At 36.1% G+C, this 57,671-nt stretch carries 54 protein-coding genes and 2 pseudogenes (1 of these 56 cut by a window edge); 44 read left to right on the top strand and 12 right to left on the bottom strand.

The features are described from left to right. Positions 1-86 precede the first annotated feature (86 nt). Positions 87-581, top strand: a complete 495-nt coding sequence (locus AC1PU0_RS09710) for a type II toxin-antitoxin system Phd/YefM family antitoxin (protein WP_069652988.1) — start codon at positions 87-89, stop codon at positions 579-581. Between the two features lie 86 nt (positions 582-667). On the opposite strand, the gene AC1PU0_RS09705 is transcribed toward AC1PU0_RS09710, so the two are convergent. The 3 genes and pseudogenes from AC1PU0_RS09705 to AC1PU0_RS09695 form a co-directional block, all read right to left on the bottom strand. Further along, positions 668-1,417, bottom strand: a complete 750-nt coding sequence (locus tag AC1PU0_RS09705; protein ID WP_206850301.1) for a TIGR03915 family putative DNA repair protein — start codon at positions 1,415-1,417, stop codon at positions 668-670. Next, complete coding sequence (locus tag AC1PU0_RS09700; RefSeq protein WP_479998244.1) at positions 1,407-2,720, bottom strand: putative DNA modification/repair radical SAM protein; 1,314 nt, start codon at positions 2,718-2,720, stop codon at positions 1,407-1,409. The genes AC1PU0_RS09705 and AC1PU0_RS09700 overlap by 11 nt, the downstream gene beginning before the upstream one ends. Before the next feature lie 131 nt (positions 2,721-2,851). Further along, positions 2,852-3,665, bottom strand: a pseudogene (locus AC1PU0_RS09695) (Cof-type HAD-IIB family hydrolase). Positions 3,666-3,850: 185 nt separating this feature from the next. Here AC1PU0_RS09695 and AC1PU0_RS09690 point away from each other — a divergent pair. The 5 genes and pseudogenes from AC1PU0_RS09690 to AC1PU0_RS09670 all read left to right on the top strand — a co-directional run bounded on the left by AC1PU0_RS09690 (position 3,851) and on the right by AC1PU0_RS09670 (position 9,811). Continuing rightward, on the top strand, positions 3,851-4,444 hold the full coding sequence (locus AC1PU0_RS09690; RefSeq protein WP_206834000.1) for a DUF1361 domain-containing protein: 594 nt from the start codon (positions 3,851-3,853) through the stop codon (positions 4,442-4,444). An 80-nt stretch (positions 4,445-4,524) separates the two neighbouring features. Beyond that, a pseudogene (locus AC1PU0_RS09685) lies at positions 4,525-6,119 on the top strand (bifunctional metallophosphatase/5'-nucleotidase); the annotation flags it as partial. Between the two features lie 267 nt (positions 6,120-6,386). Continuing rightward, positions 6,387-6,788 carry an LPXTG cell wall anchor domain-containing protein gene (locus AC1PU0_RS09680; protein WP_479998810.1) on the top strand — a complete coding sequence of 134 codons (402 nt, stop codon included), beginning with the start codon at positions 6,387-6,389 and terminating at the stop codon, positions 6,786-6,788. 284 nt (positions 6,789-7,072) lie between these two features. After that, the gene (locus AC1PU0_RS09675) at positions 7,073-8,479 is read left to right on the top strand and encodes an NCS2 family permease (RefSeq protein WP_206850306.1); all 1,407 of its coding nucleotides are present in this window, start codon (positions 7,073-7,075) and stop codon (positions 8,477-8,479) included. Positions 8,480-8,614: 135 nt separating this feature from the next. Further along, positions 8,615-9,811, top strand: a complete 1,197-nt coding sequence (locus AC1PU0_RS09670; protein ID WP_479998242.1) for a multidrug efflux MFS transporter — start codon at positions 8,615-8,617, stop codon at positions 9,809-9,811. Between the two features lie 128 nt (positions 9,812-9,939). Here the strand turns inward: AC1PU0_RS09670 and AC1PU0_RS09665 are convergent, their stop codons facing one another. After that, positions 9,940-10,131, bottom strand: a complete 192-nt coding sequence (locus AC1PU0_RS09665) for a YjzD family protein (RefSeq protein ID WP_206833985.1) — start codon at positions 10,129-10,131, stop codon at positions 9,940-9,942. A 108-nt stretch (positions 10,132-10,239) separates the two neighbouring features. On the opposite strand from AC1PU0_RS09665, the gene dnaE reads away from it, so the two are divergent. From dnaE to holA, 17 genes are all read left to right on the top strand, one after another. Then, positions 10,240-13,572, top strand: coding sequence for a DNA polymerase III subunit alpha (dnaE, locus tag AC1PU0_RS09660; protein ID WP_479998240.1), 3,333 nt, complete (start codon positions 10,240-10,242; stop codon positions 13,570-13,572). Between the two features lie 171 nt (positions 13,573-13,743). Continuing rightward, the gene (pfkA, locus tag AC1PU0_RS09655) at positions 13,744-14,706 is read left to right on the top strand and encodes a 6-phosphofructokinase (protein ID WP_069652997.1); all 963 of its coding nucleotides are present in this window, start codon (positions 13,744-13,746) and stop codon (positions 14,704-14,706) included. A 97-nt stretch (positions 14,707-14,803) separates the two neighbouring features. Next, positions 14,804-16,561 (top strand): pyruvate kinase, encoded by a 1,758-nt coding sequence (pyk, locus tag AC1PU0_RS09650; protein ID WP_111247753.1) that lies wholly within the window; start codon positions 14,804-14,806, stop codon positions 16,559-16,561. 188 nt (positions 16,562-16,749) lie between these two features. Further along, positions 16,750-17,769, top strand: coding sequence for an alcohol dehydrogenase AdhP (gene adhP / locus AC1PU0_RS09645; protein ID WP_069652999.1), 1,020 nt, complete (start codon positions 16,750-16,752; stop codon positions 17,767-17,769). A gap of 629 nt (positions 17,770-18,398) precedes the next feature. Next, complete coding sequence (locus AC1PU0_RS09640) at positions 18,399-18,701, top strand: Fpa/YlaN family protein (RefSeq protein WP_069653000.1); 303 nt, start codon at positions 18,399-18,401, stop codon at positions 18,699-18,701. Between the two features lie 3 nt (positions 18,702-18,704). Continuing rightward, positions 18,705-19,895 (top strand): FtsW/RodA/SpoVE family cell cycle protein, encoded by a 1,191-nt coding sequence (locus tag AC1PU0_RS09635; protein ID WP_206850308.1) that lies wholly within the window; start codon positions 18,705-18,707, stop codon positions 19,893-19,895. Positions 19,896-19,931: 36 nt separating this feature from the next. After that, the gene (locus AC1PU0_RS09630; RefSeq protein WP_206850309.1) at positions 19,932-23,360 is read left to right on the top strand and encodes a pyruvate carboxylase; all 3,429 of its coding nucleotides are present in this window, start codon (positions 19,932-19,934) and stop codon (positions 23,358-23,360) included. A 19-nt stretch (positions 23,361-23,379) separates the two neighbouring features. Beyond that, complete coding sequence (locus AC1PU0_RS09625; RefSeq protein WP_206850310.1) at positions 23,380-24,501, top strand: CAP-associated domain-containing protein; 1,122 nt, start codon at positions 23,380-23,382, stop codon at positions 24,499-24,501. A 2-nt stretch (positions 24,502-24,503) separates the two neighbouring features. Then, positions 24,504-24,935 (top strand): YlbF/YmcA family competence regulator, encoded by a 432-nt coding sequence (locus tag AC1PU0_RS09620; RefSeq protein ID WP_069653004.1) that lies wholly within the window; start codon positions 24,504-24,506, stop codon positions 24,933-24,935. Next, positions 24,925-25,275 (top strand): YlbG family protein, encoded by a 351-nt coding sequence (locus AC1PU0_RS09615; RefSeq protein WP_206850311.1) that lies wholly within the window; start codon positions 24,925-24,927, stop codon positions 25,273-25,275. Before AC1PU0_RS09620 ends, AC1PU0_RS09615 begins: the two co-directional genes overlap by 11 nt. 104 nt (positions 25,276-25,379) lie before the next feature. Further along, complete coding sequence (gene rsmD / locus AC1PU0_RS09610) at positions 25,380-25,943, top strand: 16S rRNA (guanine(966)-N(2))-methyltransferase RsmD (protein ID WP_206850312.1); 564 nt, start codon at positions 25,380-25,382, stop codon at positions 25,941-25,943. After that, a complete protein-coding gene (coaD, locus tag AC1PU0_RS09605) occupies positions 25,936-26,439 on the top strand; it encodes a pantetheine-phosphate adenylyltransferase (RefSeq protein WP_111248741.1) in 504 nt (167 codons plus the stop codon). Before rsmD ends, coaD begins: the two co-directional genes overlap by 8 nt. Then, positions 26,429-27,490, top strand: a complete 1,062-nt coding sequence (locus AC1PU0_RS09600) for a SepM family pheromone-processing serine protease (RefSeq protein ID WP_206850314.1) — start codon at positions 26,429-26,431, stop codon at positions 27,488-27,490. Before coaD ends, AC1PU0_RS09600 begins: the two co-directional genes overlap by 11 nt. A 148-nt stretch (positions 27,491-27,638) precedes the next feature. Further along, positions 27,639-28,262 carry a helix-hairpin-helix domain-containing protein gene (locus AC1PU0_RS09595; RefSeq protein ID WP_206850316.1) on the top strand — a complete coding sequence of 208 codons (624 nt, stop codon included), beginning with the start codon at positions 27,639-27,641 and terminating at the stop codon, positions 28,260-28,262. A 165-nt stretch (positions 28,263-28,427) separates the two neighbouring features. After that, positions 28,428-28,937, top strand: a complete 510-nt coding sequence (locus AC1PU0_RS09590) for a ComE operon protein 2 (RefSeq protein WP_206850320.1) — start codon at positions 28,428-28,430, stop codon at positions 28,935-28,937. Further along, complete coding sequence (locus tag AC1PU0_RS09585; protein WP_479998809.1) at positions 28,900-31,242, top strand: DNA internalization-related competence protein ComEC/Rec2; 2,343 nt, start codon at positions 28,900-28,902, stop codon at positions 31,240-31,242. Before AC1PU0_RS09590 ends, AC1PU0_RS09585 begins: the two co-directional genes overlap by 38 nt. A 49-nt stretch (positions 31,243-31,291) precedes the next feature. Then, complete coding sequence (holA, locus tag AC1PU0_RS09580) at positions 31,292-32,323, top strand: DNA polymerase III subunit delta (RefSeq protein ID WP_206850323.1); 1,032 nt, start codon at positions 31,292-31,294, stop codon at positions 32,321-32,323. 141 nt (positions 32,324-32,464) lie between these two features. Here holA and rpsT read toward each other — a convergent pair whose 3' ends face one another. Continuing rightward, entirely contained in the window at positions 32,465-32,719 is a 255-nt protein-coding gene (rpsT, locus tag AC1PU0_RS09575) for a 30S ribosomal protein S20 (protein ID WP_010764753.1), read from the bottom strand. Positions 32,720-32,997: 278 nt separating this feature from the next. Here rpsT and AC1PU0_RS09570 point away from each other — a divergent pair, with 278 nt between their 5' ends. The 3 genes from AC1PU0_RS09570 to AC1PU0_RS09560 all read left to right on the top strand — a co-directional run bounded on the left by AC1PU0_RS09570 (position 32,998) and on the right by AC1PU0_RS09560 (position 35,321). Further along, positions 32,998-33,975, top strand: coding sequence for an inorganic phosphate transporter (locus AC1PU0_RS09570; protein WP_111248749.1), 978 nt, complete (start codon positions 32,998-33,000; stop codon positions 33,973-33,975). 12 nt (positions 33,976-33,987) lie between these two features. Further along, positions 33,988-34,611 (top strand): DUF47 domain-containing protein, encoded by a 624-nt coding sequence (locus AC1PU0_RS09565; RefSeq protein ID WP_206850325.1) that lies wholly within the window; start codon positions 33,988-33,990, stop codon positions 34,609-34,611. A gap of 71 nt (positions 34,612-34,682) precedes the next feature. Then, a complete protein-coding gene (locus AC1PU0_RS09560; RefSeq protein WP_206850327.1) occupies positions 34,683-35,321 on the top strand; it encodes an HD domain-containing protein in 639 nt (212 codons plus the stop codon). A 49-nt stretch (positions 35,322-35,370) separates the two neighbouring features. Here AC1PU0_RS09560 and AC1PU0_RS09555 read toward each other — a convergent pair whose 3' ends face one another. Both AC1PU0_RS09555 and AC1PU0_RS09550 read right to left on the bottom strand, forming a co-directional pair. After that, positions 35,371-37,284: a heavy metal translocating P-type ATPase gene (locus tag AC1PU0_RS09555; RefSeq protein WP_206850328.1), complete on the bottom strand. Its 1,914-nt coding sequence runs from the start codon at positions 37,282-37,284 to the stop codon at positions 35,371-35,373. Between the two features lie 313 nt (positions 37,285-37,597). After that, positions 37,598-38,428, bottom strand: coding sequence for an undecaprenyl-diphosphate phosphatase (locus AC1PU0_RS09550; protein WP_206850330.1), 831 nt, complete (start codon positions 38,426-38,428; stop codon positions 37,598-37,600). Positions 38,429-38,606: 178 nt separating this feature from the next. On the opposite strand from AC1PU0_RS09550, the gene AC1PU0_RS09545 reads away from it, so the two are divergent. The 3 genes from AC1PU0_RS09545 (at position 38,607) to AC1PU0_RS09535 (ending at position 40,116) form a co-directional block, all read left to right on the top strand. Then, positions 38,607-39,098 (top strand): PTS sugar transporter subunit IIA, encoded by a 492-nt coding sequence (locus AC1PU0_RS09545; RefSeq protein WP_069653018.1) that lies wholly within the window; start codon positions 38,607-38,609, stop codon positions 39,096-39,098. 209 nt (positions 39,099-39,307) lie between these two features. Beyond that, positions 39,308-39,463, top strand: coding sequence for a MupG family TIM beta-alpha barrel fold protein (locus AC1PU0_RS09540; RefSeq protein WP_206850332.1), 156 nt, complete (start codon positions 39,308-39,310; stop codon positions 39,461-39,463). A 533-nt stretch (positions 39,464-39,996) separates the two neighbouring features. Then, entirely contained in the window at positions 39,997-40,116 is a 120-nt protein-coding gene (locus tag AC1PU0_RS09535; RefSeq protein ID WP_242596630.1) for a hypothetical protein, read from the top strand. Here AC1PU0_RS09535 and AC1PU0_RS09530 read toward each other — a convergent pair. The 3 genes from AC1PU0_RS09530 to AC1PU0_RS09520 form a co-directional block, all read right to left on the bottom strand. Further along, on the bottom strand, positions 40,063-40,257 hold the full coding sequence (locus AC1PU0_RS09530) for a transposase (protein WP_206850345.1): 195 nt from the start codon (positions 40,255-40,257) through the stop codon (positions 40,063-40,065). The genes AC1PU0_RS09535 and AC1PU0_RS09530 overlap by 54 nt on opposite strands. 87 nt (positions 40,258-40,344) lie before the next feature. After that, positions 40,345-41,046 carry a histidine phosphatase family protein gene (locus tag AC1PU0_RS09525; RefSeq protein WP_069653020.1) on the bottom strand — a complete coding sequence of 234 codons (702 nt, stop codon included), beginning with the start codon at positions 41,044-41,046 and terminating at the stop codon, positions 40,345-40,347. Between the two features lie 43 nt (positions 41,047-41,089). Continuing rightward, positions 41,090-41,716, bottom strand: coding sequence for an MBL fold metallo-hydrolase (locus AC1PU0_RS09520; protein ID WP_069653021.1), 627 nt, complete (start codon positions 41,714-41,716; stop codon positions 41,090-41,092). Positions 41,717-41,916: 200 nt separating this feature from the next. Here AC1PU0_RS09520 and AC1PU0_RS09515 point away from each other — a divergent pair, with 200 nt between their 5' ends. From AC1PU0_RS09515 to AC1PU0_RS09485, 7 genes are all read left to right on the top strand, one after another. Then, positions 41,917-42,276, top strand: coding sequence for a hypothetical protein (locus tag AC1PU0_RS09515; protein WP_206850333.1), 360 nt, complete (start codon positions 41,917-41,919; stop codon positions 42,274-42,276). 162 nt (positions 42,277-42,438) lie between these two features. After that, positions 42,439-43,809: a guanine deaminase gene (guaD, locus tag AC1PU0_RS09510; RefSeq protein ID WP_206850336.1), complete on the top strand. Its 1,371-nt coding sequence runs from the start codon at positions 42,439-42,441 to the stop codon at positions 43,807-43,809. Between the two features lie 7 nt (positions 43,810-43,816). Continuing rightward, positions 43,817-45,175: a uracil-xanthine permease family protein gene (locus tag AC1PU0_RS09505; protein ID WP_206850338.1), complete on the top strand. Its 1,359-nt coding sequence runs from the start codon at positions 43,817-43,819 to the stop codon at positions 45,173-45,175. 205 nt (positions 45,176-45,380) lie between these two features. Further along, positions 45,381-46,358: a GMP reductase gene (guaC, locus tag AC1PU0_RS09500; RefSeq protein ID WP_069653024.1), complete on the top strand. Its 978-nt coding sequence runs from the start codon at positions 45,381-45,383 to the stop codon at positions 46,356-46,358. Positions 46,359-46,498: 140 nt separating this feature from the next. Beyond that, positions 46,499-46,828, top strand: a complete 330-nt coding sequence (locus AC1PU0_RS09495) for a PadR family transcriptional regulator (protein WP_069653025.1) — start codon at positions 46,499-46,501, stop codon at positions 46,826-46,828. Next, positions 46,828-47,313, top strand: a complete 486-nt coding sequence (locus AC1PU0_RS09490; protein WP_479998235.1) for a permease prefix domain 1-containing protein — start codon at positions 46,828-46,830, stop codon at positions 47,311-47,313. The genes AC1PU0_RS09495 and AC1PU0_RS09490 overlap by 1 nt, the downstream gene beginning before the upstream one ends. Beyond that, the gene (locus AC1PU0_RS09485; protein WP_479998234.1) at positions 47,253-47,810 is read left to right on the top strand and encodes a hypothetical protein; all 558 of its coding nucleotides are present in this window, start codon (positions 47,253-47,255) and stop codon (positions 47,808-47,810) included. Before AC1PU0_RS09490 ends, AC1PU0_RS09485 begins: the two co-directional genes overlap by 61 nt. Before the next feature lie 55 nt (positions 47,811-47,865). Here AC1PU0_RS09485 and AC1PU0_RS09480 read toward each other — a convergent pair whose 3' ends face one another. Continuing rightward, positions 47,866-48,414, bottom strand: coding sequence for an ECF transporter S component (locus AC1PU0_RS09480; RefSeq protein ID WP_206848574.1), 549 nt, complete (start codon positions 48,412-48,414; stop codon positions 47,866-47,868). A 4-nt stretch (positions 48,415-48,418) separates the two neighbouring features. Beyond that, a complete protein-coding gene (gene thiD, locus AC1PU0_RS09475) occupies positions 48,419-49,249 on the bottom strand; it encodes a bifunctional hydroxymethylpyrimidine kinase/phosphomethylpyrimidine kinase (RefSeq protein WP_206848575.1) in 831 nt (276 codons plus the stop codon). Between the two features lie 386 nt (positions 49,250-49,635). On the opposite strand from thiD, the gene AC1PU0_RS09470 reads away from it, so the two are divergent. The 8 genes from AC1PU0_RS09470 to thrB all read left to right on the top strand — a co-directional run. Beyond that, positions 49,636-51,069: an aminotransferase-like domain-containing protein gene (locus tag AC1PU0_RS09470; protein WP_206848576.1), complete on the top strand. Its 1,434-nt coding sequence runs from the start codon at positions 49,636-49,638 to the stop codon at positions 51,067-51,069. 38 nt (positions 51,070-51,107) lie between these two features. After that, a complete protein-coding gene (locus AC1PU0_RS09465; protein WP_206848578.1) occupies positions 51,108-51,833 on the top strand; it encodes a nitroreductase family protein in 726 nt (241 codons plus the stop codon). Between the two features lie 117 nt (positions 51,834-51,950). Next, entirely contained in the window at positions 51,951-53,675 is a 1,725-nt protein-coding gene (locus tag AC1PU0_RS09460; RefSeq protein ID WP_206848579.1) for a phospho-sugar mutase, read from the top strand. A 191-nt stretch (positions 53,676-53,866) separates the two neighbouring features. After that, positions 53,867-54,643: a pyrroline-5-carboxylate reductase gene (gene proC, locus AC1PU0_RS09455; protein WP_206848581.1), complete on the top strand. Its 777-nt coding sequence runs from the start codon at positions 53,867-53,869 to the stop codon at positions 54,641-54,643. A 143-nt stretch (positions 54,644-54,786) separates the two neighbouring features. Continuing rightward, the gene (locus tag AC1PU0_RS09450; RefSeq protein ID WP_069653033.1) at positions 54,787-55,074 is read left to right on the top strand and encodes an ArsR/SmtB family transcription factor; all 288 of its coding nucleotides are present in this window, start codon (positions 54,787-54,789) and stop codon (positions 55,072-55,074) included. A gap of 134 nt (positions 55,075-55,208) precedes the next feature. Further along, positions 55,209-56,498 (top strand): homoserine dehydrogenase, encoded by a 1,290-nt coding sequence (locus AC1PU0_RS09445; protein WP_069653034.1) that lies wholly within the window; start codon positions 55,209-55,211, stop codon positions 56,496-56,498. Positions 56,499-56,501: 3 nt separating this feature from the next. Continuing rightward, positions 56,502-57,560, top strand: a complete 1,059-nt coding sequence (gene thrC, locus AC1PU0_RS09440; RefSeq protein ID WP_069653035.1) for a threonine synthase — start codon at positions 56,502-56,504, stop codon at positions 57,558-57,560. After that, positions 57,557-57,671 carry the 5' portion of a homoserine kinase gene (gene thrB, locus AC1PU0_RS09435; protein WP_111248718.1) on the top strand. 749 nt of this gene lie beyond the right edge of the window, so the window shows 115 of its 864 coding nt (coding positions 1-115); its start codon is at positions 57,557-57,559; its stop codon lies off the right edge, out of view. Before thrC ends, thrB begins: the two co-directional genes overlap by 4 nt.

Raw genomic sequence — 57,671 nt, 5'->3', positions numbered from 1 at the left:
TTTCAGTTACAAAAAAATACTAATATTAAAAAATTCTTCACACCAAAAATCTGTATGATATAATCACTTGGAAGGGAAGTTGACGAATGAAAAATGTAGAGAAGAAAAACGCATCATTTTCAGTGACAGATGTGAAACAGTCTCCTATGACAATTTTTAAAAAGGCAAAAGAAACAAACAAAGGTGTTTATATTTACAATAGAAACAAAGTTGCTGGTGTGATGTTGACTGTTGAACAATATGAAGCGTTGATCAAGAAAAAAACAATCGAGCAAGATCAAGAGATGAAAGTAACACGATTAAATCAGGAAATTCGTCAAAAAATTGCATTTGGTTCGTTGATATCAACAAAAAATCTAGACGATCATTTAGTATCATTAGGCTTTATAACTAGAAAAAATGAATCTGATGATTATATTGAAATGATGAATGAATTAAATGAAACTGGAAAAATTGACTATTGTTTACAGAAAAAAGAAGACCGTACAACTATTTTTGCGGAAGTGATTGGTGAACAAAGTAATCAATCTCATTTGTCAGATAAATTGATAGTGAAAAAAATCCATCTTAGAGTAGACTGAAATCGTGCTTCGAATTCGAGAGAATGTATACAGAACTTGAGAAAGTTTGTATACATTCTCTTTTTTTGTCGAAATTACCAATCAATTTAGTTGAAATCAATCATATTGCCCCGATACCGCATAGGCAAATGAGAAAGTTGAGTTTGCTCATTATGTCGCTCTTGGATCGTAACAGCTTTGAGAAAGGTACGCCAATTTTCTTGGATCATTTGTTCAGATTCTTGACTGTCAACTGTTGGAGGCTCGCTATTCTCAATAAAATGTATGTGTCCCTGTTCTATAATTCCGAGTAATCGATGTGTTTCATCGTAAATCATGATCTTTTCTTGCGGATATCTTTGTGCGAAATGAGGACATAAGTAGGGCAATGAAAAATGTTTCGGTGTGATGGTACTATACAGTAATGTTCCTACTGATTCAAAACGAATAAAACCCGTAAATAAGTGAACTTCTCTAAATAAAGATTTTAAAGATTTTTCTAAGGCTAAAATTGAAGGATGACCTAAATGATTGGTCAGTAAATCTTTGGATTCCAAAGCGATTTGAATTGCATCTAACAAATATCGTTCTTTTTCTTTTAACGAACAATTGAAACCATCAATGATAAACTGAACATTTTCTTTTCTTAAACGTTTGTTTAGGCGTTCATACATTTTTTTCGCCAGCGGTTCATCTGTATCTATCCAACGACTGAGAAACAAGTTTTCTACAGCAATATCTTGAGTTAAGATAATGTCAGGAAACTGTTTTTTAATGAAGGCTTGGTAAACTATCGTCAGAAATCCATAAAAACTACCATCATATTCCCAAATTTCGTTGGTTTCTTCAATGTGCATAACAAGATTCCTTTCGCTTTATTGATTCAAAACGTTCGACATCAAATAAAGATAACTGTTCTTGTTTTGATTGGCTGTTTACCTTTTTTAACGTCTCGTATTGACGAGATGAAATTAAAGAAGTAATGACCCATTCTGGATCATTGATCAATCCAGGCTGAATCGCACCGTTACAACTAACGAAATATTGAGCTCGTTTGATCACTACGCCTAATTTTTTTAAATCAGAGAGGTGTAATTGATAATAGTTTCTAGCCTTCAGAATATTAAGTGCGCTTTTAGGGCCGATTCCTGGGATTCGTAATAACTGTTCATAAGAAGCAGTCTGAACATCAATTGGAAATTGATCATAATTTTGAACAGCCCAATTGGCTTTGGGGTCTAGATACAAATTAAAATTCGGTTTATCCTCGGATAAAATTTCATCTGCAGAAAAACGGTAAAATCGCATTAGCCAATCTGCTTGATACAACCGATGTTCTCTTAGTAGAGGAGGATCCGTTGTGATTGCGGGTAATAAGGAATCTTGATTTACAGGAATGTAAGCAGAGTAATAAACTCTCTTTAATTCATATTTTTTATAAAGGTTTTCAGCAATTTTTACGATTGCATGATCATTTTCAGGAGAAGCACCGATAATCATTTGTGTCGATTGACCAGCTGGAACAAAGGGTGCAGGGTTTCGTAAAGCAGGAACTTGAGACATTTCATTTTTCATATGTGTGATTTGTTTCATGGGTTTGTATAAAGCAAATGGGTCTTTATCAGGAGCTAAGATTTTTAAGCTTTCTCTTGAAGGCAATTCTACATTAACACTCATTCGGTCAGCTAAAAACCCTAACTCTTCAATCAATTTTTCGTCTGCTCCAGGAATTGCTTTTACATGGACATAGCCTTTGAAGCCTTTTTCATGTCGTAAAATTTTTAATGTTTTAATTAATAATTCACTAGTGTAATCAACGTTTTTTATGATAGCTGAGCTTAGAAAAAGTCCCTCAATGTAATTTCGCATATAAAAATCCATTGTTAAATCTGCGACTTCCTGTGGTGTAAAGGTGGCTCGTGGAATCGAGTTTGATTTTCTGTTGATGCAATAATGACAATCAAAGATACAGGCATTCGTAAATAATAGCTTTAATAGAGACACACATCTGCCATCACTTGTGAAGGAATGGCAGATTCCGGCAGTTGATGTGCTGCCTACTGTGCCTTTTCTTGTGTTATTCGTCACACCACTGCTAGAACAAGAAACATCATATTTTGCTGATTCAGTAAGAATTTCAATCTTTCTTGATAATTCCATGTTTAATCCCTCATTTCTAAATAAGAATAGAACGTATGTTCTTATTTTAGCAAGAGCTTTTGTTTTTGTCAAAGGGGAAAAAATAAAATGACTGGAACACAGAGCGTACGCCTCGTTCCAGTCATTCCCTTTTATTGATTGTTTAAATCTAAATATCGCTCTAAATAATCGGCTAAACCATCTTCATCATTGGTTTTTTCAGTAATATCATTTGCTACGGATTTTATCTTATCTGTTGCATTTTTCATTGCAACGCCCCAACCAACGTAGTCTAGCATTTCTTCATCATTATGTTCATCACCGAACGCAATGATGTCTGATCGCTTCACATCCAGATAATTTGCGACTTGTTCTACACCTTTTGCTTTTTGAATACCCTTAGAAACGATTTCTAAAATAGGTGTAGGCCCACCCCAAGTTCTAACATCAACATAATCTCCATATTGCTTAATTAGCGAATCAGAAACAGATGCCTGCTTGGTCTTTGGACGTTCGAACCATCATAGAAGTTGGATCTGTAATCAAATTTTTAGCAGTTAAAAGATTGCTTGGAGTAGCTTCTGAAGCAAAGAATGCTGAATCGAAGTAATCCAAACTATCAATGTAAAATGTTTCTTTATTTTCAGCAGCGACAAAATCAAGATTCAACGCCTTTTTTTGAGCCAAAATATCAAAAACTAAGTCTCTTTGGATTCCCGTTTCTTTTTCATCTGCCCATTTTTTTTCAGGCATATGAACTAGGGCTCCGTTAAAATTGACCATCGGCGTTATCAAGCCTAATTGGCGATAAAATTGACCGCTCATTCGATAAGGACGACCAGTGACGATACTAACATAGTGACCATGCTTCATCGCTTTTTTTAACGCTTTTTCAGTTGTAGGACTGATCAATGACTGTGCATTTAAAGTTGTACCATCTAAGTCGATTGCAATTAATTTTTTCAAAATCGTTCCTCCCGGAAAACTTTCTTTAACCTAGTCTAGCATAAAAAAAAAGAATGACAAGTTTTCAAGAAAATTTTAGAAAAAAATTATTTTATGATACACTAAATGGAAAAAGGAGTGTGAGGAGTTTGACTCAAACGTATCGCTGGCCGTTACGAATAGCGACAATCATCTATTGTGTCTACATGTTGTTTTTTTCAAATATGTATCATTTTATGGCACTGAATGTCTTGTTGGCTTATATTCCACTGGAGATAAGTTTTCATTTTAAACAGGTCAGTAATCGTCTTTTTATCTTACTAGGGATGTTATGGTTATTGTTTTATCCTAATGCGCCTTATTTGTTCACCGATTTTTTTCATCTCGAAAAGTTATCGCTTTATCGGGGGATGAACCAAGTTTTTATTCTAAATCTGTCTGATTGGTTTTCTTTTAGTCTATTGACTATAGGAATTTGTGTATATGGTCTTTTTGGGATGGCAACAATCTTTACAACATTAAATGAATGTATTCGAAGAAATAGTTTGCACAAAAAATGGCAAGAATTTTTCTTCTTGTTCCTTGTTACTATACTATCTAGTGTAGCAATTTTTGTTGGACGATTTGACCGATTACATAGTATCCATCTATTTACGAAACCAGTGCAAACGTTAAAGATTATTTTTTTTAATTGGTCTTCTGATAAGTTACTGTTTATCTTTTTATTCACTGGGCTTCAACTAATTTTATTGGCCACCATAGTAGGAATAAACAAAATGAAAACGATAGATACGTTGTAAACGCTATGTTGACAGCGTGTGAGAAAATTGTTACTCTTTAGCTAAGTGTGTTTGGAAATAACTAAAAAGGAGCTATAAAGATGAAAAAGTGGCAAATCACTTTGTTCACTATTTTAAGTACTATCGGGGGAATCAGTACTGTTTTGGAGACTAGCACGATTGCTGGTGCACAAACAGCTAATGAAATAGAGCAAAGTAGTCGAGTGGTTGCAAAAGATTCACAAGCTGAAAAAATTCCTTTTCAAATTTTGGGAATCAATGATTTTCATGGGGCGCTTAATACGACGGGCTCATTCTTTGATGATGCAAACAATAAAGTAGCAAATACAGGAACAGCTCCACTGTTGGCAGGTTATTTGAATCGTGCACAGGAGCAGTTTGAAACTGTTCATCACGGTGGTCAAACAATACGTGTACAGGCTGGAGATATGGTTGGAGCAAGTCCGGCAAGTTCAGGTCTTCTTCAAGATGAACCGACAGTCAACGTATTGAATCAAATGAATTTTTCTGTAGGGACTATAGGGAATCATGAGTTTGATGAAGGACTTCAAGAGTTTAACCGGATTATGATAGGCGAAAATCCCAAAGATGATCCTTACGGTATTTTAATGGCTTATCCAAGAGCCGCTTCAAAAACTGAGATTGTGATCGGAAATGTTGTAAAAAAGGGGACCCAAGAGATTCCTTTCGATTGGAAGCCCTATACAATCAAAGAAGTAGGAACCGCAAAAAATAAAGTAAAAGTCGGATTTATTGGTGTGGTCACTACCGAAATTCCTAATTTGGTTCTAAAGGAACATTATGAATCGTATGATTTTTTAGATGAAGCAGAAACAATTGCTTACTATTCCAGTATACTGAAAGAACAAGGCGTGAATGCGATAATCGTTTTGGGTCATATCCCTGCCACAAGTAAAGCGAATAAAGTGAATGGGGACGCTGCGGTAATTCTAGAAAAAGTTGATAAAATTTATCCCGAGCATAGTGTAGATGCCTTTTTTGCAGCACATAATCATCAATATACAAATGGTGTAGTCAACAAAACAAGAGTTGTTCAGTCTACTGCACAAGGAAAAGGTTATGTGGACCTACAAGGAACCCTTGATCCTCGAACCAATGATTTTGTCACAACCCCTGAAGCGAAGGTCATGCCAGTTGATCCAGCTGCAAAAGACGCGCCTAAAATTGACAAAAAAGTTGAGGCAATCGTAAAGGATGCCGAAGAACGTGTAGCAGAGGTCACGAACAAGAAGATTGGAACAGCTAAAGAAAATGGCGCAATCACTCGTGAACTCAATGCATCAAAAGAATCACCGCTAGGGAATTTAATTACAGATGGTCAAGTTGAGATGGCTAAAGCTCAAGGAATCAATGCAGATTTTGCTATGACAAACAACGGTGGTATTCGTGCTGACTTAGTAGTGAATGAAAATCGTGATATTACATGGGGGCAGCACAGGCAGTACAGCCCTTTGGGAACATCATGCAAGTGGTCGAAATGACGGGAGCCCAAGTTGAGCAAGTACTGAATGAACAGTATGATGAAGAAGAACGTTATTTCCTACAAATTTCTGGTTTGTCTTATACTTATATAGCAACAGAGAATAAAGACCACCCATTTAAAGTTCAAGATATACTTAAAAAAGATGGTACTCCGATTCAAGCAGATCAAACGTATCTTGTTGTAATCAATGACTTTTTATATGGTGGTGGTGATGGGTTCAAAGGATTTACTGAGGCCAACTTAGTCAATGCTATTAAGCCAGATACAGAAACATTTATTGACTATATCGAAAGTAAAGAAGCTGCTGGAGAACTCATTTTAGCATCAGTTGAAAATCGTAAAAAATTAGCAGAACCAGAAAATCAAATTTCAAATGAATCGGAAGACAAAATCAAAAAAGCAACCATTTTTGATCCATTATATGAAGATGACGAACTTTTGAGAGGTGTAACATTGCCAAATGCGACGATTTTACTCTACGATGGTGAATTTCCCCAAGCGAAAACGAGGACAGCAGAGCTTCCAAAAGCCGATTTAACAGGGCAAGCTGATCCAGAAGGTCGAATTAAAATTAACGTTTCTTCATTAAAACTCCTAGGCAAAAAGAAATTGACTGCGCTAGTATTGGATGAGGCTAAAAATCAAGTAACTTTTCCAATCGAAATTTTACCTAAGAGAGAAATCTTTTTAGAAACGACTAATACTACGGACATTTTTGAAACGAAAACTAAAAAAGAATTACCTAAAACGGGTGAAAAACAAACAATCTTACCATTTTTATTTGGAACACTGACAATAAGTGCGGGTGTTATTATGATGTTAAAAAGGAAAAAACGATAGAATGAAAAAGCCTTACAGTCGCAATACATAATCTGCTACTGCAAGGTTTTTTATACGCTATCAACAATAATGCAGACAAACACGAACGATTAATACGGAATTGTGAATAAAAGTTAATAATTTGTTGAAATCAATCACACTCTACCTTATACTTTAAAAGTATTCATCAGGGAATCGAAAAATGCACTTATTCATTACAATTAGTTGGCTCAGTAAATAATTTGTTCAATGAGCGAACCGAATCATCCTGATAAAATTTTGTCTAAAGGGAGAGAGTTAATTTCATGGAAAAGTTTTTCAAATTAAAGGAAAACAACACAACTGTTTCAACTGAAATGGTAGCAGGGGTAACGACATTTTTTGCGATGAGCTATATTTTATTTGTAAATCCATCAATCTTATCCCAAACAGGAATGCCATTTCAAGCGGTATTTTTAGCAACAATTATTGCATCAATTATTGGAACTTTGATCATGGGTCTGTTTGCAAACGTTCCATATGCACAGGCACCCGGTATGGGGTTAAACGCTTTTTTTACGTTTACAGTCGTTTTTGGTTTAGGCTATTCGTGGCAGCAAGCATTAGCAATGGTTTTTATTTGCGGATTAATCAATGTCCTGATCACCGTAACTAAAATCCGTAAAATGATCATCAAGGCGATACCGGAAAGTATGCAACACGCAATCGGTGGAGGTATTGGAATTTTTGTAGCGTATGTGGGAATTAAAAATGCAAAATTATTAGACTTTACAATTCAAGCAGAACCTACAAAGGGAATGGTTAATGGCAATAGTATTGTTCCAGCTTTGGGTAACTTTAATAATCCAGAAATTATATTAGCAATTATCGGATTAGTTTTAACTACGGTCTTAGTTGTGTTAAATGTTCGTGGCGCCATTTTGGTTGGTATTGTAGCTACAACAATCATTGCAATCCCGCTAGGAGTTGTTGATTTGTCAGCAATTGATTGGCAAGCAAATTCTTTAGGGAATTCTATCAGGGAATTAGGAACGACTTTTGGTGCAGCATTTGGTGCTGATGGAATGCAGTCATTGTTCAATGATGCTTCGAAAATTCCTCAAGTTTTGATGACGGTTATTGCGTTTAGTTTGTCAGATACATTTGATACGATCGGTACTTTTATTGGAACAGGTCGTCGTACAGGAATATTTTCTAAAGAAGACGAGTTGGCATTGGAAGACAGTAAAGGTTTTTCTACAAAAATGGATAAAGCCTTATTTGCAGATGCGATTGCAACATCGATCGGTGCAGTTTTTGGAACATCTAATACTACGACTTATGTAGAAAGTGCGGCAGGGATCGGTGCTGGCGGGCGGACTGGTTTAACTTCTGTTGTAGTTGCGGCGATGTTCGCTTTAAGCAGTTTGCTTTCACCACTGATTGCGATTGTGCCAGCACAAGCAACTGCTCCAGCTTTGATTTTAGTGGGTGTAATGATGCTTGCTTCATTTAAAGACATCGAATGGACCGATTTAGAAGAAGCAATTCCAGCATTTTTTGCCTCTATTTTTATGGGACTATGTTATAGCATTTCTTATGGTATTGCTGCTGGATTTATTTTTTATGCAATCGTGAAGGTTGCAAAAGGAAAATTCAGAGAAATTTCACCGATTCTTTGGGTAGTTAATGCCTTATTTATCTTGAACTTCATTATTTTGGCAATTTTATAAGTTACTTTTACTTGATAAAGCCCAACTGTTTTTTAGACAGTTGGGCTTTTTTTAATGACTTGCGTAAAATTTTTTGAGTGATTAGAATATTTGGAGTATAGTTAATAGTGAAGAACTTGTGAGGTGTGCATTAAGATGAAAATTGATTGGAAAAAGAATTTGATGGTTGCTTGGCTAGGATGCTTTTTTACTGGGGCAAGTATTAGTTTAGTCATGCCTTTTATTCCTGTTTATGTCGAACAATTAGGAACGCCTAAGAATCAGGTCGAGCTATTTTCTGGACTTGCTATTTCGGTTACTGCATTTGCCGCAGCGATTGTGGCACCTATTTGGGGGAATTTAGCAGATAGAAAAGGTCGGAAGCTGATGATGATTCGAGCAGCAGCTGGTATGACGATCACGATGGGATCACTAGCATTTGTACCAAATGTTTATTGGCTTTTGATTATGCGCTTTTTTAATGGTATTCTATCTGGATATATTCCAAACGCAACTGCAATGATTGCATCACAAGCACCAAAAGAAAAAAGTGGTTGGGCTTTAGGAACCTTATCAACAGGAGCTATTGCTGGAAATTTGATTGGGCCTTCGATTGGTGGGGCACTCGCTCAATGGTTTGGGATGGAAAATGTGTTTATCATTACTGGAGTAGTGTTGTTGATTACGACCTTACTAACGATTTTTATGGTAAAAGAAGACTTCCAACCAATTGAGAAGAAAGACTTGTTAAGTACGAAAGAGATTTTTGCAAAGATGGACCATGTTTCTATTTTGATTGGTTTATTCATTACAACATTGATTTTACAAATTGGTGTTACGAGTATTAGTCCGATTTTAACGTTATACATTCGTTCTTTGAGTCACGATACTGGCAATATCTTATTCATTAGTGGTTTAATTGTTTCAGTTGCTGGTGTTTCAGCTGTGATTTCTTCGCCAGTTTTAGGGAAATTAGGGGATAAGATCGGTAATCATAAGGTTTTATTAGCTGGTTTGGTTTTATCAATGATCTGTTATCTTCCTATGGCGTTTGTTAAAACTCCCTTTCAATTAGGATTATTACGTTTCTTCTTAGGATTTTCAACGGGAGCATTAATGCCATCTATCAACACGCTGATCAGCAAAATTACGCCATCTGAAGGAGTTAGTCGTGTTTACAGTTATAACCAAATGTTTAGTAATTTCGGACAAGTTTTGGGTCCAATGATTGGGTCCACCGTGGCTCATGGTATGGGGTATAGCGCAGTGTTTATTGTAACAGCTTGTTTTGTACTGGGGAATGTTTGTCTATCATTGTTCAATTTCCGAAAAATTTTAAATAAAAGTCTATAAACAGTTGAAAACATAAAAAAACCAGTTACAATGTTTGTAGTAACTGGTTTTTTTATAATCATGATGTTAAGTTATAGACAGTGAGCTAAAAGCGAATAAAAAATTAGCTTAGGTCAGTAGTCTGAGAGTTATTGAGCACTTTTAGTGGTTTCTTTTTTTGGTATTGCAAATTGACCAATTAATAAGATAATCACACCGGTAATCAATGACATAATTGTTGTCAGCATAAAATCATAACTTCCGCCATTTAAGGCACCGCCGATATAGCCGACCACTTGTCCTAGTAAAAAGGACCACAACAATACAAGAATGTAACGCATGGATTGCACCTCTTTTCTAGCTATAGTTTAGCACAATTTTTATAAATGTAAAGAAATTGAAAGATTCATTTTTATTTTAATACCATCACACGTAAAAGGAGATGTCCTATGCCCTTTCCACAATTATATACAATCACTTCCTATTCATTACTTTCCAGTACCATTCGTATTCAAGAATTAGTGAAACAAGCAAAAAAACTAGGGTATACAGCTTTAGGAATTACGGATATCAATGTACTTCATGGGGCAATCGAATTTTTTGAAGCCTGTAAAAAGGAAGCTATTAAACCAATTATTGGATTGACGTTAGAATATACCCCGCAAAAGTCTGAACAGCTAGCACAGATTGTACTGTATGCAAAAGATTTAGTTGGCTATCAACATTTAATGCGAATCTCAACTGCAAAGATGAATAGCGAAAGAATGTTCTATTTAGATGAAATCAAAGAATATTTCACTCATTTATTTGCTGTGATACCCTCCGATAAAAGCGAAGTGGCTTTTGCCCTAAAAAGAAGTGAAACAGAAGCGGCTGAAAGTTTAGATCAGCTAATCCAATTATTTGAGCCAGACTCTTTTTTTGCGGGGGCCTCATTTACCTGTAATCCGGAAACTGATCCAGCACTTTTTAAGTTTTATGAAGCAAAAAAACAATCACTACTTGCTTTGCAAGAAACACGTTATTTAAATCGAGAAGATGGATTTGCCTTAAACGTATTAGCACACATTAATCAAGGACAACAAATGGTATTAAATGCTGAAGAAACTGAAATTGAAGGACCATTTTATCTAAGAAATCAGGCAGATGTTACCGAACAATTACATTTGAAAATTAATGAACAAGCCCTTCATAACGCCAAAAAACTTGTTGATTCTTGTAATTTGGAGATTCCGTTGCATCAACGTTTACTACCACATTATCCGATTCCAGAAGGAAGACAAGCAGGAGAATTTTTAAAAGAGTTATGCTTGAAGAAACTGCCTGAACGAATTTCGGATGTTACGGTTGAATATGAAGAACGATTAGCAAAAGAGCTTGATATTATCCATACAATGGGATTTGATGATTATTTCTTGATCGTTTGGGACGTAATGGCATTTGCTCATGACAAAAAAATTGTGACAGGGGCTGGGCGGGGTTCTGCGGCAGGATCTTTAGTATCTTATGTATTATCAATCACAGATGTTGATCCCATTAAATACGACTTACTATTTGAACGGTTCTTAAATCCAGAACGACATTCAATGCCCGATATAGATTTAGATATTCCAGATAATCGTCGTGAAGAAGTGTTGCAATATGTTCGTGAAAAATATGGACACTATCATATGGCACAAATTGCTACGTTTGGTACGATGGCGGCAAAAATGGTTTTAAGAGATGTTGCCAGAGTTTTTGGCCTATCTCAAAGTGAATCAAATCGTTGGTCCAACGCGGTGCCAAGTGCATTGAAAATGACCTTGAAAACAGCGTATGCAGAGTCAAAAAATCTTGTTGAGTTAGTGAATTTTTCGGAGACAAATCGTTTGTTATATGATACGGCTATTCGTTTAGAAGGGTTGCCACGACATGTTTCAACCCATGCAGCTGGAGTGGTGATCAGTGATATAGACCTCTTAGATATCGTCCCGTTACAACCGGGTTCAAATGACATTTTTCTAACACAATTTACTATGAATGACGTTGAGAAAATTGGTCTATTAAAAATGGACTTCTTAGGATTGAGAAATTTATCGATCATAGATAACACAATCAAGTCAATCAAGCGTGTCTATAAAAAAGAAGTGATTTTAAATCAAATTCCTTTAGATGATGAAAAGACGTTATCTTTATTTAGACGAGGAGAAACAAGTGGCGTTTTTCAATTTGAATCAGCTGGTATCAGAAATGTTCTCCGCAAACTCGGTCCAACAAGTATTGAAGATATTGCGGCTGTCAACGCCTTGTATCGTCCTGGTCCGATGCAAAATATCGATTTGTTTATCCGTCGAAAAAAAGATCAAGAACCAATTGATTATCCCGATGCTGTTTTAGAGCCGATTTTAAAGAATACGTACGGTATTATTGTGTATCAGGAGCAAATTATTCAAGTTGCTTCTACAATGGCAGGCTTTAGTTTAGGACAAGCAGATATTTTACGCCGTGCCGTTAGTAAAAAGAAAAAAGATGTCTTGGATGAAGAACGAAAGCATTTCGTTGAAGGGGCGATGAATCAAGGACACAGCAAGGAAATTGCAATGACGATCTACGATTATATTGAGCGATTTGCTAACTACGGTTTTAATCGATCCCATGCGTTTGCTTATTCTTTTATTGGATTCCAAATGGCCTACTTAAAAGTCCATTTTCCAGGGGCTTTTTATGCTGCGATTCTTCATTCAGTAAGGCATAACCCCACTAAAATCAAAGAATATATTGGAGAAGCACGGAAAAACAAAATGGTGATTGTACAACCGTCTATCAATTCTAGTCAATACAGCTTTTACTTAAATAATGATGACCAAATCATGTTTGGTTTTAGCTCATTAAAAGGAATACGGAGAGATTTTATCCAAAATATTATAGATGAGCGTAAAGAACGTGGTCCATTTAAATCGTTTGAGCAATTTTTACTACGTATCGATCGGAAGTGGCTGAAAGCTGATAATATTCAACCGCTCATTGCAATTGGGGCCTTCGATGAACTACAAGCAAATCGTCGTCAGTTAGCGGTTAGTTTAGACAGTGAAATTCAAAACATCATTTATAGTGGTGGCAGTATGAATCTTTTAGAAGATACGCTGAAACTGAAAGAAGTAGAAGTTGCTGATTATACGTTGGAAGAGAAACTGGAGCAGGAAGAACAATATTTAGGTGTTTATTTATCAGGACATCCTACAGAGGAATTTAAGAAGACACGTTTAGCTAAGCAAGTGATGTTAGTTAGCGATGTCGTGGAAAATCAAACGGCACGTTTATTGATTTATGTAAAAGATAGCCGAGTGATCCGTACAAAAAAAGGCGAACAAATGGCGTTTGTGGAAGGTGATGATTTAACTGGATCACTCTCTTTAACACTTTTCCCGACAGTATTCAGAACACTTCGTCAAACTGTTGAAAAAAATCAAGTCTATTTTGTAGAAGGCAAAGTAGAAAAAAGTAATTACAATCAAGAACTTCAATTATTGGTAAATCAAATTGAAAAAGCTAGTGCTATTGAAAACAGTATTAGTGCAACAACTTGTTATTTAAAAATTGTTGCGGCGAAAGATCAGAAAGAAGTGTTGCAAAGTGTCCACGAGGTCATTCAACAAAATAAAGGCAATACGCCAGTAATTATTTACTTTGAAGAAAATGGTAAAAAAGTAGTCTTAGGAGAAGAGAATTGGGTAGCGGATACGCTAAGTGTAAAAAAACAATTAGAGGCGATTTTAGGGAACCAAAATGTTGTTTTCAAATAATTTACGGTAAAAAATACTAATTGTTTTCATCTTTTTTCAATTATTTCTTCTTAAATCAAGACATTTTGCACTATTAATGGTAAAATGAGTGACGTAATATTTTTGAGTAATGAATAACTGTGACTAAATTTGTTACAGCTTAAAAGTATAATATATGAGGTGAAAGAACGAATGAAACGTATCGGTATTTTAACCAGTGGGGGAGACGCCCCAGGAATGAACGCTGCAATTCGTGCAGTGGTACGTAAAGGGATTTTTGACGGAATCGAGGTTTATGGAATAAACTATGGTTTTGCAGGTTTGGTGGCAGGTGACATTCGCCGTTTAGACATTGCTGATGTTGGTGACAAAATTCAACGTGGAGGAACATTCTTATATTCTGCCCGTTATCCAGAGTTTGCAACAGAAGAGGGGCAATTAAAAGGAATCGAACAATTGAAAAAATTTGGGATTGAAGGTTTAGTTGTTATTGGTGGAGATGGTTCATACCATGGCGCGATGGCACTAACAAAACGCGGTTTCCCAGCTGTAGGTATTCCAGGAACGATTGATAATGATATTCCAGGAACCGATTTTACGATTGGATTTGATACAGCAATTAATACAGTGTTAGAATCAATCGACCGTATCCGTGACACAGCAACATCACATGTGCGTACTTTCGTTATTGAAGTAATGGGACGTGGTGCAGGTGATATCGCCCTTTGGTCAGGTGTTGCCGGTGGAGCTGACGAAATTATCATTCCAGAACATGACTTTGATATGGTCAATGTTGCTAAACGCATCAGAGAAGGACGCGATCGCGGTAAGAAACATTGCTTGATCATCCTAGCAGAAGGCGTAATGGGTGGTAATGAATTTGCTGATAAACTTTCTGAACATGGCGATTTCCACACACGTGTCTCTATTTTAGGACATGTTGTCCGTGGCGGTTCACCAAGTGCTCGCGACCGCGTATTAGCAAGTAAATTCGGTTCGTATGCAGTTGAATTGTTAAAAGCAGGAATTGGCGGACAATGTATCGGGATGCTGGATAACCAAGTTGTCTCAGCAGATATCGTTGAGACATTGGAAAATCACAAACATAAACCTGACTTATCACTTTATGATTTAAATCAAGAGATTTCTTTCTAAAGATATGCTGAGCAATTTCAGCTATCTTAGGTATCCCTTGAGGAAAATAGATAATCTTCATGACGTATAAACAAAAATGGAATAGGAGCGTTTGGTAATGAAAAAAACGAAAATCGTATGTACGATCGGACCAGCTAGTGAAACTGTTGACATGCTAGTAAACTTAATGAATGCAGGAATGAATGTTTGCCGTTTGAACTTCTCTCACGGTGATTTTGAAGAGCATGGTAACCGCATTAAAAATATTCGTGAGGCTGCAAAAATCACAGGAAAACGCGTAGCAATCTTGCTTGATACAAAAGGACCTGAAATTCGTACAAACGAAATGGAAAATGGGGCAATCACATTAAGAACTGGTGATTCAGTGCGCCTTTCTATGACAGAAGTTTTAGGAACAAACGAAAAGTTTTCAATCACTTATCCAGAATTAATCAACGATGTAAATGTTGGCTCTCATATTCTTTTAGATGATGGACTGATTGACTTAGAAGTAACAGATATCGACCGTACAGCTAACGAAATCGTTACGCTCGTTAAAAACGAAGGCGTTCTAAAAAATAAAAAAGGTGTTAACGTACCTGGCGTTTCTGTAAACCTTCCTGGTATTACAGATAAAGATGCTGCTGATATCCGTTTTGGTATCGAACAAGGCGTTGACTTTATCGCGGCAAGTTTCGTTCGTCGTGCAACTGATGTTTTAGAAATTACGAAAATTTTGGAAGAAGAAAATGCAACACATATCCAAATCATTCCTAAAATCGAAAACCAAGAAGGTATCGATAACATTGATGAAATCCTAAAAGTTTCTGATGGTTTAATGGTTGCTCGTGGCGACATGGGTGTTGAAATTCCAACAGAAGACGTTCCAGTTGTTCAAAAAGACTTGATTAAAAAATGTAATGCTTTAGGTAAACCAGTTATCACGGCAACTCAAATGCTAGATTCTATGCAACGTAACCCGCGCCCAACACGTGCAGAAGCAAATGACGTTGCGAATGCAATCTATGACGGAACAGATGCAGTAATGCTTTCTGGGGAAACAGCTGCTGGGGATTACCCATTAGAGGCTGTTCAAACAATGGCTCGTATCGCAGTCCGTACTGAAGAAGCATTGATCAACCAAGATTCATTTGCATTAAAACTTTACAGCAAAACGGATATGGCTGAAGCGATTGGTCAATCAGTTGGACATACTGCACGTAACTTGGGTATCCAAACAATCGTAGCAGCGACTGAATCAGGTCACACTGCTCGTATGATTTCTAAATATCGTCCAAAATCTCATATCGTTGCGATTACTTTCTCAGAACAAAAAGCTCGTAGCTTATCATTATCTTGGGGTGTTTATGCAACCGTTGCTGACAAACCATCAAGCACTGATGAAATGTTCAACTTAGCAACACGCACTTCTCAAGAAGAAGGATTTGCAAGTGAAGGTGATTTAATCATTATCACAGCAGGCGTTCCAGTAGGTGAGAAAGGGACAACAAACTTAATGAAGATCCAAATGATCGGATCAAAATTAGTTCAAGGTCAAGGAATCGGTGAATCATCAGTTATTGCTAAAGCAGTTGTAGCAAATACAGCAGAAGAAGCAGTTGCTAACGCAGTAGAAGGTTCTATTCTAGTTGTTAAAACAACTGACAAAGATTATATGCCTGCAATCGACAAAGCAATTGCGTTGGTTGTTGAAGAAGGTGGGTTAACTTCCCATGCAGCAGTTGTTGCAATTGCGAAAGATATTCCAGTAATCGTTGGTGCGGCGGATGCAACAAACTTAATTGCTAATGATGAATTGATCACTGTTGATCCTCGTCGTGGTATTGTATACCGTGGAGCAACAACAGCAATCTAAATTTTTTAATTATAACTTATACAAGAACCGGAATGAATCAGGAAAAGTGATTCATTCCGGTTCTTTTTTATGTGTGTTAAACGAATTTTCATTATTTGTGAAATTCTTCTCAAAAAGACTTTTAAAACGATTTCATACATGGTACAATATAATTGTTACCATATATTAAAAAACACAGGAGTGATAGAATGAAAGCAGCTGTTGTAACGAAAGAAAATAATGGAAAAGTAGAGATCAAGGAATTAGATATCAGACCGCTTGAAACTGGTGAAGCTTTAGTGGATGTTGAATATTGTGGTGTTTGTCATACTGACCTGCATGTCGCTCACGGAGATTTTGGTGAAGTTCCAGGGCGAGTGATTGGTCATGAAGGAATCGGGATCGTTAAAGAAATTGCTCCAGGTGTCGAGAGTTTAAAAGTAGGAGACCGCGTAAGTATCGCTTGGTTTTTTGAAGGATGTGGCACTTGCGAATATTGTATCACAGGCCGTGAAACGTTCTGCCGCCAAGTAAAAAATGCTGGATTTTCAGTGGATGGTGCAATGGCTGAACAATGTATTGTTAAAGCAGACTACGCTGTTAAGGTACCAGAAGGCCTAGATCCAGCTCAAGCCAGCAGTATTTCATGTGCAGGGGTTACGTGTTACAAAGCAATCAAAGTTTCTGATGTAAAACCAGGACAATGGGTTGCTATCTACGGTATTGGTGGCTTAGGAAATTTAGCGATTCAATATGCTAAAAATGTGTTTAATGCTAAAGTCATTGCTGTTGACATCAATGATGATAAATTAGAATTCGCCAAAGAATTAGGTGCTGATTTAGTTTGCAATCCATTAACAGATGGTGATGCTGGAGCGTGGATTCAAGAGAAAGTCGGCGGAGCACATGCAGCAGTTGTTACGGCTGTTTCGAAAGTTGCATTTAATCAAGCCGTAGATTCTGTAAGAGCTGCTGGTAAAGTAGTTGCAGTTGGATTACCGCCAGAAACGATGGATCTAGCAATTGTTAAGACTGTTTTAGATGGAATTCAAATCGTAGGATCATTAGTTGGAACACGCAAAGATCTTGAAGAAGCATTCCAATTTGGAGCAGAAGGTAAAGTTGTACCCGTCGTGGAAACTCGTTGTTTACATGAAGTCAATGACATCTTTGAAGAAATGGAACAAGGAAAAATCAAGGGTAGAATGGTTGTAGATTTAAAAAAATAACACAATTATAAATTGTATAAATAAACAGAATAGCAAAGACCCTAAAAGAAAGAGCTGAAATTCTAACTTTGTAGGGTCTTTTTTTATAACAAGCAAGTGAATAGTAGCCTTTTCTAGCTACTTTGATAGCTTCTTAAAATAGATTCTGTTACTATTGATAGTAGAATTTATTGGAAATTTATCAAGGATAAAATAGTTGAATGAACGGGTTCGATTCCCTAATCAAATCTATATCATTTATTTTTATGGAATTTTAGGAGGAACAAAGATGAAGGAAAGTGCAAAAGCAGGTATTTCATTTGGAGGTGCATGAGCATTAGTCATCTCGTATGTAAATTAGCATAGTATTCTTTGGGCAGTGTTTCACGGGGCGTTGAGTTGGTTTTATGTAATCTATTACGTAATTGTATATGGCGTAAATTGATAGCGATCAGTTAGAGCTGACTAGTATAAAAGAGTTGATTTTTGGATCAATTTTGAAATAGACTGTCATAACAATGAGATTTCTATTTATTTCTGTTTGCTAAACATTAAAAAAATTTTTAAACGAGTGATTTTCAGAAAATTTCTGTTAATCAAGGGACAAATTATGCTATAATTACATAATTAAGATGGGAGGTTTAGTGCAAATGGAATCCATTTCAAAAGATTTTGCCGTTCAGCTGTTAAACGATGATGCACAAAGGATTATGATGTTGATTCGTAATCAAAAAAATAGCCTATGCATTTCCCAGTGTAAGGCGTTTGAAGAAGTCGTAGACACGCAAATGTATGGTTTTTCTCGTCAAGTGACTTATGCCATTCGACTAGGTATTTTAAGTTCAAAACAAGGACATCAAATGCTAAGTGATTTAGAAAAAGAACTTAATCAATTATATAGTGACGTTTATGAGGAAACACAAGAAAAAAAAGAGATTGGCAAGGAGGTTTAAGCTTTGCCGAACAAGATAAAAAAAAGGCATCTGTTAGATTATAGTATTTTGATTCCCTATTTGGTTCTTAGTGCAGTGGGATTAATCATGGTTTACAGTTCTACTTCTTCTCTGTTAGTGTCACAAGGCAAGCCACCGACCGGAATGGTTATCACCCAGCTACAATTTTGGCTTTTAAGTTTAGTAGCAATGTTTTTTATTTACAAGATGAAAACGAGCGTCTTTCAAGTCAAAGGCTTTATTATGTTTGCAATTGTGGTTATTTCGGTTCTTCTGTTAGCCGTTCGATTTACGACATTAGGTTCAGAAATCAATGGTGCTAAAGGTTGGATTCAAATTGGTTCGTTCTCAATGCAACCGGCTGAATATCTAAAAATAATGGTGATTTGGTATCTTGCTTATATTTTAGGCCGAAGACAGAAATATATCGATAAAGAATTTAAAAAAGCAGTGTTTAGACCGATGCTTTTGGTTGGCTGTTTAATCTTCCTAGTTGCGATCCAACCGGATTTCGGAAACGCAGCCATTTTGACTTTATTGGTTATTATTATGATACTCTCTAGTGGCGTAAATTATATGTATACATATATAGTGGGCGGCGCTGGGATTTTGGGTAGTATTGCTGTTATCCAAGCGTTACTTTTAACTGGAGGAAAGATTATTCCAGAAAGATATCAATACGTGTATCAACGCTTCGCTATTTTCTTAAATCCATTCAAAGATGAACGGAATGCGGGTCATCAATTGGCAAATTCTTATTATGCGATCAATAATGGTAGCTGGTTTGGAAAAGGTTTAGGAAATAGCATTCAGAAAAAAGGATTTTTACCAGAAGCACATTCAGATTTTATATTTGCTATAACAATTGAAGAATTGGGCTTATTTGTATCATTGATTATACTAGCAATTTTAATGTTTATGATTGCGCGAATCATTTTAGTTGGCGTACGCTCAAAAAAACCGTTCAATTCACTAATGTGTATTGGTATTGGTACAATGTTGTTGTTGCAGGTTTTTATCAATTTGGGCGGAATTACTGGAGTGATTCCTTTAACAGGTGTAACATTTCCTTTCCTAAGCCAAGGAGGGAACAGTGTATTGATTATTTCAATTGCAGTTGCATTTGTATTGAATATCAGTGCAGATGAAAAAAAACAAAAAATGGACCAAGAATACCAATTACTTGGTAATTAATAAATGAAGGTCAAATAAACAGGTAGGAGTGAAAGAATGAAAAAAGTTTTAGTCGCAAATCGTGGAGAAATCGCAATTCGTATTTTTAGAGCCTGTACAGAGATGCACATCGGGACAGTGGCAATCTATGCAGCAGAAGACGAATATTCAGTTCATCGTTTTAAAGCTGATGAAGCCTATTTAGTTGGTAAGGGAAAAAAACCAATAGAAGCCTACCTTGACGTGGAAGACATAATCAGAATTGCAAAACAATCTGGTGCTGATGCTATACATCCAGGTTATGGTTTTCTTTCTGAGAATTTGGAGTTTGCCCGTCGTTGTAGAGAAGAAGGCCTTATTTTTGTAGGGCCATCACTGCATCATCTAGACATTTTTGGCGATAAAATCAAAGCAAAAGAAGCCGCTGTGGCTGCTGGGATTTCTTCGATACCGGGTTCAGATGGTCCTGTTGATACAGTAGAAGGTGTCTTGGACTTTGGTCGGACACATGGTTTTCCGATTATGATCAAAGCGGCACTTGGTGGTGGCGGTCGTGGCATGCGCGTAGCTCATGACGAAAAAGAAGCAAGAGAAGGGTATGATCGAGCGAAAAGTGAAGCTAAGGCAGCTTTTGGTTCTGATGAAGTCTATGTTGAAAAATATATTTCCAATCCAAAACATATTGAAGTTCAAATTTTAGGTGATAGTCATGGGAATGTGATTCATTTATTTGAACGTGATTGCTCTGTTCAACGCCGTCATCAAAAAGTTGTGGAAGTAGCTCCATGTGTTTCAATGAGTGAAGAAAAACGCAAAGAAATTTGTGGTGCTGCGGTTCAATTAATGAAGCACGTTCAATATATAAATGCTGGGACAGTTGAATTTCTAGTTGAGGGTGATCAATTTTATTTTATCGAAGTGAACCCACGTGTTCAAGTAGAGCATACCATCACTGAAATGGTCACAGATATAGACATTGTAGTTTCACAATTACAGATTGCTCAAGGTCTTGATCTTCATAAAGATATGAAAATTCCACAACAAGAAAATATTACGCTAAATGGCGCTGCAATCCAATGCAGAATTACAACGGAAGATCCATTGAATCATTTCATGCCTGATACTGGTAAGATTGATACTTATCGTTCACCAGGTGGTTTTGGCGTCCGTCTAGATGTTGGAAATGCCTATTCAGGTGCGGTTGTTACGCCCTATTTTGATTCATTGTTGGTTAAAGTTTGTACTCATGGTTTTACGTTTGAAAAAGCGATTCAAAAGATGGAACGTAGTTTGAGAGAATTTAGAATTCGTGGTGTTAAGACGAATATTCCATTTTTACACAAAGTAATTGGCCATACAGAATTTCAATCAGGGGAAGCAAAAACTACCTTTATCGACAATACACCGCAATTATTCGAATTTCCTAAATTAAGAGATCGCGGGAATAAAACAATGAAATTTATTGGTGAAGTTACAGTCAATGGATTTCCTGGTATTGAAAAATCAACGAAGAAATATTTTGATGCACCGCGTATACCAACTGATTTAGAGTTACGTAATGATTATGTAACGGCAAAAAATGTTTTAGATACAGATGGAGCGCAAGGCGTAATCGAATGGGTCAAAAAACAAGAAAATGTTTTATTAACAGATACAACTTTCCGCGATGCACATCAAAGTTTATTAGCTACTCGAGTAAGAACACAGGATTTCAAAGAAATCGCACGTTTAACTGGCGAAGGGTTGCCTGAGCTATTTTCGAGTGAAATGTGGGGCGGTGCAACTTTTGATGTTGCATATCGTTTCTTAAATGAAGATCCATGGCAAAGACTACGCAAAATTCGTAAGTTAATGCCGAACACATTATTACAAATGTTGTTTAGAGGGTCAAATGCGGTTGGCTATCAAAATTATCCAGACAATGTAATCGAAGAATTTATTAAAGAGTCAGCAAGACAAGGAATTGATGTTTTCCGTATTTTTGATAGTTTGAATTGGTTACCGCAGATGGAAAAAAGTATTCAAACCGTTAGAGATACCGGGAAGATTGCAGAAGCTGCTATTTGTTATACAGGGGATATCAATGACCCTTCAAGAGCAAAATACAATGTTGAGTACTACAAAAATATGGCCAAAGAACTTGAAAAGATGGGTGCTCATATTATTGCAATCAAAGATATGGCAGGTTTATTAAAGCCACAAGCAGCGTATCGTTTGATCAGTGAGTTAAAAGATACGACTGATTTACCGATACATTTGCATACACATGATACAAGCGGTAATGGTATAATCACCTATTCAGCTGCGACTAAAGCTGGAGTGGATATCGTAGATGTGGCTACAAGTGCAATGAGCGGGGCAACAAGTCAGCCTAGCATGAGCAGTTTATATTATGCGTTAGTGAATGGTGATCGTACCCCCAATGTTAACATCGATAATACGCAAAAAATCAACCATTACTGGGAAGATGTTCGTATGTATTACCAATCATTCGAAAATGGCCTAAATGCACCACAAACAGAAGTTTACATGCATGAAATGCCAGGTGGACAGTATTCTAATTTACAACAACAAGCTAAGGCTGTCGGCTTGGGTCACCAATGGGATGAAATCAAAAAAATGTATCATACGGTCAACTTAATGTTTGGCGATATTGTTAAAGTGACGCCATCTTCAAAAGTCGTAGGGGATATGGCATTATTCATGGTTCAAAATAATCTAACAGAAGAGGAAATCTATGCCAATGGAGAAGACTTGAGTTTTCCAGAGTCAGTCGTTACCTTCTTCCAAGGGGACTTAGGTCAACCAGTAGGTGGGTTTCCTAAAGAGTTACAGAGAATTATTCTAAAAGGACGTCCAGCCTTCACAGAAAGGCCTGGAAGTTTGGCAGCGCCTGTAAAATTTGATAAGGTAAAAGCAGAATTAACTGAAAAAATTGGTTATGAACCAAAACTAGAAGAGGTATTGAGTTATTTAATGTATCCTCAGGTATTCTTGGACTATCGTACTTCTTATCAAAATTTTGGTGATGTGACGTTATTAGATACGCCAACCTTCTTCCAAGGAATTCGGCAAGGTGAATCAGTAGAAGTTCAAATCGAAAAGGGTAAGACGTTGATTATTCGTTTAGATGAAATCGGTGACCCTGATATTGAAGGAAACCGGGTATTATTCTTTAATTTAAACGGTCAACGACGTGAAATAGTTATTAAAGATACCTCTATCAAATCCTCTGTCCAAGCAAAACGCAAAGCAGAACCAACAAATAAAGAGCAAATCGGTGCTACAATGTCAGGCTCTGTTCTCCAAGTTTTAGTTCAAAAAGGGGACAAGGTTAAAAAAGGAGATGCTTTGTTGGTAACAGAAGCGATGAAGATGGAAACCACTATTGAAGCTCGTTTTGATGGGATTGTTGAAAATATTTATGTATTTGAAGAAGAACCGATTAGTTCAGGTGATCTGTTGATAGAAGTAAAAGAAAATTAACCGAAAAGTGGGGGGAAAGATGAAACGATTTTTAGCTTTTTTAGGCGTTTTCTTGATAGTCGTTGTAGGGGGCTATTTGCAGCCAGTCTTTTTCCCTGCTGAAAAAATGCAGCAAGAAGCAGATCATGGGAGACAAGTTGCCTCCCATACTGCTTTACCTTATGAAGAAATACCAACTTCGGGTTATGCTACGTACATAGGAAAAAAAGCAACTGATTTCGTTACTGAGTTTGGTGAACCGCTTGAAAAAAAAATGACAGTTATGGGATATGAGTTATGGATATATGGTGTGAAAGATTCAGATTATCTAGAAGTGAATGTTCAAAACGAAAAAATCTCTTCAATCAAAGCATTGAATGACTCAAAAGAAACGATGCCATTCTCTATCGGTATGAAGTTGTCGGATGTTTCAGAATTGATGACCATTTATTCGAATTTTGCCTTTACATACAAAGAAACCAACTACAATGTGGAGTTAATGGAAGAAGATATGAATTATCGTCCTCTGATTGCATTTGATAATAAGACATTCGCTATTTTATTTTTCAATCATGGCACAGGTAAGCTTTCAGCAGTTACTTATTTAGATAAAAAAACATTATTAACCTTAATGCCATACCAATTAGTAGAAGGTGAACTTGTGCCTTTTCCGGTAAAAGAACAGCCTCCTGGATTTGATGCTGTCACAAGTAATCAAGTGATCAGAACAATCAATTTGTTGAAACTTGCAGAAGGATTACCAGCATATCGTGTGAATACTGAAAGTCAAAAAAATGCTCAAAAGCTTTTTGATACATTAAATAAAAATTCTAAAAATGTTCTTTCAGCAAAACGAGTAGAAAATTGGCAATATAGCAAAGAACAAATGACTTCTGAGACCATGTTTACACTGACCAATGATGAATACCAAAAATTATTAAAAGCGGGTCAATTAGACAAGAAAAAAGCAACAGGGATGTATACAGAACCCGTTTATGATCCAACCTTCACTGTACTCTCATGGTTTTCTGATTCATTATATCATTCTCGATTTGCTCATCAGGAAAATGAACACATTGGCGTTGCTTTCTCTAAAGCAAGTATGTTAGTCTTATTACAAGAGACTGAAAAAGAAATAACTCAAACAGAGGAAAGTGAATAAGTATGATAGTGACAGAAAAACTTTTTGAAATAGAAGATCAGACAGAAAAACTTGTTCAAGCCATTTTAGCAAGTGAGACCATTGAATCTTACAAAATAAATCGTCAAGCAATGTATGGATCTAAGGACGTCCGAGAGAAGCAGAAAGCATTTTTAGAGGCAAAAGATTCCTTCGAGCGCATCGAAGCTTATGGAAACCATGCGCCGGATTTCCGCACTAAACAACGAGCAGTTCGCCAAGCGAAGCGTGCGTTAGATCTGAGTGAAGAAGTTGCTGAGTTTCGATTCTCTGAAACTGGTGTTCAAACGATATTAGATTTAGTGGGTATGGCAGTAGCGAAAACAATTTCAGCTGATATCAAAGTAGACGCTGGAAATCCATTTTTTGAAAAGGGAAAACATTCGGGGTGTGGAGGTAATTGTCATGCAAGTTAAGGAAGAAAAAAAATTTACCATTCAAAAACGTCGTTGTTTAGTTGTTTTTGTATACAGTTTAAAGCAATTAAAGACATTGAAACGCTATGGATTGATTCATTATGTCTCACGTCGGATGAAATATGTTGTGCTTTATATGAATGAAGAAGATATTGAAAGCTCAGAAGCTAAAATCAATGGTTTGCATTTTGTACGGAAAGTAGAACGGTCTTATCGTCCAGATGTGGAAATGAATTTTGCTGAAAAAATCGGAACAAAAGCGGCGTATCAGTACGAGAAAGAAGAAGGCTTTGAGGTCGAAGAATTAAGTACTCAAATTCGTTTAGCTGAAAATGTGTAAAAATTGAGATGAAAAATGTGTACGAACTTCAAACATTTTTCATCTTTTTTCTGTATAGTTGATATACTATTAAAGTACATTAAGTGATAAGGAGCGTTTAAAGAATGCGGGTTATATCTGGAGAATATGGTGGACGACGTTTAAAAGCATTAGTTGGTGATAATACACGCCCTACAACGGATAAGGTAAAAGAATCGATTTTTAATATGATCGGACCGTATTTTGATGGTGGAACGGTGTTAGATTTATATGCAGGAAGCGGCGGTTTAGCGATCGAAGCTGTGTCCAGAGGAATGGATCTAGGAATTTGTATTGAAAAAAACTTTTCTGCTATTAAAATTATTAAGGAAAATATTGAAGTAACAAAAGAACCAAACAAGTTTATCGTAAAAAAAATGGATGCTAATAAAGCATTATTATTTTTAAAAGAAGAAGAAATAACGGTCGATTTGGTGTTACTTGATCCGCCGTATGCCAAACAGGAAATCGAAAAGCAAATAGAACAAATGCTTGCTCAAGATTTACTAAGTGAAGTGGGTATCATTGTTTGTGAGACGGATAAATCTGTGAAGCTTCCAGAAATCATTGGTACATGTGTAAAATCTCGTGAAACAACCTACGGTATCACTCAAATAACGATTTATAAACAGGAGGTAAGCGATGAGTAAAATTGCTCTTTTTCCTGGAAGTTTTGACCCATTGACGAATGGCCATTTAAATATGATTGAACGTAGTACACTGTTGTTCGACAAAGTCATTATAGGCGTTTTTGTCAATACAAATAAAACAGCTCTTTTTTCCTTAGAAGAAAAGCTTATCTTCATTAAGGAAGCTGTTGCCCATTTAGAAAATGTGGAAGTTATCGTTCAAGAAAAGAAACTCACTGTTGAAAGTGCTGAAGAATTAGGTGCTAACTTTTTAATTCGTGGAATCAGAAATATCAAAGACTATGAGTATGAAAAAGACATAGCGAGAATGAATCATCATTTAGCACCTCATTTAGAAACTGTTTTTCTATTAGCTGACGAAACCTATGGTCACATCAGTTCAAGTTTACTAAAGGAAGTGCTGGAATTTGGCGGGGATGTCTCTGAATACCTTCCTCAATCTGTCAATCGAGCACTAAATCAAAAGAATCGTGAGATGAAACGAAATGAAGAATGAACATGAAGAAAAATTATCAATCAAGTCGACGCTCCCTTTTATTATCGTTATAGTGTTGATTATTATAATGATCTTTCCAATTCCTTTTTACATTGAAGGGCCTGGTACAACGGAGAATTTAAAAGATTTTGTGACTGTGAATAATAAAAAAGATACGGAACCAGGTGCGTTTTATTTAACAACTGTTGGTGTTCGTAAAGCAACAGTAGGTTCTGCTTTAAAAGCAAAATTTTCAACTTTTGAAGAACTAGTAAGCAAAGAAGAATTGATGGGATCAAGTACAAGTAGTGAATATGATCGAATTCAGCAATATTATATGAATTCGTCGAAAAATGCTGCAATTGAGCAGGCGTTAAAACTCGCTGATGTACCCTACAAAATGAATTTCAAAGGTGTATATGTTTTAGCAATAGAAGATAATTCAAGTTTTAAAGGAAAAATTTCTGTTGGAGATACTGTTACAGGAATCGATGGACATACATTTAAAAGCAGTGAAGAATTTGTAGACTATGTAAAAAAACAAAAAATTGGGCAAAAAGTGACTGTAAGCTACTTACAAGATGGTAAGGCTAAGAAAGCAGAAGGTAAATTGATTGAATTACCAACCGATAAAAAGGCAGGTATTGGCATCGGATTGACTGATCATACTGAAATTGAGTCTACGGTTCCGGTTGAAATAGATGCAGGTGATATCGGTGGTCCATCAGCAGGCTTAATGTTTACCTTAGAGACATATGAGCAACTAATACAAAAAGGGATTCGTAAAGGACATAAGATTGCTGGTACAGGAACAATCAATACTCAAGGAGTCGTTGGGCGAATAGGTGGTATTGACAAAAAAGTTGTTACTGCTAGTAACAATGGAACAGAAATTTTCTTTGCACCGGATGACGAAATCACGAAGGAAATGAAAAAAGCTGAACCAGAAATTAAAACAAACTACGAAGAGGCAAAAGCAGCCGCTGAAAAAATAGGAACAAAAATGAAAATTGTACCTGTAAAAAATGTACAAGATGCTTTAAATTATCTTGAAACATTGAAAGAAAAATAAAAAAATGGACAACGAGGTGTTAACTTCGTTGTTCATTTTTTGTTTTATTGCAAAAGCCTAATAAATATCGGGAAATCAAAGGTTTTTTTATTTTTAATCATGAAAATAAAAAAGTAATGCGTATCTTTATTTAGAAGGGGGGAAAATCATGGATTATCGTAAATTAATACAACAATACAAACAGTATATTATCAGCGGTATTATTTTGTTTAGTATTACTTGCAGTGTTATTGTCATCGTTCTTGTTAACTCTCGTCAAGATACGTTACCAGAAGACGAATTGGTTCCAAATTCGGTGAGTTCACTTCAATCGAGCGATCAAGAATCAACTACAGCGCAAATATACGTGGATATAAAGGGCGCTGTAGAAAAACCAGGATTGTATGAAGGAACTCTGAATATGCGCGTCTGGGACGCTGTGATGCTTGCTGGCGGGGTGAAGGATATTGCGGATACGAAAAGAGTCAATTTTTCTGAGCGAATTGCCGATCAGATGGTCATTTACATACCAGAGATAGGTGAAGAAGCTCAAAGCGCCGAAAATGATAGCCAGTCAGAGGAGAGTCAAAGTAAAGACGTAAATAAAATCAATCTAAATCAAGCCAGTGAAGCTGAATTACAAACGTTGCCTGGTGTTGGTCAAAAGAAAGCTCAAGAGATCATTCGTTATAGGGAAGAAAATGGTGGATTTAAAACAATAGAAGAGATAAAGAATATTTCAGGTTTTGGTGAAAAAACATTTGAAAAATTAAAAGATGCTATTACTTCATAGAATTGACGAGAGTTAATCGATATAAAATGCAACAATTTTATAAATATCATGTGTCGGTTCTTGACGAGACTTTTTCTATAATTTACTATTTGTATATCCTATTACTAATTCAAAAGAATCAGCAAAAATAAATTGGACAATCACTACATAAAAAAGGAGAATAAAATGACGTTAGAACGAATTCCTTGGGATCAATATTTTATGGCACAAAGCGTGTTATTATCATTAAGAAGTACTTGTACACGTTTGGAAGTTGGGGCAACAGTTGTGAGAGATAAACGAATTATCGCAGGGGGATACAATGGGTCGGTTAGTGGAGATGTACATTGTATTGATGATGGCTGTTATATGGTTGATGGACACTGTGTTCGCACGATTCATGCTGAAATGAACGCTATTTTACAGTGTGCCAAATTTGGTATCCCGACAGATGGAGCTGAAATTTATGTGACTCATTTTCCTTGTTTGCAATGCACGAAAATGATTCTACAAGCAGGAATCAAAAAAATTCATTATTTAAAAGATTATCGGAATGACCAATATGCAATGGCCTTGATTAAGCAAGTTGGCGCAACGGTAGATCAAGTAACGTTATCCCAAAAATACTTTGCTGAATTACAATTAGGAGAAGAAGAGACTGCTTCACTGGAAGAAGCTTCTCAAACAGATCAATAACTACTGGATTTTTCCAGTACTTGTAGGTATAGGAACAGTTTTTTTAATTTTAGAACCTAGCTTTTTTAATGGTATTATTTGGTTTTATTTTATTAGTCGAATTCTTGGCACAAGAAATAAGGCGATTATCAGCGTCAGTATTTTGTGCCTGCTTATTCTAGCTATTTCTTGCTGGTTGACCTTAAACGTGGAGCACCAAAAAAAGTTTCCAGAAGCAGTCGAAGTGGGTGGCCATCTATCTGTGTTGCCTGATAAATATACAATAGATGGTGATAGTCTTCAAATGGAAGGAAGCTTTTATATATCTAAAAAAGAAAAGCGTAAAGTGGTCGCTTTTTATCGATTTCGTTCAGAACGGGAAAAACAAAGTTGGCAAAAAATAAATATGCCTATTGATATTACTCTTTTGGGGAAATTTGAAGTACCGTTAGCTCAAACAAACCTTAATGGATTTAATTATCGAAAGTATTTAAAAGAGAAGGGCATCTATCAAACCTTATCGATTAGAGACATTTACAAAATCGAAACTGGAAATCCAAAGATGTATGATGTTTTTGCTTGGTTAAGTTGTTTTAGAAAAAAAGCGATTGATCATTGTGATAATCTGTTTTTGAAAGAAACCTCGTTACATCTTAAAACACTGATTTTTGGGTTTAAATCTAGTGAATTTTCTCAAAAAGAAGACATGTTAGCTAACTTGGGAATACTTCATTTGTTTAGTTTGTCTGGAATGCATGTGACATTTTTTATTGGAAGTTTCAGGTCTTTCTTCTTACGATGTGGGATCACGATTGAAAGGTTATTTTGGTTGCAATTGTTGTTCTCAATTATTTATGCAGGTTTAACTGGCTTCTCTATAAGCGTTGTTCGAGCATTGATCCAAAGTATGATTTCACTTGGAAATCGTGAATTTAAATGGCGCTTATCTGGGTTGGATTGTTGGAGTTTGTCATTAGTCGTTAACTTGGTTTTTCAACCTTATGTATTATTTTCAACTGGCGGTCAGTTGAGTTATGGCCTATCTTTTTTCATTTTATATGTTCATCCTATTGTAGAACGGGTTAACAAGCGATTTATTCGGATGTATTGTTTTTCACTTCTATTAACAGTTACGATGATTCCGTTAGTCGGACGAACATTTTTTGAATGGCAGTTAACAAGTAGCCTGTTTACGTTTTTGTTATTACCCATTTTTGAGCGAGCTATCTTACCCTTGTTAACGATTAGCTTTTTAGGATCATTCATTTATAAAATAAAACTAGTGATCGATAGTCTAGAACTATATTTCGTCATGCAGCAATCCATTTTTGAGTGGTTAAGTCGATACAGCACCTTTACAATTGTTACGGGCGTTTTTACACCAGTTCTTTTTTTGTTGATTGTTATAGTCCTTTTTTTAATGCTACACTTGATGTATCAACGTTCAAAAAAAGTTTATTTGTTAGGTGCAGGGTTACTATTGTTGATGAATAATAAGTATTTTTCTTTCATTGGTACGATTGCTTTTATCGATGTTGGACAGGGAGATAGTATTTTTATCCAAACGCCGTTTCATCAAGAGAATATTTTGATTGATACGGGTGGTAGAATAGCGTTTGACAAAGAAAAATGGGCAATTAAAACCAACCAACCAATAAATGCTGATTATTCCGTCATCCCATATTTGAAAAGCAAAGGAGTAAAGTATCTTGACAAAGTATTGATTACTCATGGTCATATGGACCACTTTGGTGATCTACTTAAGATCAACGAAAAAATACCGATTCGTTCATTGTACTTCCCGGAAGGAACAGAAAATAAATCTGCTTTTCAGCAAACGCTAAATCGTTTAAAGGCTAAAGGGATAAAATGTTATCCAGTTTTAGCAGGAGCATCTATTCGCCATTCGATTTCCTTAGAGATACTGGCTCCAACTACTGCAGGAACGGGTGAAAATAAAGATTCTATGGTTGTTTACACAAAGGTTTCTGGTCAACGCTTCTTATTTACAGGCGATTTAGAAAAAGAAGGGGAGCGACAATTGATACAGCGTTTTCCAACTTTGCGGGCAGATATATTAAAAGTAGGGCATCATGGGAGTAAGACGTCATCTGATTCTTTATTCATCAAGAAGATTAAACCCAGAGAAGGAATTATTTCTTGTGGACGCAATAATCGATTTAATCATCCTCATGAAGAAACGTTTGTCACATTTGAGCAAGAGCAGATCGCTCAATTTCAAACAGGTAAAAACGGAATGATCTATTATGAATGGACACCATTTTCAAAAATGTCATCAGTTAAAACAATCATGGAAGAAGACTAGCACTTCTTAAAGTGCCATGATAGGATGGAAAAGAGAAATGAGGGAATTTATGAACTTACAAGAGGCATTAAAACAAGTCAGGCAACAGCAGTTTGCTTCTGTTTATTTAATTCAAGGAACAGAAGGGTATTTAAATGAGTTATTTAAAACAGAATTGATGGAGCAATTAATCAAAACAGAGGATGATCAATTTAATTATTCTTCCTTTGATATGGAAGAAGTCCCTTTATCTGTAGCAATGGAAGAAGCTGAAACTATTCCTTTTTTTGGTGACTATCGGTTAGTTTTTATCGAAAATCCTTATTTTTTAACTGCTGAAAGAAAAATGAATGGATTAGACCATGATATTGATAGCTTACTCAACTATTTAGAACAACCATCTCCCACAACAATTTTAGTATTTAGTGCACAAGTTGAAAAATTAGATGAACGAAAAAAAGTAACGAAATCACTAAAAAAACAGGCTGAAGTTATTGATGTTAATCCAATGGGAGAACGAGAAGTAAGGCAATATGTAGAGCAGACGATTCAAGGTGAAGGCTATGAGATTAGACCAGAGGCTTTTGATTTACTGCTGCAGTTGACGGATTTGAATTTATCCAAAGTCATGGGAGAACTACAGAAATTGTTTTTGTATTCCTCTGACAGCAAAATTATTTCGTTAAATGGCGTCAAGGAACTTGTACCTAAATCCTTAGAACATAATGTATTTGATTTGACCAATGATGTTTTAGCTGGAAATGGTGAAAAAGCAATTCAATTGTATGAAGATTTATTACTGCAAGGTGAAGAAACTATTAAATTAAATGCGATTTTATTAAATCAAATCCGTTTATTTTTACAAACAAAAATTTTAGCAAAAGTAGGATATCAACAAGCGAATATCGCTGAAACACTTAAAATTCACCCTTATCGTGTTAAATTAGCTCTACAGCAAGTTCGTCGATTTGAACTAGATCGTTTGGAGGCCATCTACGATGAGCTAGTTGAGAATGATTATAAAATGAAAACAGGAAAAATGGATAAAGAGCTGCTATTTGAATTATTTATTCTTAAATTGTCTGGGCAAGTGAACAGATAACAGGAATGCGAATAAACCAATCGTCTATATCTCTAGCGCTGTTTATATAAAAAAAGAAGTACGTGATCAAATCTGTTAGAGTTGATTACGTACTTCTTACACTAAAAAAGAAGCTAACACGAGGTTAGCTTCTAAAAATCCTTATTTTGCTAATTTTTTGCTTAGACGTGATTTATCACGGCCTGCTTTGTTTTTATGGATTAATCCTTTTGTTTCAGCCATATCAACAGCTTTAATAGCTTCTGTATATAACGCATCAACATTGTCAGCGCCAGCAGCTACAGCATCTTCAAATTTCTTGATAGCTGTACGCATTGCATTTTTTTGAGATGAATTTTGAGCATTCTTATTAGCATTAGTACGTACACGTTTAATTGCAGATTCAATATTTGGCATTTCTTTCACCTCCGATAAATTAAGGTCTTACACAGGAAAATCCATATGTAATTCAACACTAATCATTATACCTAATCCAAACAGGCATTGCAATAAAAGATGACAAGTTTTTTTCCTTAACAGTAAAAATATTGATTTTATCGCATGGAAATCGTTTTGAATTTACGGTTGATAGGAAATTTAGATACTTTTTTTAAAAAATATGCTATCATAACAGGGTAAAATGAAATGGTGGTGTCAATGTGAATATTGCTCTAATTGTAACGATTACCCTTGTGATGGGCGTTATTTTCGTCAATGGTTGGACTGATGCGCCTAATGCAATTGCAACCGCTGTCTCAACTCGCGTTTTAAAGCCGAATGTTGCGATTTGGATGGCTGTCGTAATGAACTTTTTTGGTGCGTTGGTGATGACATATTTTAATGCACAGGTGGCAGAAACGATCAGTAACATTGTTAGTTTTGATGCACAAGGGAATGCTTCACAAGTGGCTTTAGCAGCATCTTTATTTTCAATCGTGGTCTGGTCAGTAGCAGCATGGTATTTTGGTATTCCAACTAGTGAGAGTCACGCGTTGATTGCTGGCTTAACAGGTTCTGCAATGGCTTTAGGAGGAATCGGAGCAGTTAATGGTTCTGAATGGTCGAAAGTACTTGTTGGACTAGTCGTCTCAACAGTCATGGGCTTTGGTGGAGGTTATCTTGTCACAAAGCTAATTGTAATCCTTTTCAGAGGTGTAGCTAGAAGAACAGCAAATAAAGTTTTCACCTACGGACAAGCATTTGGTGCTGCTGCAAATGCCTTTTTGCATGGTGCGCAAGATGGTCAAAAATTCATGGGCGTATTCATGTTAGGACTTTATTATAATAATTTGGCAGAAAAGTCTGGTTCAGGATTTATCATTCCAATTTGGGTCATGATTCTTTGCTCTGTCACAATGGGGTTTGGCACATCTGTAGGTGGTATGAGAATTATCAAATCAGTTGGGATGGACATGGTAAAATTAGAACGGTATCAAGGATTTGCAGCTGATTTAAGTACAGCTGTGTGTTTATTTGCGGCTTCAATCTTTGGTATTCCCGTTTCTACTACACACACTAAAACAACTGCAATCATGGGTGTGGGTGCTTCCAAACGAGTATCAAGTGTTGACTGGCGTATTGTAAAAGAAATGCTGATTGCTTGGATCTTGACATTTCCAGGTTGCGGGATTATTGCCTTTATTATGGCAAAATTATTTATAGCATTATTTTAAGGAGAGAATAAAATGGCTAGAAAAAAGCAATTTGATTATTTTGGTAAATTAGAGCATTTAGCAAAAAATGCGCATCAAGCAGCAGAATTATTAGAAATGATTGCGCTTAATTATTCACTTGAAACATTGGAGAATGAAGCAGAGAAAATTCATTTATTAGAACGTGAAGGGGATCAAATCGTTCAAAAAATCATGAATGAATTATATATTTCGTTTATTACTCCTATTGATCGTGAAGATATCGTAGAAATTACACAATGTCTAGATGACGTACTTGATACTATCAACAGTATTACTTACTTACTTAGCAGCTTAGTTGTGAAAGAGCTAAATGATAATGCCATGGTATTTATTACATATGGAGTAGAAGCTACGGCAGGTGTATTAACTGCAACTAAAGAGTTTGCAAAATTTAAAAACTCAAAAACATTGCATACAATGATCAATGAAGTAAGTGAAATTGAGAGGAAAGCTGATAAATTATACAGTGAAGCGTTAAAAGATTTGTTTACGAATGAGCAAAATCCCATTGAAGTTATTCGTTGGAAAAATGTCTATGATCAATTAGAAGAATTTTTAAATGCCAGTGAATCAGTTGTAGATGTAATTGGTGGCTTAGTCATAAAAAATAGTTAATAACGATAATAGGTTGAGGTAGATCAAAATTTATCTCAGCCTAATACTCTACATTTAGTCGGAGGAATTGAATGGATAATAAATACATTGATGAAATTAGACGTTTTAGCCTGTCAAAAATGGAAAAAGATCAAACAGGTCATGGTCTGGATCATATAAATAGAGTTGTTCGCTTAGCAGATAAAATCGCTGGAACTGAAACGTGTAATCATTTTATCGTTACAGTTGCAGCCTATCTTCATGATACTGTGGATGATAAATTAGTGCCTGATTCGCACCAAGCATTTCAACAGATGGAAGAATTTTTACAAGATATTAACGTTCCCAATGATCAAATTCAGCAAATAACTCATATAATCATGAACCTTTCTTTTAGTCAAGAGATTAACGGAACAGCAGAAAAACTAACGATTGAAGGACAAATCGTGCAGGATGCTGACCGCTTAGATGCTATGGGCGCAATTGGAATTATGCGGACGATTTATTATGGCGCACGCAGAGGAAATCCAATTTATAATCCTGAAATCAAACCAAGAACCCTTCAGTCAAAAGCCGAATATCGAGAAGAAAGCACGATCATTAATCATTTTTATGAAAAAATCCTTTTACTTAATAAAAGCTTGAATACAGAATATGCGAAAGCATTAGGCCAAAAACGCCAAGAATTTTTAGAAGGTTTTTTAACTGAATTTTTTGAAGAATGGAATTAAAAGAAGTAACTGAAAATAACGCTATCAGTTATCCAGTTGTTCTTTACGCTTATACAAATTTCGTTTTTTGTGTGTGGTATTTTTTAGAGACGTGACGTTCATTTGGGATCGTTTTTAACATTCTTAATCCATTTAAAATAACAAGAATTGTGCTTCCTTCATGCCCTATAACGCCTAGTGGCAAATTAATCATTTGAAAAAAATTAGATAGAATCAACAATACGATGACTCCAGATGAAAAAACAATATTTTGAGTGACGATTCTTTTTAATTTTTTTGAAAGAAGGTGACTCATTTGAAGCTTCTCTAAGTCATTTTTCATTAACACCATATCTGCTACATCCATCGCTATATCAGTTCCTTGCCCCATGGCAACACCAATTGCAGCATTGGCTAAGGCAGGTGCATCATTTATGCCATCTCCGACCATTGCGTTGATTCCATAACGCTCTTTTTGTTTCTTGATTATAATGGTTTTATCTTCAGGCAAGCAATTTGCATGGATTTCATCTATCTCAAGTTCAGTTGCCACAGCGGCTGCTGTTTTATCGTGATCTCCTGTAATCATTGTAGTATGGATACCCAATTGTTTAAAATAACTGATTACTTTTTTTGCTTCTGGTTTTGGAACATCTAAAAGACCAAAATAGCCAATGATTTCTTGATTTTTAAATAAACAAATCACCGTTTTACCTTCAATTTGCAGTTGTTCAATTTCTTGTTGTATTTCTTCATTTATTCTTGTTTGATCATCGAATTCACTTTTTCCAATTCGCCAAACGGTTGAATCAATCGTTGTCTCCATCCCGAAACCGATAATGTTTTTTACATCGATTTGACCATAGACTTCTGTATTATCATGATCAAAACGGGTAATAAGCGCTTGTGCTAATGGATGAGTTGATTGTCTTTCCATCGCTAAAAGTATATCTAAGCCTTCTTGCTTATTTTTTAAAAATACGGCATCTGTCACTACAGGAATACCACGAGTTAACGTTCCAGTTTTGTCAAAAGCGATTGCTTTTAGAGAAGCTAAATTTTCTAAATAAACGCCACCTTTAAACAGCACACCATTTCTTGCACCATTAGAGATAGCAGCTAACGTTGCAGGCGTAGCTGAAGCGACTAAGGCGCAAGGGGATGCAACGACCAATAAGACCATGCCTCGATAAAAACTTTCATTCCATGACCAGCCTAAAAATAAATAAGGAATCAAAATCATTAATGGGATTGCAACCAAGACGATTTTCACATAGCGATTTTCCAATTTTTCAATAAAGCTAGCTGTTTGTGAAGGTGTATTTTGAGCCTCATTTACGAGTCTGATAATTTTAGCAAATAAAGTATCTTCACTATTTTTACTAACGGTCATCGTAATTGCCTCACCTAGATTGATTGTCCCACCAAACAACTCGTCATTGCGTTGTTTTTCAACTGGAACAGATTCTCCAGTGATTGCCGCTTCGTCAATAGTGGAAGTCCCTTTACTTAAAACGCCGTCGATTGGAATACTTGCACCTTTAGGGACTAGTAAGTGATCACCAATCTTTAATTGAGTAACAGCAACCTCAGTTGTTTTACCTAAATCATTTAGTAAGTAGGCTTTTTCTGGCTGTAGATTCATTAAACTGGCTATTTCTTTTTTACTTTTAGTTGTCGTATATTCTTCTAGCGCACCACTAAGGCAGAAAATGAAAGTCAGCATAGCGCCTTCGAACCAATTACCAATAATACACGCTCCAATTGCTGCTAAAGCCATAAGTAAATCGACATTTAGATGTTTATGTTCAAGCGTATCAACTACCCCTTCTTTTGTTTGTTTATATCCACCAAATATGATTGCGAAAATGAAACTAATCGGATAAAATGCTGTTCCTGATTTTTCTAAAATAAATCCTACGATCATAAATACTAAACATAAAATAGTGGATAGTAATGCTTTTTTTTCTTCTGAATACTTCATGATTATCACTCCTCACAAAAAAGAATAGCATAAAATAAATCTAATTGATAATCATAATACCTAAATGAGAATGATAGTGATTATCATTTAGTTTAAATGCTTATTTAAAAGTGTTTTAATATATTTTTGAAGAATATTTATTCTAATTAATATTGATAATCATTATCAACAAAAATAGAAAGTATATATCAATTTCTAAATAAAAAAGGGTGTGGGACATGACTCTAAAAGTCACACCCCACACCCCTAAGGAATCAGGATAAACGATGGTAGAAGAAGCAACTACTACGCTTTGCTTCAATCTCAATTGTTATTATGAAAATAGCCAATAACTGATGAGTAATACACCAAGTACAATTCGATACCAACCAAAAGCAGTAAAGTCGTTTCGTTTTAGATAGTTCAATAAGAACTTGATCACAATAATTGAAACAACAAAAGCTACAATCGAACCAGTCAGTAGAATAAGAATTTCACTAAATCCAAATGTATTTCCTTTCATGACGAACTTTACAATTTTTAAGAAGCTTGCGCCGAACATAACAGGAATACCAAGGAAAAATGAAAATTCTGTTGCGACAAATCGTGATGCACCGATAATGATAGCACCAAGAATTGTTGCACCTGAACGAGAGGTACCTGGAATCAATGATAAGACTTGAAAAAAGCCGACAATTGCGGCAGCTTTATAGGTAAAGTCTCTCAAATCAGTACATTTTGGTTTACGATCTTGATTTCTTTTTTCAATCACTACAAAAGCAATCCCATAAATAATCAGCATCAATGCTACGGTAAAGAAGTTATGGAATTTTGCTTCTAGCCAGTCATCTAACGGAATCCCAATGATAGCAGCTGGGGCACAGGCAACAACAACTTTTGACCAGAGAATCCATGTATCTTTCTTTTCTGTTTCATTTTTTTGCGGTGAGAAGGGGTTTAACTTGTGGAAATAAAGAACGACGACAGCCATAATCGCACCAAGCTGAATCACGACATTAAACATTTCCATAAAGTCTTTGCTGAGGTTCATTTTAATGAATTCATCGACTAAGATCAAATGTCCTGTACTACTGATCGGAAGCCATTCAGTTACGCCCTCGATAATACCTAGAATAATTGCTTTCCATAAATTTGATAAAAGCATAGGTTCAATCCTTTCCAGCATAAAATAGTAAATCACTAATAGTATACCTTTTAGTATCAGAAAAACCAACTAACTTTTAATGCGTGCAAAAAAAATTAGAAACAAGCTACTTCAGTGTTGTAATTATTCTGAGAATTTTTTATACTAGTACTATTCATAAAAATTGGAGGAAAAATAAATGTTTGGATTTTTGAAAAAGAAAGAACCAGTTCAATTAAATGAAACGTTATATGCAGTAGCAACGGGAAATTTGATCCCAATTAGTGAAGTCAATGATCCTGTTTTTTCACAAAAAATGATGGGGGATGGCTTTGCGATTATTCCGGAAACAGGGGAAATTTATTCGCCAATTGAAGGAGTTGTCTTAAGTGTTTTTCAAACAAAGCATGCTGTGGGCATGAAAATGGCAAATGGGCTTGAAATTTTACTTCATATGGGTATCGATACAGTTGAGCTTAATGGAGAGCCTTTTAATATAAAAGTAAGTGAAGGGTCTAAAATATCACAAGGAACGTTAATTGCTGAAGTTGATTTACAAGGCATCATATCTGCTGAAAAAGCAATCGATATGGTGGTTGTGATTACGAATATGGATGCAGTAAAAAGCTTCGATCTTAATAAGACAGGACAAGTCAATGCAGGTGAAGAAATAGGAACTGCTAAAGCATAAGCAAGTAGTTAGGATGACTCAAAAGGGCAGAAAAACATTAAACCGTTTTTCTGCTCTTTTTTAGTTTTTATTGAAAATAAATGTTGAAATAAATATAAAAATACACTTAAGTTGAATTATAATTTTATAAAAACTATAGATGAGAGCGGATTAGAAAAGAGTGGATACGATGTATGGAATGTCGAATTCCTTAAGTGAAGAGAGGACTGATGAAACGCGTATGTATTCAAAAAATGAGCGAAATCAGTTTTAAAGGAATATTTACTTCCTTACATATCCCAAAAGATGATGCATTAGTATTTCTGGGACGGTTGAAAGAACTTGATCAAATTGCTAAAAATACAGAGATGAAATTGAAAGTTTGAAACCTTAGCATAATTATTATCCGCGACTTGAAACAGTTAGTTTTCAGATAGTGGCTTTTTTTCTGGGAAACGAATAGTAAAGAAGGACCAATAAAAGACAGGTTGCCTACTCTTGAAAAAATCGCTAGGATAATCCATTTTCAACGCCTATAGATTTAAGTGAGAATTATCTGGTCGATGATGTTTATCTGGGCGAACACAAAAATTGTATAGACGAAGTCCTTGATGTGATTCGCATTGAGGATACACGTTTCAAAAAGATAAAAATAATCCAGCCAGAATTATTACTAAAGCGAAAAATCGATAGCGTAACAATTGATAATTTTTTTATGGAAGAGATCTGGGCGGAATTCAAATAAAAAAATCAATGTGGTTTCACAACTTGTGTTAGAGGACTGTTCATTATTGCGGTTAATAAAAGTAAACAGATTCACAATGGATCATCATTTGTTTGCATCTGCAATTGGCACAAATAAACGAAAGGAATTTTTATTGGAATCTCACATTCAGGTACAAATCAGGAAATAAATGCTTTGGCGGATCTTGCTAGTGAGAAAGGCTTGGCGGTAATTGGTTTGACCGCTAACTCTAATTCAGCGTTAGCACAAAAAAGTTCGATTCTGTTGCTGACACCTATTGGAGGAGAAGCCTAATTTGTCTACAATCTTTACCCATTTGTTTACATTTAAATCAGCTGGAATACCGTATCGGCGAGCTAGAGTCGCATACCCAACTTCACCCCTCTGATACGCTTGAACTACTGATTTTTTAAAGTCATAATCATATTTAACCATTATAAAAAGCCCCCTAATTTAGATTTTCTGGTCTAACTTAAGGGGCTCACTTCACTTGTTTTTTCTCGCACTCTTATTTTTGATAGTTTAGGTAGTAGAGAAAATCGCATGTCCTTTGTCGATATAGTGGGTATCATTGACTGTATCAATTGTAAATTTACCATTTTCATAGATTAATTTAGTCACACTGCCATTTTCAAGAGCAATCTGCATAGGTAAACGATTATCGATCAATGACATTAAGAATGAAATCGTCAATCCATGAGAAACAATCATGACATTACCACCACCATGTTTCTCTCGATGGTAGGCAATATCTTTAAATCCGCTCCAAACTCGGTCACGGATTTTATCGTAAGGTTCTGCCCAGTTTGCCGTGTCAGCAGTGATGATAGCGTCAGCCAATTCTTTATAGCTGATGCTATTTGTCATCATATCCTCATAATTTTTATATGCTAAGATTCTAGGAACAACACCCCAAAGTTCGCCATCATACCCTCCATCCAGAGAGCCAAAACACCATTCACGAATGCGGCTATCGGTATTGTAAGGAATGTTTGCGCCATTTTGATGTTCTTGTAAAATGATACGCGCAGTTTGCATTGCGCGTCCGCTGTCACTAGAGTATGCCTCTTTAAAATCGATCTCTCGTAAACCAAGACCTAAATAGAGAATCGTCTTTTCTCCCTCTCTAGTCAAGGGGGTATCTGACCAGCCTTGGGTTCGACCTATTGTATTGAACATCGTCTTACCGTGACGGATGATGTAGAGTGTTGTTGGTTCATTCATATCCTAGTTCCTCCTTTAGTAGCTCGATAACGATTGATCCTTTTTAGTTAAAAAATGGATTGGTTTTCTTTTCGTGTTCGATAGTCGTTGCGTCTCCGTGTCCAGAATAGGCTGGAAATTCATCAGGTAACGTGAAAAGATAGGTTTTGATACTGTGAAGTAATTGCTGCATGTCACCAGTGTGTAAATCAGTTCTACCAATGCTTCCTTTAAATAACGCATCACCTGTAACAACAAAGTCATCAAACACGAAACTTACACTCCCAATTGAATGGCCAGGTGTTGGTACTACAGTAAACGACATACCACCTAAATTGTAATCAGTCATTTCAAATTCTACTTCAGCAGGTTGTACAATAATATCAGCAATGTCATTATGGCGGCCCAAGCCAGATAAGTTGAGGACCGGGTTAGATAACCATTCTTGTTCTAATGGGCTAACATAAACAGGAATAGTGTATTGGTGGCGGAGTTCCTCAACTGCACCGATGTGATCATAATGAGTATGTGTTAGTAAAATAGCAATCGGTTTTTTACCTGTCTTTTCAATTAATGCAGCTATTTTTTCTGCTTCAGCACCTGGATCAATGATTAATAAATTCGTTTCATTATAAATTAAGTAACAATTTTCTTGGATAACACCCGTTTGGATTCGTTCGATTTTAAGCATAGTTATTTGCCTCCTAATAAATATGATTTCTACTTCAGTATAACTCAATTATAGCCAGAATCAAAAAACATCGCTATCCTTATTAGCAGATTATGAAAACTTAGATGAGAAATATAGAGCCAATGGATGAAGTATCAATAATGTACATTTATTTTCCAATCAATCATAATAGAGAAAGAGTAAAAAGGAGTCGATTGAAAATGAAAAAAGTTAATGCGTTTTTAAAACAAATTCCAGCTCTATTATCCAGTAAAGTCTCTATATTTATTTACCTATTTCTTTTTTTCTATCTCGTTGTTTTCGCTGTTCTAACAATGTGGATTCCTATATTGAAAAATGTACAACCGTCTGCTAATGTTCAATTGATTTTAGGGAATTACACCAATGTCTTGAGTGCTTTAGGTGCTTCTTTGGCCGCAGGAAGTGGTACTCTTATCCATCACAGCTTATCAACACTGCATAAGATACACGATAAAATGCATGATGAGCTGCAAAAAACGATTGCCGAACTGCATGATAAAATCGATCATTTAGAGGCTGAGAAAAAACAACTAAAATAATGGATGATAGTTTTGTTTTACTTTTTTTGCTTCGAATAGGATGAATGTTCGTGTTTTGGTTATTTTTAGCAAATTTTCAATACTGGATTAAGAAAAAATGTGGAATTAGTACGAATTATTCTATATAATGATGTTTGTATTGTTATGAGAGGAGCAATTATTTTGTTTAAATTTATTGTAAAAGGAACTGGATTTTCAAGTATTGACTCAAAAAATGTAAAAGCATTCGAGAACTGTCTGTTTTGTATCTCAGAAGAAGGTACGGTAGGCGCCATTATCTCTCCAGAAGAAAAGGAATATCAAGCACTTATTAAAGAGTATTCCGAAAAAAATAAATTTCAAGAATTAACTCAAGGACAGTTTATTCTTCCTGGTTTTATCGATCTTCATATCCACGCACCTCAATGGGCGCAAGCTGGAACTGCGTTGGATCTTCCTTTATATGACTGGCTGAATACGTATACTTTTCCGCTAGAAGCCAAATTTTCTGATAGGCACTTTGCAGAGACTGTTTATTCAGATTTAGTTTCCCGATTAATAAAAAATGGCACTACAACAGCCTTGTATTTTGCGACAGTACATCGTCAGTCTAGTTTGCGTTTAGCAGAAATTTGTAGCGAAAAAGGGCAGAGAGGTTTAGTTGGTAAAGTTGTTATGGACGATCCAGAACAAAACCCTGAATATTATCGAGATGCAACAGCGAATGAAGCGTTAGCGGAAACAGAGCTATTCATTCAAGAGGTACTAGAATTAAATAAGCGAACACCTCAAGGAGTCTATCCAGTTGTAACGCCTCGTTTTATTCCAAGCTGTACAGATGATTCTTTAAAAGGTTTGGGTGCTTTGGCGGCTAAATATGATGTTCATATTCAATCTCATTGTAGTGAAAGTGACTGGGCACATTCATTTGCTCAAGAGCGTTTTGGTAAAAATGATGCATTTGCATTAAATGATTTTGGATTACTAACAGAAAAAGCTATTATGGCACATTGTGGTTTTCTGTCAGACGATGATATGGCATTATTTGCCGATAAAGGAACGGCAGTTGCGCATTGTCCGATTTCCAATGCATATTTTGGTAATGCCGTTACACCAATTGCTAAACTATTAAACAATTATAAAATAGAAACAGGATTAGGTAGTGATATTTCCGGTGGGTTTTCATCAAGTTTGTTTGATAATATTAGACAAGCAGTAATATCTTCTCGAATGCTAGAAGACGGGGTCGATAAAGAATGTTGCAGTGAAAAGCGTGGTGTTGCAGGTTCTAGTATTTCTTTAAACGAAGCTTTTTATCTAGCAACCGCAGGCGGTGGGGAATCATTGAGCTTACCAATAGGAAAGTTAGCGGTTGATTATGCTTGGGATGTTCAAATTTTGGATAGTAAAACGTTACCTATCTTTTCTGAGGAAGAACCGTTATTGTCTATTTTCCAAAAGATTCTTTACTTATCGCGCCCTGAACATATCCATGAGGTTTGGATTCAGGGAAAAAAAGTTCACGATAGAAATAGGATGGAAGTAGAGGTGTAAGCATAAAATGGGTGAAACAAAAACAAAACCATCAAAACTAACGGTTGGTCCGAATGATGATTTATCAATCGGGCAATCAGTCCTTTTAGGCATTCAGCATGTTTTAGCGATGGATGTTTATGTCGTACCGTTTATTATTGCGTCAATTATTGGTTTGACAACAAAAGAGTCTTCGGCGTTGATTCAATCAACCTTTATAGCTGCAGGGCTTGCTACGATTATTCAATCGTATTTTTGTATGAAACTACCTGTGGCACAAGGTCCATCATTTATCCCGATTGGAGCCGTTGCAGGTATTTATTTTGCCAATAGTCAAAATGGCAATGGATGGGGAACTGTTTTAGGTGCAAGCTTGATTGGAGCAATTTTAGTTATTATTTTAGGTGTAACAGGTATTTTTAATCGTTTGATCAAAGCTTTTGTACCACCGATTGTTGGAGGGACAATCATCTTTATTGTTGGTTTGTCGTTGATGCCAGTTGCGTTAAATGACAATGTTTTTAATGCTTCAGGAGATTTAGGTCAAAACATTTTACTTGCAATCATTGCGGCAGTATCACTCATTTTCTTCGCGATGATCGGATCGCGTTTTACTGGAAAAGGTCGGATTTTTAGAATTTCTTCAGTTATTTTGGCATTAATTATTGGGAGTTTTGCAGCTCAATTTATGGGGATTCTTGACGTATCTCAAGTTGGAAATGAACCATTAATAAGTGTTCCGCAATTACCTTTTGTTGATTTTCATTTTTCATTTGATGTTTCATCTATTTTAACAATGGCTATTATTTACATTGTGCTGATGGCTGAAACGACAGGAACTTGGTTTGCTTTAAGCAATGTCTGCGAAGAGCCATTGACTGATGAAAATATCAATAGAGGAGTTGTAGGAGAAGGATTGGGCTGTTTGATTTCATCATTACTAGGGACAACCCCAGTTACAGGATACTCAACCAATGCAGGAATCATTTCGATCACAGGCGTTGCTAGTAAAAAAGTATTCGTAGCAGCAGGTGCCTGGTTTGTCGTTTTTGGTTTATCGGGTAAACTGTCAACGCTGATATCTTCAATACCTGCGCCAGTGATTGGCGGTGTTTTTGTCATTGTTTGTGGCATTATTTCAATAAGCGGACTCAAAGTAATGAAAGAAGTTGATATCAATGAGAAACAAATGTACGTAATTGCGATACCAATGATCTTAACACTTGCATTAACGTTGATCCCTAAAGAATTTATTCAATCATTACCACAATTTTTGCAATATCTTTTCAGCTCATCTGTCGCCACTGCTTCGATTGCTGCTATACTTTTAAATTGCTTATTGCCTAACGAAAAGATTGAGGAATCAATAACTGAACATGAAGGTTAAAAAGCCATATAAAATAGCAGAAAAATAAATTTTCGATCAAAACACGAATAATGTTCTTCATATTATTACATTTTTCGTTATTTACCTTTGACTTTTGCAGATGAATAGTGTAAATTAGCATAGGTGTTCGAAAATGCGAACTTTTATCAAGTTAATGTTCGTGTTTTTGCGTGTTTTATTAGAATTTATTAGGAGGCAATACAGTATGAAAGTTTTTGATTACGAAGATGTCCAATTAATTCCCAATAAGTGTATTGTGAACAGTCGTTCTGAATGTGATACAGTCGTGAAACTAGGGAAACATACCTTTAAAATGCCTGTCGTACCTGCGAACATGCAGACGATTATCGATGAAGATATTGCGGAGTTTCTAGCAAAAAATGATTATTTTTATATCATGCATCGCTTTGATGAAAATGCTCGAATTCCTTTTATTGAAAAAATGAATGCGAAAGGCTTGATTACATCTATAAGCGTAGGTGTAAAAGAAGCTGAATACGGTTTTGTAGAAGAATTAGCGGAGCGGAATTTAGTACCTGATTATGTAACGATTGATATTGCCCATGGGCATTCCAATGCAGTGATCAATATGATTCAACATCTGAAAAAACATTTACCAGATACGTTCGTTATTGCTGGAAATGTTGGAACACCTGAAGCTGTGCGCGAATTAGAAAATGCCGGAGCGGATGCAACGAAAGTCGGTATTGGGCCGGGGAAAGTTTGTATCACGAAAATCAAAACAGGTTTTGGCACTGGCGGGTGGCAGTTAGCTGCACTACGTTGGTGTGCTAAAGCTGCAAGAAAACCGATTATTGCAGATGGTGGGATTCGTACACCAGGAGATGTGGCAAAATCAGTTCGTTTTGGTGCAACTATGGTCATGATTGGGTCATTATTTGCTGGTCATGAAGAATCACCAGGTGAGACCAAAGTAGAAAATGGTGTAGTCTATAAAGAATATTTCGGTAGTGCTTCGGAATTTCAAAAAGGTGAAAAGAAAAATGTTGAAGGGAAGAAAATTTGGATTCAACATAAGGGCAGCTTAGCAGATACGCTAACAGAAATGCAACAAGATTTACAATCTTCCATCTCTTATGCTGGCGGACGTGATCTTGAAGCGATTCGTAAAGTCGATTATGTTATTGTAAAAAATTCGATTTTTAATGGTGATACAATTTAATAAAAATAAAGAGGTTAGACTATTGCGCATAGAGCAATAGTCTAACCTCTTTATTTTTACTTTACCTGTCGTAGTAATTGTGCTATTATTATTACAACGACAGACGTAGTACGACAGATAGAGTAATTGGAGGTGATTTAATGATCGGCAGTGATGCAATCAGAGGGTATAACGATACATTTATTTTATCTGTATTGCAGGAAGGAGATTCATATGGTTACGCAATCTCCAAAAGAATTACTGAAATTTCAGAAGATAATTATTCAATTAAAGAGACAACATTGTATTCTGCCTTTAACCGTTTGGAAAAAAATGGTTTTATCGATTCTTTTCCGGGTCAAATCACACACGGTAAAAAAAGAACTTATTATAAAATCACATCATCTGGAAAAGAATATTTAGAAGAAAAAATCGCAGAATGGGTATTAACTAAAAAAGTCGTTGAACGTTTTATCAAGGAGGAAAAATAATGAACACTATTAAGGATTATATCGACAGTTTATTTTTAGGAATAACCGAAACTAGTCAAACCAAACAATTAAAAGAAGATTTATTAGCAAGTGCAGAAGATCGGTATGAAGATTTAAAAAAACAAGGCAAATCTGAAAATGAAGCAATTGGTAACGTCATTTCAGAGTTTGGATCAATTGATGAATTGGTCGAAGAAATGAATATAAAACAAGAGTTTATCGATGACAAAGGATTCGAGTTAGATGGAATTACTTTAGACGAGTCTATTCGTTTTTTTAATATTCGACGTAAAGGCGCTACATTCATTGGTTTGGGTGTGATGACAATTATGATAGGTGCAGCGCTTTCTTCACATCTATGGGGGTGTCAGGCGGGACGTATGGTACAGGCTTTGGGTTACTATTTTTCTTTCTCGGTGCAGCCATGGGTGTTCCTTTATTTATTATCGCCGGAACAAGCATGGGTAACTCAACTAGAAAGCTAGACGATCGTTTTATTCCCACTCAAGTAAAAACAGAAGCTAAGAAAAGAAAAGAGGACTTTCAACGATCGTTTGTCTTTTGTATGGTAGCTGGAGTAGTATTGTGCATTTTGTCAGTGATACCTGTAGTCTTATTCTCTTTAGTGGATCCAACAGTTGGGAACGAATTATTTGGCGTTGGTTGCATGTTTCTGTTAGCATCTTTAGGTGTATTCTTCTTTATTTTTGGTGGTGTCATCATGGGAAGTTTTAGTAAAATCCTTGAACAGACCTATTTTATTTCAGTTGAAGGAGAATTAGGGCCAAAAGCGAAAGCTGAACGAGATGGTCAAAAACCTAGTTGGTTCCAGACGCTTGAAAAAATTTATTGGCCAATTATAGTTGCTGTCTTTTTGTGCCAAGGTTTCTTCTTAGGAAATTGGGGAACAAATTGGATTATTTTTCCAATAGGTGGGATTGCTTTTGGAATACTGGAAAATATTTTTAGTAAAAATGAATAAAAAGACGAGGCAAAACTAATGATCTGTTTTGTCTCGTCTTTTTTTTTAAAACTAACTAAAATGATTGTTTTGTGAAGATGATTGTCATTGCCTTTTTTAACGGGAAATAGACAAGTGATACAATAACGATGGTCGTTGCGACATTAATAAAAGTAGCCGGTAGTTTTGACAAGGCACTTGTAAAAGAGATGCTAAAGTCTGCGCCTGCAAGTAGTCCCATTGCCGTATTCTTTAATTGAGTCATAATGATCTTGGCAATACCAGTTACAGCAGCTACGACAACAACTTTCCATATGGTATCAATATTTTTCTGGAAAAATAAAATGGTTAGAGCTGCCGCACCGCCAACGATAAAGCTTTCTAAAATAAAATAAGGAGCTTCAGCAGCAAAACCATTTAAAATATCAAAAATAGCAAAACCTAAACCACCAGCAAGAGCTCCTTTTTTGTAGCCGATCAAAAGAACGGCTAATAATAAAACTGAATTACCCAAGTGAGCAAAAGCACCAGTAGGCATAGGAATTTTAATCATTGTACCTAAAACCGTCAAAGCCGCAAATAGGCCGACTAAAACAATTGAAGTTGTTGAACTTTTCTGATTCATTAAATCACTCCTCTTTTTTGCCCATTCGATCTTCGGCGTGATTGTAAGCACCATGCCAAACATGACCGAGAAAAGGATTGATTTTTTGACCGTTTTTAATAGCGGTGGATACAAATTTTTTAGCAAGAGCAACAGCATCAATGACTGGATAGCCTTTAGCAAGACCAGCAGTTACAGCTGCTGCGAAAGTACAACCTGCTCCATGATTATAGTCAGTAGAAAATAACTCATCCTCAAAAACAGTAAACGTACTTCCATCATAAAACAGATCGACTGCCCTATCTGTTTTTAAGCGGTGACCACCTTTAATTACAACATTTTTAGGTCCCAGCTCAATGATCCTTTTTGCTGCATCTTTCATTTGTTCAACAGAAGTCAGTTCACCTATTCCAGATAAAATCCCGGCTTCTACTAAATTGGGTGTTGTTATCGTCGCTGTAGGCAATAACAAGCGAGTCATTGCGGCGACATTTTCAGGTTGTAGTAGTTCATTTGTACCTTTACAAGCCATTACAGGATCAATTACGATATTGCTCATTTTGTAGTTATCAATATAACCTCGTGTTATTTCAATTGCTTCAATAGTTCCAAGCATTCCTGTTTTCATCGCATCGAGTGGACCACCAGCAAAAATAGTTTTTAACTGTTTTTCCACTAATGCAGGTTCAATCGGTGTAACAGTATGACTCCAACCCTCGTCCGGGTCCATAGTCACAATACTAGTTAAAGCTGAAAAACCAAATGTTCCATATTCTTCAAACGTTTTTAAATCAGCTTGAATCCCTGCGCCACCACTAGAATCCGAACCAGCAACTGTTAATACTTTTTTTATCATCGTCTAACCCCTATTCGAAAATATTTTAATATATGTATTGTAAAACAAACATAAGTTGACAAAAACAGCCAATTGGGTTATTTTCAGGTCATCCAATTGCTGCGAATCACGAAGAACGAAGAGATTCGATGATGAGCAGTACAAGACGAGCAAAGCGAGAGTTGCTCCTTCGTTATGAATCACGAAGAACGAAGAGATTCGATGATGAGCAGTACAAGACGAGCAAAGCGAGAGTTGAACCTTGAATATGAATCAAGCATAATTAGTAAAAAATATGTAAACAACTAAACCTTATAAGAACGTATCTTACTATAATAGTTCTCTTAATTTAATGAATCGACTAAAGGATATGATTCTCTACTTCAAAAAAATGGGAGGTAAAATAAATGTGGTCATTAAAAAAAGAAAAAGGTGTTCCAGTGTATGTAAGTATCATCGAATTGATTCTCTCCTACATAAAAAATGGTGATCTTTTACCTGGTGAACATTTACCTTCAGAAAGAAAATTAGCAACTTACTTTCAAGTCAATCGTTCCACTGTTGTGCATGCGTTAGATGAGCTTGTTTCTTTAGGCTGGATCATTAGAAAACAAGGGAGTGGAACATTCGTCAACGAAGGGAAGTGGGGAATCAGTACAACGCCAAGAACAGATTGGCGTCTTTACCTAGAACAAAATGCTTTCGCTAAGGTTGATCCGTTCACAGAACAAATTGAAAGGCTGATCAAGCAATCAGATACAAACGTTTTGGATTTGTATACGGGAGAATTGCCAATGGACTTGATTCCAAGTTTTTCGTTTCCACCTTTGACATGGAAACATTTTTTGGAAGAAGAGCAACAAAATGACTTAGGTTATCTGCCATTAAGGCAATCGATCAGTCGTCAAACGGAAAAAGATTATGGGTTCTCACTTCCTTCAGAAAGTTTATTGATTACGTCAGGCGCACAGCAAGCGTTATTTTTAATTTTACAAGTGTTGTTACAATCCGGTGATAGTGTAGCAATCGAAGATCCTTCTTTTCTTTATGCACTTCCTATTTTTCAAGCAGCAGGTATTCGTCTTTATGGCGTGAAAATGGATCAAGAAGGAATCAATCTTGAAGCGCTTGAAAAAATGATTCGTCAACATCGAGTCAAAATGGTCATGGTCAATCCCTCATTTCAAAACCCGACAGGGAAAACAATGTCACTGGAACGAAGACAAGCATTGGTTAAACTGTGTCAAAATTATCAAGTTCCGATTTTAGAGGATGATGTTTTTGCTAACCTTAATTTTGTTCCGTCAGATCAAATCCTGCCTTTAAAAAAATTGGACCCTGAAAATGTCCTATATATCGGTTCTCTTTCAAAAATCTTGGGATCGACAACTAAAATAGGATGGCTGAGTGCACCGACTTCAGTAAATCAGCAATTAGCAGAAGCAAGAAAGATGATGGATTTTTCGTTAAGTATTTTCCCACAATTATTGGCGAATTTAGCCTTAACAGATAAAGAGTTTTCAAGTAAAATCACTCACTTGAAACAGACTGTAGAGCAACGAGGCAAATCAGTATTCGATGTGTTTGACAAAATGGTCGAGTGGGATGTAACTATGCCTAAGGGAGGGTTTTATATTTGGGCAACTTGGAAACAAGGAAAACTTCGGCCAAAAGATTGGACGATATTTTTACAAGAAGGATTGTTGATTGCACCAAGTTTTTTCTTTAGTGAAAATCAAGATAGTATACGAATTAATTTTACCAGAGTTGATGAAAACAATTTGCTGATATTGAAAGAAAAATTACGAGCAGTCACACAAAAAATTGCTTTGGATTCCTAAACACTATGATAAAATAAGGATAAATGGAGGGAATCTACATGAATAAAACGATTGAAATTTTGAAAAATCGACGCAGTTATCGTGATTTTGACGAGAATCATGCTATTTCTAAAGAAGAATTACAAGCGATACTAGATGCGGCTCGACAGGCACCGAGCTGGATGAATGGCCAATTTTACAGTATTATCGTTCTTCAACAAAAGGAACTACGTGAACAATTAGTTCAGTGGAATCCAGGCAATCCGCATATAGCAAAAAGCTCAGTATTTTTGGTCTTTATAGGAGATCTTCATCGTACAAAGATGGTCAGTACAGCTCACGAAACTTTATATCCTATTGACGAAAGCATTGAACCGATTCTTTTAGCTACGACTGATGCTGCTTTGGCGCTTGAAAATGCAGTGATAGCTGTTGAAAGTTTAGGATTAGGCTCAGTTGTTGTAGGAAGTATCCGTAAACATGGAAAGGAAATCAGCCAATTGTTAAACTTACCAGAGTATACTTTTCCATTATTTGGTTTGAGCATTGGGAAACCGACAGTTGAGATGGAAATCAAACCACGCTTGCCTGAACCAACAGTTATTCACTATGATCGATATCAATCCTATGCATACACCTTGATCGAACAATATAATCAAATAATGGAAGCCTTTGGTGAAGCGAGAGAAACGAAACCCTGGAGTCAAAAATTTGCGGATTATTTCGAAGCAAAGCCAACGATGATGACAGACCAATTATTACAATGTCAACGGCTATTAAAGTAATACTCCTAGTTGCTTGACAAGTTAAGCTGTTTTTACGTGACTTCACTTTCTTCTCAAGCTCCGGAATGATATACTTAAACTGGGAAAGAATATAAATGATTAAAAGAGGTGTTAAACATGTCTTGGGAACAAGTCTATGAACAGTGGATGAATGAAGAAAATATACCAGAAAATTTAAAAAAAGAATTGCAAGATTTAAAAGAGGATCCTGAAAAATGTGAAGATGCTTTTTATGCACCTTTAGAGTTTGGGACTGCCGGTATGCGCGGTATTTTAGGTGCTGGTGTCAACCGAATGAATATTTTTACGATTCGTCAAGCAACCGAAGGATTAGCTCGATTTATGGATGCTGAAGGAGCAGAGACAAAAAGACGCGGAGTCGCAATTGCCTATGATTCTCGTCATATGTCACCGGAATTTGCAATGGAAGCGGCAAAAACATTAGCACAACACGGTATTCCAGCATTCGTTTTTGAAAGTTTACGACCAACACCTGAATTGTCTTTTGCAGTTCGTTACTTAAATGCCTTTTCAGGGATCATGATCACAGCTTCTCACAATCCTGCAGCTTACAATGGTTATAAAGTCTATGGGGCAGATGGCGGACAAATGCCACCAGCTGACGCTGATGCTTTAACGAAATACGTTCGCGAAGTTGAAAACCCATTAAAAGTAGAAGTGTTATCAGAGGATCAAGCAAAACAAAGTGATTTGATTACGATTATTGGTGAAGAAGTCGATACTGCTTACTTAAAAGAAGTGAAGACAGTGACGATCAATCAAGAGTTGATCAATGATATGGGCAAAGAATTAAAACTAGTTTATACGCCATTGCATGGTACTGGGAAAATGCTAGGTGAAAAAGCGTTGAAACAAGCTGGATTTGAAAAATTTGTACTTGTTCCAGAACAGGCAATTGCAGATCCAGATTTTACAACGGTTAAATCACCAAATCCAGAAGAACACTCTGCTTTTGAATATGCTATCCGTCTAGGTGAAAAAGAAGATGCGGATCTATTGATTGCAACTGATCCAGATGCTGATCGTTTGGGTGCAGCAGTTCGTTTACCAAATGGAAGCTATCAGGTTCTAACAGGGAATCAATTGGGATCGATCATGATTCAATATATTTTAGAAGCACATAAACAAGCAGGAACTTTACCAGAAAATGCAGTTGTTTTGAAATCAATTGTTTCCAGTGAATTAGCCACAGCGATCACAGCGAAGTATAATACAAAAATGGTAGATGTCTTAACAGGATTTAAGTTTATTGCTGAGAAAATCGAACAGTATGAGGAAGACAATTCTCAAACATTTATGTTTGGTTTTGAAGAGAGTTATGGTTATTTAGTAAAATCATTTGTTCGTGATAAAGATGCAATCCAAGCTCTTGTCTTATTAGCCGAAGTTGCAGCATTCTACAAGAAACAAGGAAAAACCCTTTATGATGGGCTACAAGATATCTTTGAAGAGTATGGTTATTTTGAAGAAAAAACAATTTCAGTCACTTTAAGCGGAATTGAAGGCAGTGAAAAAATCAAGGCACTAATGAAAAAATTCCGTGAAGAAGCACCAACCTCATTTGCTAATATCAAGGTAACACAAACAGAGGATTTCAAAGAATTAACGAGAACATTCACTGATGGAAAAGTCGAAGCATTATCAACGCCACCTTCGGATGTATTAAAATATTTCTTGGAAGATGGTAGCTGGATTGCGATACGCCCGTCTGGAACTGAACCCAAGATCAAATTTTATTTGGCTACAAAAGCTGCTTCGCAAACAGAAGCTGATCAAAAAATCAAGAATTTCGAACAAGCTGTTAATGCATTAACAGAATAAAAAGAACGAGATTTAGAGGTTGAGATAAAAAGCATTAAGCTTCGATAAATAAGAAGAAATTCACGGGAATTGTACGTCGATTTTTTGTGAATTTCAGCTTATTTAATCAGAAGATGCTTTCTTCTCGCCGCTTATTTGGGTTTATAGGCAATTACTAATTCATGATGAGAAACATATAAGGAGTGGTAGAAATGAATATTGGCTTTATCGGTGCTGGTCACATGGGTAGCGCAATGATTGAAGGTCTTTTAAAAGCTAAAACTGTAGTGCCAGAAAATTTATTTGTAAAAGGCGGTTCAAGCGGTACAGCTGAAGTGTTACAAAAAAAACTTGGGTTCAAATTAATCAAAGATTATGATGTTTTAAAAGACTGCCAAGTGATTTTTATCGCTACAGGAGCAAAAATCGTCCTAGATATTTTAAAACAAGCAGCGCCAAGTCTGAGCAAAGGGACGATTCTTATTTCAGTTGCAACTGGACATACGGTAGAAGAAGCCCAAGCCATTTTAGGTGATGAAATTTATGTTGTTCATGCTATTCCTAACACGCCAGTCAGTGTCAATGCAGGAATGATTGGTACTGTTTTTTCAGATGAGATGCCTGCAGAATCAAAAACTGAGGCAACTCGTGTCTTGGAAACGTTAGGAAAAGTCGAAGAAGTTAGTGAGAGTATTCTAGGCACCTTTGGTACTGTTGCTGGATGTAGTCCAGCATTTGTTGATATCTTTATGGAAGCATTGGCTGATGGTGCTGTATTGGAAGGCATGCCTCGTGTTCTTTCTTATGAAATCATTGCACAAATGATGTTGGGCTCTGCCAAACTTGCGATTGAAACTAAAAAACATCCTGGAGAGTTAAAAGATGGTGTAACATCTCCAGGAGGAAGTACAATCAAAGGCGTTACAGCGTTAGAAAAAAATGGATTCAGATATGCTGTGATTGATGCAGTCAAACAAGCGAATAGTTAACATGAATAAAGTTGAAAGACAATTTGGGATCAGTTCGCTATCCTATATTGTCTTTTTTTAAACTATGTGAAAGAAAAATTCTATCCTCTTTTAAAAAAAGTTTGCTATAATAAGCAAGAGAACAAACGAAAGGAAGCTCAGCGATGAAAGAAATAGATGAGATTCAAAAAGTTAGTCAGCTATACAAAGTGTTGAGTGATCCAACTAGGTTAAGAATTTTACTACTATTAAAAAAGGGAGAGCTTAATGTAACAGCAATCAGTGCTCAGCTGACAATGGAGCAGTCAGCAGTTTCCCATCAATTAAAATTATTAAGAGACAGCCATGTAGTGAAATCAAGACGTGAAGGAAAAACAATCTATTATACACTGGATGATCATCACGTTATTGATATTCTTAATCAAACATTCGAACATATCAAACACCAATAACTCGCCTTTTCTGTAGGTTTACTAAGGTAAATTCAAAGAAAAGGGTAGTTTTTTTTACGTCAGTTAGGTATACTAGAAACATGTTTTATTAGAAAAAAATGAAATGTTTCTAATTAATAGTTGGAGGAAGAAGAATGAAGGAAAAACTAAAAATTGGTTTACTTGGATTAGGTACAGTCGGATCAGGTGTACCAACAATTTTACAAGAACATCAAGAAAAAATTTCGCAAGTGACGGGTATGGAAGTCTCAATTTCAAAAGCCTTAGTTCGTGATGAAGAAGAAAAACGACGTTTAGCTGAGAAATTTGATATTCAACTCACAACAACTATTGAGGATATTATCAATGATGATGAAATCAAGATTATTGTAGAATTAATAGGCAAAGTAGAACCAGCAAAAACCTTCATTACTAAAGCACTTCAAAATGGTAAACATATCGTGACGGCGAACAAAGATCTTTTAGCGCAACATGGGAGCGAACTAGTAGCCATAGCACAAAAAAATCATTGTGATTTATATTATGAAGCAAGTGTTGCTGGTGGAATTCCTATTTTGCGGACGATTGCCAATAGTTTAGCTGCAGATAATATCCAAAAGGTGTTAGGAATTGTCAATGGAACAACTAACTATATGTTGACGCAGATGGTTTCAGAAAAGAAAACATATGATCAAGCACTAAAAGAAGCGCAAGAATTAGGGTTTGCTGAATCTGATCCAACAAATGATGTAGATGGTATTGATGCCGCCTATAAAATGGTTATTTTAACTCAATTTGCTTTTGGGATGGATATTCAGTTGGACCAAATTGAGACACGTGGCATTCGTGGTCTATCCTTAGATGATGTTGAAATGGCTGCTCAATTAGGCTATGAAGTGAAATTGATTGGTTCTTCGGAGAACAAAGAAGGCAGTATTGCAGTAGAAGTTGGGCCGATGCTGGTGGCAAAATCACATCCGATCGCTTCTGTCCGTAATGAATTTAATGCTGTTTTTATTGAAAGCTCAGGCGTTGGTGAATCAATGTATTATGGACCCGGTGCAGGTGCGAAGCCGACTGCAACAAGTGTCGTCAGCGATATTATCACGATTGCTAAGAATATCCGTCTAGGAACAACAGGACAGATGTTTAATTCTTATCAACATGATAAAAAACTGGCAAAAGATGAGACAGTCTCTGGAAAATATTATTTCTCAATTGAAGTGCCGGATCAACATGGTCAAATCTTAAAGTTAACTCAGATAATGACGGAAGCAAATGTTAGCTTTGACCAGTTAGTTCAGCAAAAGTCTGACGGTACTAGAGCTAGAATCGTTGCAATCACACATACAATTTCAAAAAAACAAATGAAACAAGTAACAGAAGAAATCGGATCAACTGATGGATTCGAACTATTAAATACATTTAAGGTATTGGGGGATTAATCAATGTACGAAGGATTATTAAAACAATATAAGGAATATTTACCGATCACAGACAAAACACCCATGATTTCATTGGCTGAAGGAAATACACCTTTGATTCCATTACACAGCTTATCAAAAGAATTAGGAATCAATTTATATGGAAAATATGAAGGACTAAACCCAACTGGTTCATTCAAAGACCGTGGAATGGTAATGGCTGTAGCGAAAGCGGTTGAAGAAGGAGCAAAAGCAATTGTTTGTGCCTCAACTGGAAATACAAGCGCAGCCGCAGCCGCCTATGCTACTAGAGCAGGTGTCAAAGCGTATGTTGTTATTCCAGATGGTAAGATTGCAATGGGCAAATTAGCACAAGCGATTATATATGGTGCAGATATCATCTCAATTCCCGGTAATTTTGACGAAGCATTAAAAACAGTTCGTAATATTGCTGAAACTGAAGCAGTTGCATTAGTGAATTCGGTGAATCCGTATCGTTTAGAAGGGCAAAAAACTGCAGCTTTCGAAGTGTGTGAGCAGCTAGGAAAAGCGCCTGATGTGTTGGCTATTCCAGTTGGAAATGCAGGAAATATCTCTGCTTATTGGAAAGGATTCAAAGAATGGCATGATATAAAAGGCACATTATTGCCAAGAATGCATGGCTTTGAAGCAGAGGGGGCTGCGGCTATCGTGAAAGGTGAAGTGATCGAACAACCTGAAACAATTGCAACAGCAATCCGTATCGGGAATCCAGCTAGCTGGAAGTTAGCTGAAGCGGCTCGTGATGAATCAAAAGGGCATATCGATTCTGTTACAGATGAGGAAATCCTGAATGCTTATCGCAAAGTAGCGGCCCAAGATGGTGTATTTGTTGAACCTGGCTCTGCTGCCTCTTTAGCAGGTGTTATTCAACACGTGAAAAACGGGAAAATCAAACCAGGTGAAACGGTTGTAACGGTTTTTACTGGTAATGGATTGAAAGATCCAGATACAGCAATCAATGCAACGGATGTAAAAATCTCTAAAATGAGTGATTTAGAAGAAATGCGTCTACATTTACGCAACGGAGTATCTGAACTATGAAAATAAGAATTCCCGCAACCAGCGCAAATCTAGGTCCGGGTTTTGACTCATGTGGTATTGCTGTATCGCAATATCTTCATATCGAAGTGTTGGAAAATACGAAGGAATGGA

The sequence above is a fragment of the Enterococcus sp. XAF26B05_ASV22 genome (assembly GCF_056727285.1).
The sequence above is the reverse complement of the archived record's forward strand: the minus strand, read 5'-3'. Positions and strand labels throughout refer to the sequence as shown.

Excerpts from the sequence above, each read along its gene's own strand:
- AC1PU0_RS09465 (WP_206848578.1), top strand. The coding sequence starts at position 51,108 with ATGAATAAAACGATTGAAATTTTGAAAAATCGACGCAGTTATCGTGAT.
- AC1PU0_RS09505 (WP_206850338.1), top strand. The coding sequence starts at position 43,817 with ATGGGTGAAACAAAAACAAAACCATCAAAACTAACGGTTGGTCCGAAT.
- AC1PU0_RS09460 (WP_206848579.1), top strand. The coding sequence starts at position 51,951 with ATGTCTTGGGAACAAGTCTATGAACAGTGGATGAATGAAGAAAATATA.
- AC1PU0_RS09495 (WP_069653025.1), top strand. The coding sequence starts at position 46,499 with ATGATCGGCAGTGATGCAATCAGAGGGTATAACGATACATTTATTTTA.
- rpsT (WP_010764753.1), bottom strand. The coding sequence starts at position 32,719 with ATGCCAAATATTGAATCTGCAATTAAACGTGTACGTACTAATGCTAAT.
- AC1PU0_RS09630 (WP_206850309.1), top strand. The coding sequence starts at position 19,932 with ATGAAAAAAGTTTTAGTCGCAAATCGTGGAGAAATCGCAATTCGTATT.
- AC1PU0_RS09560 (WP_206850327.1), top strand. The coding sequence starts at position 34,683 with ATGGATAATAAATACATTGATGAAATTAGACGTTTTAGCCTGTCAAAA.
- AC1PU0_RS09530 (WP_206850345.1), bottom strand. The coding sequence starts at position 40,257 with ATGGTTAAATATGATTATGACTTTAAAAAATCAGTAGTTCAAGCGTAT.
- AC1PU0_RS09590 (WP_206850320.1), top strand. The coding sequence starts at position 28,428 with ATGACGTTAGAACGAATTCCTTGGGATCAATATTTTATGGCACAAAGC.
- pyk (WP_111247753.1), top strand. The coding sequence starts at position 14,804 with ATGAAAAAAACGAAAATCGTATGTACGATCGGACCAGCTAGTGAAACT.
- holA (WP_206850323.1), top strand. The coding sequence starts at position 31,292 with ATGAACTTACAAGAGGCATTAAAACAAGTCAGGCAACAGCAGTTTGCT.
- AC1PU0_RS09525 (WP_069653020.1), bottom strand. The coding sequence starts at position 41,046 with ATGAATGAACCAACAACACTCTACATCATCCGTCACGGTAAGACGATG.
- dnaE (WP_479998240.1), top strand. The coding sequence starts at position 10,240 with ATGCCCTTTCCACAATTATATACAATCACTTCCTATTCATTACTTTCC.
- AC1PU0_RS09710 (WP_069652988.1), top strand. The coding sequence starts at position 87 with ATGAAAAATGTAGAGAAGAAAAACGCATCATTTTCAGTGACAGATGTG.
- AC1PU0_RS09480 (WP_206848574.1), bottom strand. The coding sequence starts at position 48,414 with ATGAATCAGAAAAGTTCAACAACTTCAATTGTTTTAGTCGGCCTATTT.
- thrC (WP_069653035.1), top strand. The coding sequence starts at position 56,502 with ATGTACGAAGGATTATTAAAACAATATAAGGAATATTTACCGATCACA.
- coaD (WP_111248741.1), top strand. The coding sequence starts at position 25,936 with ATGAGTAAAATTGCTCTTTTTCCTGGAAGTTTTGACCCATTGACGAAT.
- rsmD (WP_206850312.1), top strand. The coding sequence starts at position 25,380 with ATGCGGGTTATATCTGGAGAATATGGTGGACGACGTTTAAAAGCATTA.
- AC1PU0_RS09485 (WP_479998234.1), top strand. The coding sequence starts at position 47,253 with ATGGGTGTTCCTTTATTTATTATCGCCGGAACAAGCATGGGTAACTCA.
- AC1PU0_RS09690 (WP_206834000.1), top strand. The coding sequence starts at position 3,851 with ATGTTGTTTTTTTCAAATATGTATCATTTTATGGCACTGAATGTCTTG.
- AC1PU0_RS09700 (WP_479998244.1), bottom strand. The coding sequence starts at position 2,720 with ATGGAATTATCAAGAAAGATTGAAATTCTTACTGAATCAGCAAAATAT.
- AC1PU0_RS09595 (WP_206850316.1), top strand. The coding sequence starts at position 27,639 with ATGGATTATCGTAAATTAATACAACAATACAAACAGTATATTATCAGC.
- pfkA (WP_069652997.1), top strand. The coding sequence starts at position 13,744 with ATGAAACGTATCGGTATTTTAACCAGTGGGGGAGACGCCCCAGGAATG.
- adhP (WP_069652999.1), top strand. The coding sequence starts at position 16,750 with ATGAAAGCAGCTGTTGTAACGAAAGAAAATAATGGAAAAGTAGAGATC.
- AC1PU0_RS09445 (WP_069653034.1), top strand. The coding sequence starts at position 55,209 with ATGAAGGAAAAACTAAAAATTGGTTTACTTGGATTAGGTACAGTCGGA.
- AC1PU0_RS09705 (WP_206850301.1), bottom strand. The coding sequence starts at position 1,417 with ATGCACATTGAAGAAACCAACGAAATTTGGGAATATGATGGTAGTTTT.
- AC1PU0_RS09520 (WP_069653021.1), bottom strand. The coding sequence starts at position 41,716 with ATGCTTAAAATCGAACGAATCCAAACGGGTGTTATCCAAGAAAATTGT.
- AC1PU0_RS09545 (WP_069653018.1), top strand. The coding sequence starts at position 38,607 with ATGTTTGGATTTTTGAAAAAGAAAGAACCAGTTCAATTAAATGAAACG.
- AC1PU0_RS09470 (WP_206848576.1), top strand. The coding sequence starts at position 49,636 with ATGTGGTCATTAAAAAAAGAAAAAGGTGTTCCAGTGTATGTAAGTATC.
- AC1PU0_RS09640 (WP_069653000.1), top strand. The coding sequence starts at position 18,399 with ATGGAATCCATTTCAAAAGATTTTGCCGTTCAGCTGTTAAACGATGAT.
- proC (WP_206848581.1), top strand. The coding sequence starts at position 53,867 with ATGAATATTGGCTTTATCGGTGCTGGTCACATGGGTAGCGCAATGATT.
- AC1PU0_RS09665 (WP_206833985.1), bottom strand. The coding sequence starts at position 10,131 with ATGCGTTACATTCTTGTATTGTTGTGGTCCTTTTTACTAGGACAAGTG.
- AC1PU0_RS09555 (WP_206850328.1), bottom strand. The coding sequence starts at position 37,284 with ATGAAGTATTCAGAAGAAAAAAAAGCATTACTATCCACTATTTTATGT.
- AC1PU0_RS09540 (WP_206850332.1), top strand. The coding sequence starts at position 39,308 with ATGAAACGCGTATGTATTCAAAAAATGAGCGAAATCAGTTTTAAAGGA.
- AC1PU0_RS09620 (WP_069653004.1), top strand. The coding sequence starts at position 24,504 with ATGATAGTGACAGAAAAACTTTTTGAAATAGAAGATCAGACAGAAAAA.
- AC1PU0_RS09670 (WP_479998242.1), top strand. The coding sequence starts at position 8,615 with ATGAAAATTGATTGGAAAAAGAATTTGATGGTTGCTTGGCTAGGATGC.
- AC1PU0_RS09600 (WP_206850314.1), top strand. The coding sequence starts at position 26,429 with ATGAAGAATGAACATGAAGAAAAATTATCAATCAAGTCGACGCTCCCT.
- AC1PU0_RS09450 (WP_069653033.1), top strand. The coding sequence starts at position 54,787 with ATGAAAGAAATAGATGAGATTCAAAAAGTTAGTCAGCTATACAAAGTG.
- AC1PU0_RS09490 (WP_479998235.1), top strand. The coding sequence starts at position 46,828 with ATGAACACTATTAAGGATTATATCGACAGTTTATTTTTAGGAATAACC.
- thiD (WP_206848575.1), bottom strand. The coding sequence starts at position 49,249 with ATGATAAAAAAAGTATTAACAGTTGCTGGTTCGGATTCTAGTGGTGGC.
- AC1PU0_RS09570 (WP_111248749.1), top strand. The coding sequence starts at position 32,998 with ATGGGCGTTATTTTCGTCAATGGTTGGACTGATGCGCCTAATGCAATT.
- AC1PU0_RS09565 (WP_206850325.1), top strand. The coding sequence starts at position 33,988 with ATGGCTAGAAAAAAGCAATTTGATTATTTTGGTAAATTAGAGCATTTA.
- AC1PU0_RS09515 (WP_206850333.1), top strand. The coding sequence starts at position 41,917 with ATGAAAAAAGTTAATGCGTTTTTAAAACAAATTCCAGCTCTATTATCC.
- AC1PU0_RS09550 (WP_206850330.1), bottom strand. The coding sequence starts at position 38,428 with ATGCTTTTATCAAATTTATGGAAAGCAATTATTCTAGGTATTATCGAG.
- AC1PU0_RS09625 (WP_206850310.1), top strand. The coding sequence starts at position 23,380 with ATGAAACGATTTTTAGCTTTTTTAGGCGTTTTCTTGATAGTCGTTGTA.
- AC1PU0_RS09675 (WP_206850306.1), top strand. The coding sequence starts at position 7,073 with ATGGAAAAGTTTTTCAAATTAAAGGAAAACAACACAACTGTTTCAACT.
- guaC (WP_069653024.1), top strand. The coding sequence starts at position 45,381 with ATGAAAGTTTTTGATTACGAAGATGTCCAATTAATTCCCAATAAGTGT.
- AC1PU0_RS09615 (WP_206850311.1), top strand. The coding sequence starts at position 24,925 with ATGCAAGTTAAGGAAGAAAAAAAATTTACCATTCAAAAACGTCGTTGT.